The sequence below is a fragment of the Microbacterium sp. CJ77 genome, assembly GCF_002911615.1.
Taxonomy (GTDB): domain Bacteria; phylum Actinomycetota; class Actinomycetes; order Actinomycetales; family Microbacteriaceae; genus Microbacterium.
On the sequence record NZ_PQBR01000019.1, the window covers coordinates 1 to 57,245 of the forward strand.

The 57,245-nt window shown below is 68.3% G+C and carries 57 protein-coding genes and 1 riboswitch (1 of these 58 running past the window's edge); of the genes, 31 read left to right on the forward strand and 26 right to left on the reverse strand.

The window, feature by feature from the left end:
* Positions 1-178: 178 nt before the first annotated feature.
* Positions 179-1,129 carry a hypothetical protein gene (locus tag C2868_RS10595; RefSeq protein WP_146048044.1) on the forward strand — a complete coding sequence of 317 codons (951 nt, stop codon included), beginning with the start codon at positions 179-181 and terminating at the stop codon, positions 1,127-1,129.
* Positions 1,130-1,274: 145 nt separating this feature from the next.
* Here the strand turns inward: C2868_RS10595 and C2868_RS10600 are convergent, their stop codons facing one another.
* Both C2868_RS10600 and C2868_RS10605 read right to left on the reverse strand, forming a co-directional pair.
* Positions 1,275-1,532, reverse strand: a complete 258-nt coding sequence (locus C2868_RS10600; RefSeq protein ID WP_100810192.1) for an HPr family phosphocarrier protein — start codon at positions 1,530-1,532, stop codon at positions 1,275-1,277.
* A 77-nt stretch (positions 1,533-1,609) separates the two neighbouring features.
* Positions 1,610-3,535: a transcription antiterminator gene (locus C2868_RS10605; RefSeq protein WP_181003441.1), complete on the reverse strand. Its 1,926-nt coding sequence runs from the start codon at positions 3,533-3,535 to the stop codon at positions 1,610-1,612.
* Positions 3,536-3,712: 177 nt separating this feature from the next.
* Here C2868_RS10605 and C2868_RS10610 point away from each other — a divergent pair, with 177 nt between their 5' ends.
* The 11 genes from C2868_RS10610 (at position 3,713) to C2868_RS10660 (ending at position 14,419) form a co-directional block, all read left to right on the forward strand.
* Positions 3,713-4,069 carry a PTS sugar transporter subunit IIB gene (locus C2868_RS10610; RefSeq protein ID WP_100810191.1) on the forward strand — a complete coding sequence of 119 codons (357 nt, stop codon included), beginning with the start codon at positions 3,713-3,715 and terminating at the stop codon, positions 4,067-4,069.
* 42 nt (positions 4,070-4,111) lie between these two features.
* The gene (locus C2868_RS10615; protein WP_100810190.1) at positions 4,112-4,396 is read left to right on the forward strand and encodes an HPr family phosphocarrier protein; all 285 of its coding nucleotides are present in this window, start codon (positions 4,112-4,114) and stop codon (positions 4,394-4,396) included.
* Positions 4,397-4,398: 2 nt separating this feature from the next.
* Positions 4,399-6,078, forward strand: a complete 1,680-nt coding sequence (gene ptsP, locus C2868_RS10620) for a phosphoenolpyruvate--protein phosphotransferase (RefSeq protein WP_103663308.1) — start codon at positions 4,399-4,401, stop codon at positions 6,076-6,078.
* Complete coding sequence (locus C2868_RS10625; RefSeq protein ID WP_103663309.1) at positions 6,078-7,637, forward strand: PTS mannitol transporter subunit IICB; 1,560 nt, start codon at positions 6,078-6,080, stop codon at positions 7,635-7,637. The genes ptsP and C2868_RS10625 overlap by 1 nt, the downstream gene beginning before the upstream one ends.
* A gap of 153 nt (positions 7,638-7,790) precedes the next feature.
* Positions 7,791-8,231 (forward strand): PTS sugar transporter subunit IIA, encoded by a 441-nt coding sequence (locus tag C2868_RS10630; protein ID WP_103663310.1) that lies wholly within the window; start codon positions 7,791-7,793, stop codon positions 8,229-8,231.
* Positions 8,228-9,379 (forward strand): mannitol-1-phosphate 5-dehydrogenase, encoded by a 1,152-nt coding sequence (locus tag C2868_RS10635; protein WP_103663311.1) that lies wholly within the window; start codon positions 8,228-8,230, stop codon positions 9,377-9,379. Before C2868_RS10630 ends, C2868_RS10635 begins: the two co-directional genes overlap by 4 nt.
* A gap of 84 nt (positions 9,380-9,463) precedes the next feature.
* Complete coding sequence (locus C2868_RS10640) at positions 9,464-10,411, forward strand: siderophore-interacting protein (protein ID WP_258034432.1); 948 nt, start codon at positions 9,464-9,466, stop codon at positions 10,409-10,411.
* A 92-nt stretch (positions 10,412-10,503) separates the two neighbouring features.
* Entirely contained in the window at positions 10,504-11,538 is a 1,035-nt protein-coding gene (locus C2868_RS10645; RefSeq protein WP_103663312.1) for an iron-siderophore ABC transporter substrate-binding protein, read from the forward strand.
* A gap of 9 nt (positions 11,539-11,547) precedes the next feature.
* On the forward strand, positions 11,548-12,594 hold the full coding sequence (locus C2868_RS10650; protein ID WP_103663313.1) for an iron ABC transporter permease: 1,047 nt from the start codon (positions 11,548-11,550) through the stop codon (positions 12,592-12,594).
* Positions 12,591-13,616, forward strand: a complete 1,026-nt coding sequence (locus C2868_RS10655) for an iron chelate uptake ABC transporter family permease subunit (protein WP_103663314.1) — start codon at positions 12,591-12,593, stop codon at positions 13,614-13,616. The genes C2868_RS10650 and C2868_RS10655 overlap by 4 nt, the downstream gene beginning before the upstream one ends.
* On the forward strand, positions 13,613-14,419 hold the full coding sequence (locus tag C2868_RS10660) for an ABC transporter ATP-binding protein (RefSeq protein ID WP_103663315.1): 807 nt from the start codon (positions 13,613-13,615) through the stop codon (positions 14,417-14,419). Before C2868_RS10655 ends, C2868_RS10660 begins: the two co-directional genes overlap by 4 nt.
* On the opposite strand, the gene C2868_RS10665 is transcribed toward C2868_RS10660, so the two are convergent.
* The 11 genes from C2868_RS10665 to C2868_RS10715 form a co-directional block, all read right to left on the reverse strand.
* Complete coding sequence (locus C2868_RS10665) at positions 14,416-15,606, reverse strand: MFS transporter (RefSeq protein WP_103663316.1); 1,191 nt, start codon at positions 15,604-15,606, stop codon at positions 14,416-14,418. The two genes, C2868_RS10660 and C2868_RS10665, sit on opposite strands and share 4 nt — an antisense overlap.
* Positions 15,603-16,718: an alanine dehydrogenase gene (gene ald, locus C2868_RS10670; protein WP_100810181.1), complete on the reverse strand. Its 1,116-nt coding sequence runs from the start codon at positions 16,716-16,718 to the stop codon at positions 15,603-15,605. The genes C2868_RS10665 and ald overlap by 4 nt, the downstream gene beginning before the upstream one ends.
* Positions 16,719-16,827: 109 nt before the next feature.
* Positions 16,828-17,943 carry an adenosine deaminase gene (locus C2868_RS10675; protein ID WP_103663317.1) on the reverse strand — a complete coding sequence of 372 codons (1,116 nt, stop codon included), beginning with the start codon at positions 17,941-17,943 and terminating at the stop codon, positions 16,828-16,830.
* Between the two features lie 31 nt (positions 17,944-17,974).
* Entirely contained in the window at positions 17,975-19,279 is a 1,305-nt protein-coding gene (locus C2868_RS10680; protein WP_103663347.1) for a thymidine phosphorylase, read from the reverse strand.
* An 11-nt stretch (positions 19,280-19,290) separates the two neighbouring features.
* On the reverse strand, positions 19,291-19,692 hold the full coding sequence (locus tag C2868_RS10685; RefSeq protein ID WP_100810347.1) for a cytidine deaminase: 402 nt from the start codon (positions 19,690-19,692) through the stop codon (positions 19,291-19,293).
* Positions 19,693-19,697: 5 nt separating this feature from the next.
* Complete coding sequence (locus C2868_RS10690) at positions 19,698-20,981, reverse strand: ABC transporter permease (protein WP_100810179.1); 1,284 nt, start codon at positions 20,979-20,981, stop codon at positions 19,698-19,700.
* Positions 20,978-22,243 (reverse strand): ABC transporter permease, encoded by a 1,266-nt coding sequence (locus C2868_RS10695; protein WP_103663318.1) that lies wholly within the window; start codon positions 22,241-22,243, stop codon positions 20,978-20,980. Before C2868_RS10695 ends, C2868_RS10690 begins: the two co-directional genes overlap by 4 nt.
* Positions 22,240-23,736: an ABC transporter ATP-binding protein gene (locus C2868_RS10700; protein WP_100810177.1), complete on the reverse strand. Its 1,497-nt coding sequence runs from the start codon at positions 23,734-23,736 to the stop codon at positions 22,240-22,242. The genes C2868_RS10695 and C2868_RS10700 overlap by 4 nt, the downstream gene beginning before the upstream one ends.
* 102 nt (positions 23,737-23,838) lie before the next feature.
* On the reverse strand, positions 23,839-24,906 hold the full coding sequence (locus C2868_RS10705; protein WP_103663319.1) for a BMP family protein: 1,068 nt from the start codon (positions 24,904-24,906) through the stop codon (positions 23,839-23,841).
* Between the two features lie 184 nt (positions 24,907-25,090).
* Positions 25,091-26,095, reverse strand: a complete 1,005-nt coding sequence (locus C2868_RS10710) for a nucleoside hydrolase (protein ID WP_258034433.1) — start codon at positions 26,093-26,095, stop codon at positions 25,091-25,093.
* The gene (locus C2868_RS10715) at positions 26,092-27,204 is read right to left on the reverse strand and encodes a mannose-1-phosphate guanylyltransferase (protein ID WP_103663320.1); all 1,113 of its coding nucleotides are present in this window, start codon (positions 27,202-27,204) and stop codon (positions 26,092-26,094) included. Before C2868_RS10715 ends, C2868_RS10710 begins: the two co-directional genes overlap by 4 nt.
* 178 nt (positions 27,205-27,382) lie before the next feature.
* Here C2868_RS10715 and sdhC point away from each other — a divergent pair, with 178 nt between their 5' ends.
* From sdhC to C2868_RS10785, 14 genes are all read left to right on the forward strand, one after another.
* On the forward strand, positions 27,383-27,811 hold the full coding sequence (gene sdhC / locus C2868_RS10720) for a succinate dehydrogenase, cytochrome b556 subunit (protein WP_258034434.1): 429 nt from the start codon (positions 27,383-27,385) through the stop codon (positions 27,809-27,811).
* Positions 27,811-28,266, forward strand: coding sequence for a succinate dehydrogenase hydrophobic membrane anchor subunit (locus C2868_RS10725; RefSeq protein ID WP_100810174.1), 456 nt, complete (start codon positions 27,811-27,813; stop codon positions 28,264-28,266). The genes sdhC and C2868_RS10725 overlap by 1 nt, the downstream gene beginning before the upstream one ends.
* A gap of 41 nt (positions 28,267-28,307) precedes the next feature.
* Entirely contained in the window at positions 28,308-30,113 is a 1,806-nt protein-coding gene (sdhA, locus tag C2868_RS10730; protein ID WP_100810173.1) for a succinate dehydrogenase flavoprotein subunit, read from the forward strand.
* Positions 30,113-30,892 carry a succinate dehydrogenase iron-sulfur subunit gene (locus tag C2868_RS10735; protein ID WP_100810172.1) on the forward strand — a complete coding sequence of 260 codons (780 nt, stop codon included), beginning with the start codon at positions 30,113-30,115 and terminating at the stop codon, positions 30,890-30,892. Before sdhA ends, C2868_RS10735 begins: the two co-directional genes overlap by 1 nt.
* A 55-nt stretch (positions 30,893-30,947) precedes the next feature.
* The gene (locus C2868_RS10740; protein ID WP_103663321.1) at positions 30,948-32,177 is read left to right on the forward strand and encodes a YihY/virulence factor BrkB family protein; all 1,230 of its coding nucleotides are present in this window, start codon (positions 30,948-30,950) and stop codon (positions 32,175-32,177) included.
* A gap of 49 nt (positions 32,178-32,226) precedes the next feature.
* Entirely contained in the window at positions 32,227-33,105 is an 879-nt protein-coding gene (locus C2868_RS10745; protein ID WP_103663322.1) for an exodeoxyribonuclease III, read from the forward strand.
* 43 nt (positions 33,106-33,148) lie between these two features.
* The gene (gene trpS, locus C2868_RS10750) at positions 33,149-34,153 is read left to right on the forward strand and encodes a tryptophan--tRNA ligase (RefSeq protein ID WP_103663323.1); all 1,005 of its coding nucleotides are present in this window, start codon (positions 33,149-33,151) and stop codon (positions 34,151-34,153) included.
* A gap of 154 nt (positions 34,154-34,307) precedes the next feature.
* Complete coding sequence (locus C2868_RS10755; RefSeq protein WP_103663324.1) at positions 34,308-34,868, forward strand: GNAT family N-acetyltransferase; 561 nt, start codon at positions 34,308-34,310, stop codon at positions 34,866-34,868.
* Positions 34,869-34,921: 53 nt separating this feature from the next.
* Positions 34,922-35,797 carry an Fpg/Nei family DNA glycosylase gene (locus tag C2868_RS10760; RefSeq protein WP_103663325.1) on the forward strand — a complete coding sequence of 292 codons (876 nt, stop codon included), beginning with the start codon at positions 34,922-34,924 and terminating at the stop codon, positions 35,795-35,797.
* A gap of 62 nt (positions 35,798-35,859) precedes the next feature.
* A riboswitch (FMN riboswitch) is annotated at positions 35,860-36,008 on the forward strand.
* Between the two features lie 67 nt (positions 36,009-36,075).
* A complete protein-coding gene (gene ribD, locus C2868_RS10765; RefSeq protein ID WP_103663326.1) occupies positions 36,076-37,116 on the forward strand; it encodes a bifunctional diaminohydroxyphosphoribosylaminopyrimidine deaminase/5-amino-6-(5-phosphoribosylamino)uracil reductase RibD in 1,041 nt (346 codons plus the stop codon).
* Position 37,117: 1 nt separating this feature from the next.
* A complete protein-coding gene (locus C2868_RS10770; RefSeq protein ID WP_103663327.1) occupies positions 37,118-37,753 on the forward strand; it encodes a riboflavin synthase in 636 nt (211 codons plus the stop codon).
* Positions 37,750-39,024, forward strand: a complete 1,275-nt coding sequence (gene ribA, locus C2868_RS10775; RefSeq protein ID WP_100810165.1) for a GTP cyclohydrolase II — start codon at positions 37,750-37,752, stop codon at positions 39,022-39,024. Before C2868_RS10770 ends, ribA begins: the two co-directional genes overlap by 4 nt.
* A complete protein-coding gene (gene ribH / locus C2868_RS10780) occupies positions 39,021-39,503 on the forward strand; it encodes a 6,7-dimethyl-8-ribityllumazine synthase (protein ID WP_100810164.1) in 483 nt (160 codons plus the stop codon). The genes ribA and ribH overlap by 4 nt, the downstream gene beginning before the upstream one ends.
* 88 nt (positions 39,504-39,591) lie before the next feature.
* Positions 39,592-39,945, forward strand: a complete 354-nt coding sequence (locus C2868_RS10785; protein WP_100810163.1) for a Fe-S protein — start codon at positions 39,592-39,594, stop codon at positions 39,943-39,945.
* A 6-nt stretch (positions 39,946-39,951) separates the two neighbouring features.
* Here C2868_RS10785 and C2868_RS10790 read toward each other — a convergent pair whose 3' ends face one another.
* From C2868_RS10790 to C2868_RS10820, 7 genes are all read right to left on the reverse strand, one after another.
* Positions 39,952-40,779, reverse strand: coding sequence for an ABC transporter permease (locus C2868_RS10790; protein WP_181003444.1), 828 nt, complete (start codon positions 40,777-40,779; stop codon positions 39,952-39,954).
* Entirely contained in the window at positions 40,776-41,648 is an 873-nt protein-coding gene (locus C2868_RS10795) for an ABC transporter permease (protein ID WP_100810162.1), read from the reverse strand. Before C2868_RS10795 ends, C2868_RS10790 begins: the two co-directional genes overlap by 4 nt.
* Entirely contained in the window at positions 41,645-42,586 is a 942-nt protein-coding gene (locus tag C2868_RS10800; protein WP_103663328.1) for an ABC transporter ATP-binding protein, read from the reverse strand. Before C2868_RS10800 ends, C2868_RS10795 begins: the two co-directional genes overlap by 4 nt.
* 162 nt (positions 42,587-42,748) lie before the next feature.
* Positions 42,749-43,747, reverse strand: a complete 999-nt coding sequence (locus C2868_RS10805) for a VOC family protein (RefSeq protein ID WP_103663329.1) — start codon at positions 43,745-43,747, stop codon at positions 42,749-42,751.
* Positions 43,748-43,790: 43 nt separating this feature from the next.
* The gene (locus C2868_RS10810; RefSeq protein WP_103663330.1) at positions 43,791-44,852 is read right to left on the reverse strand and encodes a 4-oxalomesaconate tautomerase; all 1,062 of its coding nucleotides are present in this window, start codon (positions 44,850-44,852) and stop codon (positions 43,791-43,793) included.
* Positions 44,839-45,564 carry a 4-carboxy-4-hydroxy-2-oxoadipate aldolase/oxaloacetate decarboxylase gene (locus C2868_RS10815; RefSeq protein ID WP_100810158.1) on the reverse strand — a complete coding sequence of 242 codons (726 nt, stop codon included), beginning with the start codon at positions 45,562-45,564 and terminating at the stop codon, positions 44,839-44,841. The genes C2868_RS10810 and C2868_RS10815 overlap by 14 nt, the downstream gene beginning before the upstream one ends.
* Entirely contained in the window at positions 45,561-46,316 is a 756-nt protein-coding gene (locus C2868_RS10820) for a PIG-L deacetylase family protein (protein ID WP_100810157.1), read from the reverse strand. Before C2868_RS10820 ends, C2868_RS10815 begins: the two co-directional genes overlap by 4 nt.
* A gap of 155 nt (positions 46,317-46,471) precedes the next feature.
* Here C2868_RS10820 and C2868_RS10825 point away from each other — a divergent pair, with 155 nt between their 5' ends.
* Positions 46,472-47,875, forward strand: coding sequence for an aminomethyltransferase family protein (locus C2868_RS10825; protein WP_100810156.1), 1,404 nt, complete (start codon positions 46,472-46,474; stop codon positions 47,873-47,875).
* Between the two features lie 70 nt (positions 47,876-47,945).
* Here C2868_RS10825 and C2868_RS10830 read toward each other — a convergent pair whose 3' ends face one another.
* The 3 genes from C2868_RS10830 to C2868_RS10840 form a co-directional block, all read right to left on the reverse strand.
* A complete protein-coding gene (locus tag C2868_RS10830; protein ID WP_308455396.1) occupies positions 47,946-48,482 on the reverse strand; it encodes a flavin reductase family protein in 537 nt (178 codons plus the stop codon).
* A complete protein-coding gene (locus tag C2868_RS10835; protein ID WP_100810155.1) occupies positions 48,479-49,702 on the reverse strand; it encodes an acyl-CoA dehydrogenase family protein in 1,224 nt (407 codons plus the stop codon). Before C2868_RS10835 ends, C2868_RS10830 begins: the two co-directional genes overlap by 4 nt.
* Positions 49,703-49,825: 123 nt before the next feature.
* The gene (locus C2868_RS10840; protein WP_181003445.1) at positions 49,826-50,776 is read right to left on the reverse strand and encodes a LysR family transcriptional regulator; all 951 of its coding nucleotides are present in this window, start codon (positions 50,774-50,776) and stop codon (positions 49,826-49,828) included.
* 207 nt (positions 50,777-50,983) lie between these two features.
* On the opposite strand from C2868_RS10840, the gene C2868_RS10845 reads away from it, so the two are divergent.
* Positions 50,984-52,258, forward strand: a complete 1,275-nt coding sequence (locus C2868_RS10845) for an ABC transporter substrate-binding protein (RefSeq protein WP_100810153.1) — start codon at positions 50,984-50,986, stop codon at positions 52,256-52,258.
* A 1-nt stretch (position 52,259) separates the two neighbouring features.
* Here the strand turns inward: C2868_RS10845 and C2868_RS10850 are convergent, their stop codons facing one another.
* The 3 genes from C2868_RS10850 to C2868_RS10860 form a co-directional block, all read right to left on the reverse strand.
* Positions 52,260-53,060, reverse strand: coding sequence for a DUF1932 domain-containing protein (locus C2868_RS10850; protein ID WP_100810152.1), 801 nt, complete (start codon positions 53,058-53,060; stop codon positions 52,260-52,262).
* Between the two features lie 8 nt (positions 53,061-53,068).
* The gene (locus tag C2868_RS10855) at positions 53,069-53,950 is read right to left on the reverse strand and encodes an IclR family transcriptional regulator (RefSeq protein WP_100810151.1); all 882 of its coding nucleotides are present in this window, start codon (positions 53,948-53,950) and stop codon (positions 53,069-53,071) included.
* Positions 53,951-54,020: 70 nt separating this feature from the next.
* Positions 54,021-55,391: an aminomethyltransferase family protein gene (locus C2868_RS10860; protein WP_100810150.1), complete on the reverse strand. Its 1,371-nt coding sequence runs from the start codon at positions 55,389-55,391 to the stop codon at positions 54,021-54,023.
* 240 nt (positions 55,392-55,631) lie between these two features.
* On the opposite strand from C2868_RS10860, the gene C2868_RS10865 reads away from it, so the two are divergent.
* The 3 genes in view from C2868_RS10865 to C2868_RS10875 are tightly spaced (at most 3 nt apart) and all read left to right on the forward strand, a layout consistent with a single transcriptional unit that may run on beyond the window.
* Entirely contained in the window at positions 55,632-56,414 is a 783-nt protein-coding gene (locus C2868_RS10865; RefSeq protein ID WP_100810149.1) for an ABC transporter ATP-binding protein, read from the forward strand.
* Entirely contained in the window at positions 56,401-57,111 is a 711-nt protein-coding gene (locus C2868_RS10870) for an ABC transporter ATP-binding protein (protein WP_100810148.1), read from the forward strand. Before C2868_RS10865 ends, C2868_RS10870 begins: the two co-directional genes overlap by 14 nt.
* A gap of 3 nt (positions 57,112-57,114) precedes the next feature.
* Positions 57,115-57,245, forward strand: the beginning of a protein-coding gene (locus C2868_RS10875) for a branched-chain amino acid ABC transporter permease (RefSeq protein ID WP_100810147.1). Its footprint extends 751 nt past the window's final position; only the first 131 of its 882 coding nucleotides appear in the window; its start codon is at positions 57,115-57,117; the stop codon falls past the right edge of the window.

Sequence of the window (57,245 nt, forward strand, 5' to 3'; positions counted from 1 at the left end):
TCCAGCGCCCCGGCTCGCATCGGGTCGTCGCATCGGGTCGTCGCACCGGTCGCCCGGGGTCGTCGCATCGGGTCGGGTCGGCGACAAGGTTCCTCCCCAGCCGCCGTGATGGCCGTTTCGTCCACGGATGTCGCTTGTGCGGGTTCGGTCGATCGCGTCGCACGACCAAGCTCAGCGCATGATCGATCCGTTCGCAGTCCCCCTCCTGACCGCGCGCAGACTCACCCGCGAGGGGGCGACTTCTCGGCAGATCGAGCGTCGCCTGAACACCGGCGAGCTCGTCCGGCTCAGGCGCGGGCTGTACATCGAGGGTGCGGACTGGTCGCGGCTGTTGCCCGAGGAGAGACGGATAGTACGAGCGCGAGGCTGGGCCGAGACGTCTGGCGCCGCACCCGTCTTCTCCCACGCGACAGCCGCGGCCATCCATGGTCTGCCCGTATTCCGCGCACGGGATGAACGGACGCACGTGGTCGTGCCGCTTCCGCGACATCACCTCGCCGAGGACATCAGTCGCCATCGCGGCACAGTCGACTCCGGTGTGACGGAGATCGGCGGACTGCGCGTGACGACCCTGGCCCGGACGATCGCCGATCTTGGTCGGTTCGAAACCGCCGAGGCATCCATCAGCGCCGCCGACGCAGCACTCAGGACCATCAGTCCACTACCGAATGCCACGGCCATCGCCGATTTCCGCCAGCTCGCGCTGGAGTTCCTTCCCCCGCGTGCACCGGGTTCGGCAGCTTCGTCGCGCAACATCCGATTCGCGGATCCGCGCGCCGACCGACCGGGCGAGAGCATCAGCCGGCTCTACCTCCACCACCTCGGGTTCGCCGCCCCTCGACTGCAGATCGAGATTCCGGGACCGCGCGGGAAGAAGTACTTCGTCGATTTCGGATTCGACGATCTCCGGGTGTTCGGCGAGTTCGACGGGGACTCGAAATACCGTGACCCCATATTTCTCGCAGGACGTACACCGGAAGAGGCGCTGCGCGACGAGAAGTATCGCGAGGACTGGATCCGTGCAACGACCGGATGGGCGCTGGTGCGCTGGACGATGCGAGATCTGGCTTCCGCGAGAGCCTTGAGCCGTCGACTGGCCTCTTTCCGCGTACGACCTCGCGCCGCGTGATTCTGTGCGCCGGTGGCCACCCCGTCGTCGCCGACAAGACTCGGGGCGCCAGATCCCCGTTGGGGCGCGGGTTCTCGCGCCCCAACGGGGATGCGACGCCCCAAGACCGTGACTCATCGAGAGGAGAGCCGGAGCCAGGCCGGCGCTAGGCCGGGTCGAGGACTGCCTCGAGACGGTCGAGCAGCGCCTCGCCGCCGGGCCCCGCGACCGAGACGACGATGGATTCGCCCCGATCGACGTCGAGCGTCATGATGCCCAGGATGCTTGCCCCGTCGATCGGCGCACGGCCCGCGGCTCGCACCTCGACGGCACCCGCATGGGCGCTCGCGAGACGCACGAACTCGGCGGCCGGACGGGCATGCAGACCCGCTGCGGCCGTCACGGTGATGACGCGTTCGACCACGACACCTCCCGCAACCCTGCACTCGATGGACCCCGCCGGGGCACGTGCGCCCACTGTACGCGACGGCCCGTCGCCCTTCATCCGTCGATGACCGCGACGAGTTCGTCCAGGAAGGCGGCGAACGTCACGCCGCGACGCAGGATCCGCTGTACGCTCTCGCGCTCCGAGAACACCTCGACGAGCTGTTCGAACACGGTCTGGAACGCGGCGCGATCGCCCTCGCTGAACGCGACGAGCGCCACGACATGCACGCGGGAGTCGCCCCAGGGCACGGACTGCTCCGATACCGCGATCGAGATCGCCGTGCGCGTCGCCGTCATCGTCAGCGCGTGCGGCACGGCGAGCGAATCCGTGAAAGCGGTCGACGACAGCCTCTCGCGCTCGATCGTGCGCTCGATGTAGTCCTCGTCGATGACCGAGGCGCGCACGAGCGGCTCACCGAGGCGCCGGATGATCGCCTCTTCCGATTCGGCCGAATCCAGGCCCCGCACGAACGCGGCGGCATCGAAGTACTGCTCGAGCTCGCCTCGCAGCCGGGCCAGTCGTCGCCCGCGCCGCACGCGCGCCGCCGCGGCGGCGACCCGGTCGACATCACCCTCGGTGAGGAACGGCTGCACGCGCACGATGCGATCGGATGCCTCGGGCGGGGCGATCGTCGTCAGCACCAGGTCGGTCGAGATCGCCGACCAGTCGGGGTCCGCGCGCGTGTCCACGGTCACGACCTCGATCGCGCGGCCGAGAGACCTGTCGACGCTCGATCGCAGCAGCTCGTGCAGTTCGTAGTAGCCCGGGCAGACGATCGTGGCCGTCACGATCGCATCCGCCCGCCTGCTGCGTTCGAGTCGTCCGCCGACGTGCATCGCGATGTACGCGAGTTCGTCGTCATGGAGTTCGAGGGCGAGCCGTTCCTGCAGTTGCAGGGCGAGGAACACCGCGACCTCGAAGATCATCGGATAGCTCGACTTGATCGACCGCGTCAGAGGATTTCGCGACCAGGCGCCGACCCGGGACCGATGCCGCAGGTTCTGCACATGCAGGGCGAGGCGCAGGACGAAATCCTCGTGGTCGAGGTCGACCCCGAACTCGTCGACGGCGCGACTCACCGCGTCGCGTACCGCGGACTCGACATCGGGCTCGAGCATCTCGCGCTGGTCGCCGCCCTCGTCCGCGGGGGCGACGACGCGCGTCTGCAGCAGCGTCGCGAGGTGACGACGGTCGGCGAGCCCGAGCTCGACGCCGAAACGATCCTCGGAGAGGCGGCCGACGATCTCGGCCACGCCCGAGTCGATACCGGGGCTCTCGTCTTCGTCCGGGGCATCCGTGATCACCCGACGGCGCCGTGTGCGGTCCACGGCGATCGCAACGTGCAGCAGCACATCGGTTATCGCGTACTCGTTGATGTAGAAGCCGTGCGCCGCGAGCTCGCCCACCAGGTCGTCCTTGAACGCCGCGAGCGCGTCCGGGTCGACGTATTCCGCGGCCAGGGAACGGCGCAGAAGAGGTGTTCCGAGGGCTCCGGCATCCATTTCGTCGTGCACGAGCCTGCTGAGCAGGCGCCGCTGGGCTTCTTCGGGACCACGCAGCCGCAGAATGCTCCCCGACCGCTCGAGGGTCAGCCCCGCGCCCGCGAGCAGAGCCCGAACCCGTGCCACGTCCCCCTCGAGCGTCGCTTCACTGACGAACAGAGCCGCCGCGGTCGCGTAGACGTCTATGCCGTCTTCCGCGTCGAGCAGCGCCCGCACGAGCGCGTGCAGTCGATCACGCGGTGTCGAGGCATCCGGGGCCACGTTGCGCAGCGACGCGACCGTCGCGGAATCGATCCGGTAGCCGAACGGACCGGATTCGATCGGGTCGACATCCGCGAGGCGCGCGTTGATGGCGGTGACGTAGCTGCGGATGCTGCGCGGCGTCACACCGAGGGCATCCGCGAGTGTCGCCGCGGTGACCCACTCGCCGTCGCGCGCGAGCAGCGCGATGACCCGGTCCTGTCGCGCCCTCGTCACGCGCCGCCGTCCCTTCCCCGATGACGCGCCGACTGATTCGCGCGTCCGCTCTCAGTCAATCACGCCCCCCGCGCCGAGCGGCGACGACCGGCTTCGCTTTCCGCGGGGGCGGAAAGCAAAGTGCATTGTCGGCTCACAGCCAACTCACAACAATGGAACGGAAGGAGGTCCGGATCGATGAGGATCCTTGTGGTCTGTGGCGCGGGAGCGTCCAGCACCTTCGTGGCGATGCGTCTGCGCCATGCCGCGCAGAACGCCGGTCTCGCGGTGCAGGCACTCGCCGGCGCCGTGGAGTCGCTGGCCGTCGACCTCGATTCCGCCGACATCCTCCTCGTCGCGCCGCACCTCGCCCGCAGCCTTCCCGACCTCGAGCACCTCGCGAAGCAGCGCGGCGTTCGCGTCATCCTGCTCCCCGACGACGTCTTCTCCGACCTCGACGGATCGCGGACGCTGCAGGCGGTGCTGCCGGCGCTCACGACCGACGCCCCGCTCACCGCCACCGAAGTCCGGCTCACGTCCCCGACAGACCACTGATTCCCGCCCCGAGCACTGACTCCCCGACCGAAAGGACACCCCATGGCTGAGATCACACGCACCGTGCGTATCGGATCTTCACACGGACTGCATGCGCGCCCCGCGAAGATGTTCGCGCAGGCGGCGAAGGAGGCCGGGTTCCCCGTCACGGTCGCGAAGGACTCGGGCAAGCCGGTCAACGCGGCGAGCATCCTCGGCGTCATCTCGCTCGGTGTCGAGCACGGCGACTACGTCACGCTCGGGGTCGACACCGATGACGCCGATGCGGGTGAGGCGACGCTGGACCGCCTGGCCGAGCTGCTCACCACCGACCACGACGCGGCGTGAGCATGGCAGAGCTGCGGGGCGTCGGGATCGGCCTGGGTGTCGCCCAGGGTCCTGTCGCGCGCATGGCCGAACCCCTGCCCGCGCCCGCCGACACGGCGAGCGCCCTGACCCCCGCAGAGGAGACGAAGCGCGCCCGCGCCGCGGTTGCCGAGGTGGCACGCGAGCTCGAGTCGCGCGCCGTCGCCGCGGGCGGTCTAGCGCAGGAAGTGCTCGAGGCCCAGGCGATGATGGCCGAGGACCCGACCCTCGAAGAAGAACTCGACACCCGCATCGAGGCGGGAAAGACGGCGGAGTTCGCCGTCTTCGACGCATTCCAGTCGTTCCGCGCACAGCTCGAGGCCGTCGGCGGCTACCTCGGCGAGCGCGCCGCGGACCTCGATGACGTCGCCCAGCGCGTCATCGCGAACCTGCGCGGTGTTCCGGCTCCGGGCGTGCCCGACCCGGGGCATCCGTTCGTGCTCGTCGCGAAGGATCTCGCACCGGCAGACACCGCCCTGCTCGATCTCGACATGGTGCTGGCCCTGATCACGACGGAGGGCGGCCCGACATCGCACACGGCGATCCTCGCCCGCGAGAAGTCGATCGTCGCGGTCGTCGGCGTGGCCGGCGCGAAGGATCTCGCGGACGGCGACACGGTGATCGTGGATGCCGCGGCGCACGTCGTCATCACGGAGCCGACCGGCGAGGAGCTCGCCCGGGCGCAGAACCGCGCGGACGCACGACGTGACGCGGCCTCGGCCCCGATCACGCCGGGCGCCCTGTCGGACGGGACGCCCGTGCCGCTGCTCGCGAACCTCGGCTCGCCGAAGGGTGCCGCCGAGGCCGTCGAACTGGGGGCCGAGGGCGTCGGCCTGTTCCGCACCGAGTTCCTGTTCCTCAGCGCGAGCCAGGCGCCGACCGTCGAGCAGCAACGCGAGTCGTACGTGCAACTGCTGGAGGCGTTCCCCGGCAAGAAGGTCGTCGTGCGCGTCCTCGATGCCGGCGCCGACAAGCCATTGCCGTTCCTGAACGACGCGCACGAAGAGAACCCCGCGCTCGGGCTCCGGGGCCTGCGGGCGCTGCGTGCGAGCGAGGACATCCTGCGCGAGCAACTCACCGCACTGGCCGAAGCGGATGCTCGGACTTCGGCCGACCTCTGGGTCATGGCGCCGATGGTCGCGACCGTCGAAGAGACCGAGTATTTCGTCGGGATCGCCCGCGAGTACGGGCTGAAGACGGCAGGCGTGATGATCGAGGTTCCCTCGAGCGCGCTCCTGGCGGACCGGGTGCTGGCGCACGCCGACTTCGCCTCGATCGGCACGAACGACCTGACGCAGTACACGCTCGCGGCGGATCGCCTGCTCGGCTCGGTCGCATCGTTCCAGGACCCGTGGCATCCCGCCGTGCTCCGCCTGATCCGCGAGGTCGGCGACGCCGGGCGCGAGTCGGGCAAGCCGGTCGGCATCTGCGGCGAGGCGGCGGCCGACCCGCTGCTCGCCGTCGTGCTCGTGGGCCTCGGCGCGACCACCCTGTCGATGGCGCCCACGGCGCTCGCCGATGTCCGAGCGATCCTGCTCAATCACTCCCTCGGGGATGCACGTCGCATCGCCGAGGCAGCCCTCGCCGCGGACGACGCGGCATCGGCACGATCCGCGGCCCTGGCCGCATCCATCCCCACACCAACCAAAGAGGAGACACACTGATGACAACGACGTCAGCCCCCGCGACCGCGGGCGGCAGCAAGGCGCGAGTCGGAGTCCAGCGCTTCGGCACGTTCCTGTCCGGCATGATCATGCCGAACATCCCTGCGCTGATCGCGTGGGGCATCTTCACGGCCTTCTTCATCGGCGTCGGGTTCACACCCAACGCCGACCTGGCGACAATCGTCGGCCCGTTCATCCACTACCTGCTGCCCCTGCTGATCGCCTACACCGGCGGCAGCATCGTCTACGGCATCCGAGGCGGCGTGGTCGCCTCGATCGCCACGATGGGCGCGATCGCGGGTTCCGACCTGCTGATCGCCCAGGTGAATGCGACGCTGCCGGCCGACAACCAGCTCGGCCAGGTGCACATGTTCATCGGTGCGATGATCATGGCCCCTCTCTCGGCGTACACCATGAAGTGGCTCGACAGCCTCTGGGAGGGCAAGATCCGCGCGGGCTTCGAAATGCTCGTCAACATGTTCTCGGCGGGCATCTGGGGCTTCGCGATGGCCATCGTCGGGTTCTACCCCGTCGCGTGGCTCGTCAACGGCCTGATGCAGATCCTGTCGAACGGCGTCAACTGGCTGATCGAGCTCAACCTGCTGCCCCTCACGAGCATCCTGATCGAGCCCGCCAAGGTCCTGTTCCTCAACAACGCCGTCAACCACGGTGTCCTCACGCCGCTGGGCATCCAGCAGGCCTCCGAGAACGGCTCGTCGATCCTGTTCCTGCTCGAGGCCAACCCCGGCCCTGGCGTGGGGCTGTTGCTCGCGTTCGCGTTCTTCGGACTCGGGGCGGCACGCGCCTCGGCCCCTGGCGCGGCCATCATCCAGTTCTTCGGTGGCATCCACGAGGTCTACTTCCCCTACGCGCTCATGAAGCCGGTCCTCATCCTCGCGCTGATCGCGGGCGGCATGACGGGTGTCACGACGAACATGGTCCTCGGTGGTGCGCTGCGTGCGCCCGCTGCGCCCGGCAGCATCATCGCGGTGATCGCGCAAACCGCCTCGGGGGCGTACTTCGCGGTCATCCTGTCGGTGATCCTGTCGGCGGCGGTCACCTTCGTCATCGCGGCTGTGATCCTGCGCGCATCGCGTAAGCGCGACCTCGCGGCGATGGCGGCGACGGACGACGCGTTCGGCGCGGCGATCACCCAGACCGAGGCGGCGAAGGGCAAGTCCTCGGACGCGCTCAGCAACCTCCGCGGCGGCGCCGCGACCTCGACGGGCGGCGGCGTCGAGCCGGCCGTGATGACCGAGCGGACGATCAGCAACATCGTCTTCGCGTGCGACGCGGGCATGGGATCGTCGGCCATGGGCGCGAGCGTCCTGCGCAACAAGATCAAGAAGGCGGGCATCGAGGATGTCACGGTCACCAACAAGGCGATCGCGGCTCTCGACGGGTCGGCCGACCTGGTCATCACGCAGAACCAGCTCACCGACCGCGCGCGTCAGAAGACGCCCGAGGCGATCCACGTCTCGGTCGACAACTTCATGAACTCGCCGAAATACGACGAGGTCGTGGAGCTCGTGCGCGACCAGCACCAGGATGGTGCGTAGGGTCTGATCCGTTTGCGGGGTCGGTCGGTCCCCTCGACCCCCGGCCCCGCAGCGCTCTCCCGCACGACCGTGTCCCACTCTTGCTCGCTATCGGCCCCCCGAAGCGAGCAAAAGTGGGACACGCTAGAGGTTGTTCAACAGAAAGGCAACACCATGGCACGCGACGTCCTCACCCTCGGTCAGGTCCGCATCCACTCCGGCTCCGCAACGCGGGAGGAGGCCATGAAAGAGGCCGCCGACATCCTCGAAGCCGCGGGTGCCGTCACGCCCGCGTACTTCGACGCGATGCAGCAACGGGAGATGACCGTCTCGACCTACATGGGCAACGAACTCGCGATCCCCCACGGGACGAACGAGACCAAGGATGCGATCCTCGCCTCCGCCCTCTCGGTCGTCCGTTACGACGGCGGCGTCGACTGGGGCGGGGAGCCCGTCACCTTCGTCATCGGCATCGCCGGCAAGGGCGATGAACACCTCGAGATCCTGTCCCAGATCGCCCTGGTCTTCTCGGACGAGGACGAGGTCGCCGTCCTCAAGGGCGTCGCGTCGCCCGAAAAACTCTTCGCGGTGCTGAGCGCGGTGAACGAATCGTGAAGGCCGTCCACTTCGGCGCCGGTAACATCGGGCGCGGCTTCGTCGGCCTGCTTCTGCACGAGGCGGGTTACGAGCTGGTTTTCTCGGATGTCTCGGCGGCCCTGGTCGACGCGATCAACGCCTCGACGTCGTACACGGTCCACGAGGTCGGCACCGGCGGTGTCGACAAGGTCGTGACCGGTTTCCGCGCGATCAACAGCGCCGAGCACGCCGACGAGGTGATCGACGAGATCGCCGGAGCGAACGTCGTGACGACCGCCGTCGGCCCGACCGTCCTGAAATTCGTCGCGCCGGTCATTCTGGCGGGACTGGCGCTGCGCGATCCGTCCTCTCCGCCGCTGCAGATCATGGCGTGCGAGAACGCGATCAACGCCACCGACGTACTGCGCGACCTCATTCGCGAGCAGGCCGGCGAGGCCTGGGATGCCGTGGCGAGTCGCGCCGTGTTCGCCAACACCGCCGTCGACCGCATCGTGCCGGCCCCGCAGGACAACCCCGGCGTCGATGTGACGGTCGAGCCCTTCTACGAGTGGGCGATCGAGCGTCCACCGTTCGGCGACGATCCTCCGCAGATCCCCGGTGCGCACTTCGTGCACGATCTCACGCCGTACATCGAGCGGAAGCTGTTCACGGTCAACACCGGCCACGCCACGACGGCGTACTACGGCGCGCAGGCGGGCGTCGAGCGCATCTCGGACGCGCTCGCCATACCCGAGATCGCCGATCGGGTCAGCGCGACCCTCGAAGAGACATCCGCGCTGCTCGTCGCGAAGCACGAACTCGACCCGGGTGGGCTCGCCGAGTATCGCGCGCGGATCCTCGATCGCTTCCGCAATCCCGCGCTGCCCGACACGGTGAGGCGGGTGGGGCGCCAGCCGCTGCGCAAGCTGTCGCGTCACGAGCGCTTCGTGGGACCCGCCGCCGAGGCGGCGGAGCGCGGGCTGCCGACCTCCGCGCTGGTGGCCGCGATGGGCGCCGCCCTCGCCTTCGAGGATGCGGAAGACCCGCAGTCGGTGGACGCGCAGCGGATGCTCCGGGAGCTGGATGCCGCGGAGTTCACGGCGACGGTGACCGGGTTGGAGCCCGAGCATCCGCTGTTCGCGCGGGTCCAGGCGGTCGTCGCGGAGCGGCAGGCCGAGCTCGCCTGAGCCCTCGCGGGCAACGCCCGGGCACCGGTGCGGTTCACCGGCCAGACTTTGCACGTCGATCAGTGTTCGCTTAGCCTTACCTAAGTGAACACTCAGACGCGGACCCTGCCGAAGCGCTCCCCCGACGTCGCCTTCGTGCCCATGCTGGCCGAGGTCGCACGCATCGAGGTCGTGAGCCCGACGTTCCGTCGATTCACCCTGACTGGCCCCGAGCTGCACACCGTGGCAGACAACCGGTTCGACCAGCGCTTCAAGATCCTGTTCCCCATCCCGGGCGCAGACATCGCAGAGCTGCCCCTGGAGGACGACTGGTACGGCGCGTGGCGCGAGCTCGACAATGCCGTGCGGCCGCCCATGCGGACCTACACGGTGCGAGAGGTCCGGCCCGAGGCATCCGAGTTCGATGTCGACATCGCCCTGCACGGCCGCATCGGACCCGCTTCCACCTGGGCGCTCGACGCGCGCGTGGGCGATCGGATCGTGGTGTGCGTGCCTCATACCGGCTACGCCGGAGACTTCCACGGGGGCGTCGACTGGCGGCCGCCGGCCGAGGTCGACCGGGTGCTGATCGCCGGGGACGAGACGGCCCTGCCCGCGGTGTCCGGGATCCTCGAGCGACTCACCGACGACGTGCGCGGCATCGCCGTCGTCGAGGTGCCGGATGCGCGTGATGCCGCAGCGCTCGCCCTACCCCCGCGCGGCGTCGAGGTACGCGTCGTCGTGCGAGGCGACGCAGCCGTGGGCACCGAGCTGATCCCGTCGGTGCACGCCGCGGCCGCCGAACTGCTCGATGGCCCGTCGACGACGACCGCCGAACTCGAGGACGTCGACATCGACGCGGGCCTCCTCTGGGAGGTCCCGACCGACGCCCAGGGTGATCCGCTGCTCGCGCGGGCACCCTTCTACGCGTGGCTGGCCGGTGAGGCGCAACCCATCAAAGAACTGCGGCGACACCTCGTTTCCGAGCGCGGCGTCGACCGCAAGGCCGTCGCCTTCATGGGCTACTGGCGCCGTGGCCGTGCCGAGATGTGACGCCCGCTTCGGTAACAATTCGAGGCGGGCATCCGGTTAGGTTAGCCTGTCCTTAGCGAGAATCCTCGCGCCCTCCCCGGAAAGGACCATCCATGAGAGTGCCCCGCAGCATGGGCCTGCTCGTTGCAGCAGCCCTCACCTCGACAGCCCTCGTCTCGTGCGCATCGCCGGCCGCCGACGGTGACACCTCGAACGGGTCCGCCGCAGAAGGCTTCCCCGTCACGATCGAGCACGCTTTCGGCGAAACCACCGTCTCCGAGAAGCCGGAGCGCGTCGCCACGGTCGCCTGGTCCAACCACGAGGTGCCCCTCGCGCTCGGCGTCGTGCCCGTCGGGATGAGCAAGGCGACGTGGGGCGATGACGACGGCGACGGTGTGCTGCCGTGGGTCGAAGAGCGCCTCGAAGAGCTCGGCGCCGAAACCCCCGTGCTGTTCGACGAGACCGACGGCATCGACTTCGAAGCCGTCGCCGACACCGATCCCGACGTGATCCTCGCGGCCTACTCGGGGCTGACGCAGGAGGACTACGACACGCTCTCGCAGATCGCCCCCGTCGTGGCCTACCCCGACGTCGCCTGGGGGACGTCGTACGAAGACATGATCCGCCTCAACTCCGAGGCGATCGGGCTCGCGGCCGAGGGCGAACAGCTGATCACGGACTTGCAGGGCGAGGTCGCCGACGCGCTCGCCGCCTACCCCGAGCTCGACGGCAAGAAGGTCCTGTTCTCGTACATCGATCCGAAGGACTTCAGCCAGATCGGCTTCTACACCAGCCACGACACGCGCCCCGGCTTCCTCGAGGCGAACGGTCTTCCCGCACCCGCCATCGTCGCCGAGATGTCCGCCGACACCGAGGAGTTCTACCTGCAGGTCAGCGCCGAAGAGGCCGACCGCCTCTCGGACGTCGATATCTGGGTGACCTACGGCGACGCAGACGGCGCCTTCGTCGAGGCGATCAAGGCCGACCCTCTGCTGTCGCAGATCCCCGCTATCGCGAACGGCCAGATCGCGGTGCTCGAGAACTCCACGCCGCTCGCGGCCTCGGCGAACCCGTCGCCCCTGTCGATCGGTTGGGGCATCGATGAGTACTTCGCCGTGCTCGCCGGCGCACTGTCGCAGAACGACTAGCACCCACCCGTGACCACCGTCAGGCCGGGCGTGCGACCGAACGGAGTCGCCGCGCTGCGGCGGCCCGTCGGCGTCCGCCTGGCCTGGCTGTTCGCGGGGCTCGCTCTTCTCGTCCTCCTGGGCGCGGCATCGCTGGCCTTCGGCGCGCGGGATGTCTCGCTCACCGAGGTCCTCGCGGCACTGGGCGGAGGGGCGGCGGGCGTCGGCGAGGCCGCTGTCACGCTCCGGATGCCTCGCACGGTGCTGGCCATGCTGGTCGGCGCCGCGCTCGCCCTGTCGGGCTGCGCCATGCAGGCCATCACCCGCAATCCCCTGGCTGACCCCGGCATCCTCGGGGTGTCATCCGGGGCGGCGCTCGCCGTCGTGGTCGGCATCGCCTTCTTCGGCCTCAGCAATCCCTACTCCTACATCGGTGTCGCAACACTCGGAGCGGCCGCGGCATCCGCCTTCGTGTACGCCGTCGGCTCGATGGGACGCGGCGGCGCCACGCCGCTCAAGCTCGCCCTCGCGGGTGCCGCGTCCGCCGCCGCCTTCTCCTCCCTCGTCAGCGCGATCCTGCTCCCCCGCGTCGACATCCTCGAGACCTTCCGCTTCTGGCAGATCGGTGGCGTCGGCGGCGCCAGCTGGGACAGGATCCTCGTGGTCGCGCCATTCCTCGGCCTCGGCGCGCTGATCTGCCTGCTCAGCGCACGCGGCATGAACTCCCTCGCCCTCGGGGACGACATGGCCGCGGGTCTCGGGGTCCAGGTCGGTCGGACGCGCCTGCTCGCCGCCGCCGGCGCCGTGATCCTCGCGGGAGCGGCCACGGCGATCGCGGGGCCCATCGGCTTCGTGGGCCTGGTCGTGCCGCACCTCTGCCGCCTGCTGGTGGGTACGGATCATCGCTGGCTCCTGCCCTTTTCTGCCATCGCGGGCGCCGCACTGCTGACCCTCGCCGACGTCGTCGGACGCATCATCACCCGCCCGGAAGAGATCGACGTCGGCATTGTCACCGCATTCATCGGAGCACCGGTCTTCATCTGGATCGTCAGGAGACAGCGGGTGCGGGAACTGTGACCCTCGACTCCGTCATCGCGGGCCGCCGTGCCCGATTCCGCCGACGCGCCGGAAGAATCGCGGTTCTCGGTGCCGCCGTTTTCGTCGCGTACGGCGTGACGCTCATGGTCGGGCAGACCCTCTATTCACCCGGCGAGGTGATCCAGGTGATTCTCGGGCAGCAGGTACCCGGCGCATCCTTCACCGTGGGTACCCTCCGCCTGCCGCGCGCCACGCTCGGCCTGCTGGCCGGAGCCGCGTTCGGACTGGCGGGTGTGACGTTCCAGACCCTGCTGCGCAACCCGCTCGCCTCGCCCGACGTGATCGGAATCAGCGCCGGCGCGAGCGCGGCCGCCGTCTTCGCCGGGGTAACACTCGGTCTCGGCGACCGCGAGGTTTCGATCTTCGCGCTGGTCGCCGCGCTCGTCACGGCCGGTGCCATCTACCTGTTGTCGTACAAGGCGGGCTTCTCGGGCATCCGGCTCATCCTGATCGGAATCGGAGTCGGGGCCATGCTCGACAGCCTGATCACCTATCTGCTCTCGCGGGCCGCCGCATGGGACCTGCAGGTCGCGATGCAATGGCTGACGGGGAGCTTGAACGGCGCGTCCTGGGAGCGGGTGCTGCCCCTGCTCGTGGTCGTCGCCCTGTTCGCACCTCTCCTGGCGGGATCGTCGCGGTCCTTCGCCGCGCTTCACCTCGGCGACGATTCGGCAGCGGCACTCGGGGTCCGAACGAACAGCGTGCGACTGCTGATGATCCTCGCCGCCGTCGTCCTGCTCGCGTTTGCGACCGCCGCGAGCGGCCCCATCGCGTTCGTCGCCTTCATGGCCGGTCCGATTGCGGCGCGGATCGTCGGACCCGGCGGGTCGCTGATGGTGCCGTCGGCGCTCGTCGGCGCGCTGCTCGTGCTCGTCGCGGACCTCGTGGGCCAGTTCGCCTTCGGCACGCGCTATCCCGTCGGCGTCATCACCGGCGTGCTCGGTGCCCCGTACCTGATCTATCTCCTCATTCGGAACAATCGCGCGGGAGGCTCACTATGACGCACGCGGATCGGCTCTCGGCAGAATCGCTCACCCTCGCGTACGGCGACCGAGAGGTCGTGCACGACCTCGACCTGTCGATCCCGTCCGGGCAGATCACGGCGATCGTGGGACCCAACGGGTGCGGCAAGTCGACCGTCCTGCGCGCCCTGGCCCGTCTGCTCAAGCCCCGCAGCGGCGCCGTGCTGCTCGATGGTGAAGAGATCCACCACCTGCCCTCGCGCGAGGTCGCGCGGCGCCTGGGACTGCTGCCGCAGAGTCCCACCGCCCCCGAGGGGATCGTCGTGGCGGACCTGATCGGCCGGGGCAGGCATCCACACCAGCGTTTTCTCGCCCGCTGGACCGCGGCCGACTACGCCGCCGTAGCGGATGCCCTCGACGCGACGGGGATCGCCGACCTCGCGGATCGAGCCGTCGACGAGCTGTCGGGCGGGCAGCGGCAGCGGGTCTGGATCGCGATGGCACTGGCGCAGCAGACCGACATCCTGCTGCTCGACGAGCCGACGACGTTCCTGGATGTCACCCACCAGATCGAGGTGCTCGACCTGCTGACCGATCTCAATCGCTCCCGCGGCACGACGATCGCGATGGTCCTGCACGACCTGAACCTCGCCGCACGGTACGCCGATCGGCTGGTGGCCGTTCGCGAGGGCGGCATCCATGCGTTCGGGCGCCCGGGCGACGTCATCACCGCCGAGGTCGTCGGCGAGGTCTTCGGCCTCGACTGCCAGGTGATCATCGACCCCGTGTCGGGCGCGCCGCTCGTGCTCCCCCGGGGACGCTATCACTCCGCCGCCGGCTAGCCCCCCGAGCCAGACCCTCCGACAGCGCTCCGGCGCGTCAGCCGCCCCAGCGCCAGCGCCGCGGGAACGACAGCGACGAGCGCGACGAGCGGCAGCAGGAACGCCAGGCCCAGGCCGATCGACTCTCCGATCAGGCCGGTGGCGACGGCGCCGACGATCGCTCCCGCGTAATTGAACAGATTCACACGGGCGACCAGCTCGTCGCTGCGCTCGGCCGAGACCAGCCCTGCCGCCGTGAAGGTCACGGGAACCAGGGCACCCGCCACGACCCCGATCAGCGCGAATCCGATCAGAGCGGCGGGAAGCGTCGGCATGAACGCGACGAGCGCGCAGCCCGGCACGCCGATCGCCAGGGCTCCCAGGGCGAGCGTGGACGTCGACACCCGGCGCGAGAAGAAGTCCACACTCAACCGCGACACCAGCACCACGACCAGGTATGCGCCGTAGGCGAGGGGCGCGGTCGCCGGGGGCACGTCGAGGGTGCCGTCCATGTACACGCTGCTCCACGACGCAACCGCCGAGTCCGCCGTGAACGCCGCGAAGATCAGGGCACCGAGGATCAGCACCGGGCGCCAGGGAAGCCGACCCGCACGGGCCTGGGAGGTCGACCGTGCGGCGTGCTCGGGGATCAGCGTGCGGGACCCGACGACGGCCACGGCGATGTTCACGACGGCAAGGGACAGCAGCGCGGTGGTGACATCCATCTCGGCACCCAGCACCGTCGACATCACGATCGTCGCGGTGATCGCGGCGAGCGTGTTCACGGCGAAGTACCGGCCGAGAAGCGTTCGCTCGCGACCGCGTTGCGCGAGCACGCCCTGCATCGCGGACGACGCGTCGATCGCGCCCAGACCCACGCCGTAGATCACGACACCCAGCACATACGCCTCCAGCGGCAGTCCCGAGCCGACCGTCGCGAGACCCAGGGCCTGCAGGGCGAGCCCGACCAGCACGGCCATCCGGCTGTTGCGACGCACCGAGATCACGTTCGCGAGCATCGATCCGGCGGCCGCGGTGAGCGCCAGCGAGAGGAGCAGAATCGAGACGAGGGTGTCGCTCAGCTCGTAGCGGTCCTTCATCGCGGGAAAGGAGGTCACCATCATGGCGAACCCGAGACCCTGCACGGCATAGACGGCACCGACCGCCGCGATGCTGACCCGGCTCGCGGGCGCGACCGCCGGCGTCACCTCGGGCGCCGTTCCACCGATCCGCGGGCCGACCCCAGAGCGGCGGCGACCCGCTCGTTGGTGACCCGGCCATCGCGGACGTTGAGCCCGCGCGCGAGCGCCGGATCACGGTCGAAGGCTTCGTCGACCCCTCGATCGGCCAGGGCGAGCACGAACGGCAGAGTGGCGTTCGTCAGCGCGCGCGTCGAGGTCTCCGCGACGGCGCCGGGCATGTTGGCGACGCAGTAGTAGATCGCGTCGTGCACCGCGAAGGTGGGATCGTCGTGTGTCGTCGGACGCGATCCCTCGAAGCATCCGCCCTGATCGATCGCGATGTCTACGAGGACGGAGCCCGCCTTCATCGTGGCGACCATCTCGTCCGTGACGAGCTTCGGTGCGGCCGCGCCGGGAATCAGGACGGACCCGATCACCAGGTCGGCATCCCTCACGAGTTCAGCGATCGTATAGGGGGTCGAATAGCGTGTCTGGATGCGACCCGAGAACTGGATCTCGAGCGCCCGCAGGCGTGCCAGCGAGACGTCGACGATGGTCACGTCCGCGCCGAGCCCGACGGCGTTCGCGGCCGCGTGCTCACCCGCGACCCCGCCACCGATGACGACGACCTTCGCCCGAGGCGTCGCCACAACCCCGCCGAGCAGCGTGCCTCGCCCGCCCGATGAGCTCATCAGGTGGTAGGCGCCGACGGTGACGGACAGGCGCCCCGCGACCTCGCTCATCGGAGACAGGAGCGGGAGCGAGCCGTCCGCGCTCTGCACGGTCTCGTACGCGATGGCGGTCGTGCCCGCTGCGACGAGCGCATCGGCGAGTGCCGGGTTGGCGGCCAGGTGCAGGTACGTGAACACGACCTGGTCCGCGCGTAGGTGGCCGTACTCCGAGGCGATCGGCTCCTTGACCTTCAGCAGCAGGTCGGCGGCGGCCCACACCTCGTCCGCCCGCGCGAGGATCGTCGCGCCCGAGCGGATGTAGTCCTCATCGCTGATCCGAGAACCCGCTCCGGCGCCGGACTGCACGACGACCTCGTGCCCTCGTCGCACGAGCGCGTCGACGCCGGGCGGCGTCATGGCGACGCGGTTCTCGTTGTTCTTGACCTCGGCGGGGATTCCGATGCGCATGAGTGCCTCCAGAGGGATGTGCGACTTTCGCCCGACAGGGCCTGATGCGGGAATCCAACGGCGTCGTCGCGGCGTTCCAGATGTCTCGGTCGCCGCCCGAGTCCGCCTGCTACCGGTCGAAGCCCTCGGCGATCAGCTCGATCAGCTCCTCCCGCTCCTCGACCGTGAGGAACGCCCCCGCGGCCGCGTTCAGCTGGAACGTCTGCAGGTCGTCGAGGTCGTAGTCGAACGCTCGCGCCAGCAGGGCCAGCTCGCGCGTGAGCGACGTGCGGCTCATCGTGCGGTTGTCGACGTTCACGGTCACCGAGAACCCGAGCTGGTACAGCAGATCGAAGGGGTGATCGGAGAGGTCTGTGCCCCAGGCCTCGATCGCACCCGTCTGCAGGTTCGATGACGGCGAGAGCTCCAGCGGGATCTCACGGTCGCGCACCCAGCGCGCGACCGGTCCGAACGTCACCAGGACCTCGTCGCCCGAGCGCGACACGACGTCCAGATCGGAGGCGATCCGGACACCGTGGCCGATGCGCAGGGCACGGCCATCGATCAGCGCCGAACGGATGGAGTCGATGCCCGCGGCCTCGCCGGCGTGCACCGTGACGGGGAAGAACTCCGAGGCGAGATAGTCGAATGCGGGGCGCAGCCGCGATGCCGGAAAGCCTTCCTCGGGCCCGGCGATATCGAAACCGACGACGCCGCTCTCGCGATGGCGCACCGCGAGTTGAGCGATCTCGAGCGAACGATCCGTGTGTCGCATCGCGCTCAGGATCTGACCGACACGGATGCTGTGGCCCGCACGTTCCGCGGCGTCCTCGCCCTCCTCGATCCCCGACTGAACCGCCTCAACGGCCTCGTCGAGGCTCAGACCCCCGACCACGTGCAGCTCGGGCGCCCAGCGCACCTCGCCGTAGATGACGCCATCGTCGGCGAGGTCTTCGACGAACTCGCGCGCGATCCGCGTCAACGCCTCACGCGTCTGCATGACGCCGACCGTGACGTCGAACGCCGACAGGTACTCCACGAGCGAGCCCGAGTCGGTGCGTTCCACGAACCACTCGGTCAGGCCATCGACACCGGCGCCCGGCAGGTCGATCCCCGCCGCTTCGGCCAGCTCGACGACGGTCTCGATGCGTACCGCGCCGTCGAGGTGGTCGTGCAGGCTGACCTTCGGCAGGGATCGCAGCGAGACCCCCTCCAGGCTGAAGTCGCCGTTCGCGTCGATCGTCATGCGATCGCCTTCCTCTCGAGTCGGTCGTTCGTCATGCGGTGATGCGTTCGCGCACCAGGGGTGCGCGCTCCGTCGCGTCGGCCGGGTCACCGATCGACCAGGCACCATCGAGCGCATCGAGCGCACGATCGAAACGCGCGGCGTCGTCGGCGAGCAGGGTGAAGATGGGCTGCCCCACCGCCACGGTGTCTCCGGGTTTGACGTGCAGATCGATACCCGCGGCGTGGATGACCGCGTCTTCGGCACGGGCGCGTCCGGCGCCCAGGCGCCACGCGGCGATGCCGAACGGAAGGGCTTCCATCCGCGACACGACACCGGCGCGGTCGGCCGTGATCGTGTGCGTCTCGCGCGGCGTCGGCAGCGCAGCATCCGGATCGCCGTCCTGCGCACGGATGAGAGCCCGCCAGGCATCCATGGCCCGGCCATCGGCGAGCGCACCCTCGACGTCGGCGTCGGGTCGTCCCGCGAGCGCAAGCATCTCGCGCGCGAGCGCGATCGTCAGCTCGACCACGTCGGCGGGGCCGCCGCCCGCGAGCACCTCGACGGATTCGCGCACCTCGTTCGCATTGCCGATCGCCAGCCCGAGCGGGGTGTTCATGTCGGTCAGCAGCGCCGTGGTCGCGACACCCGAGTCCGTGCCGAGCGCCACCATCGTGCGAGCGAGTTCGCGCGCACGATCGATGTCCTGCATGAACGCTCCCGACCCGAACTTGACGTCGAGGACGAGCGCATCCGTGCCCTCCGCGATCTTCTTCGACATGATGCTCGACGCGATCAGCGGGACAGCCTCGACGGTTCCGGTCACGTCGCGCAGGGCGTAGAGCTTCTTGTCCGCGGGAGCGAGTCCCGAACCGGCGGCACAGATCACGGCACCGACCTCGCGCAGCTGCGCGAACATCTCGTCGTTCGACAAAGCCGCGCGCCATCCCGGGATCGACTCGAGCTTGTCGAGGGTTCCGCCCGTGTGCCCGAGGCCGCGCCCCGAGAGTTGCGGCACGGCGACGCCGAAGGATGCGACGAGCGGAGCGAGCGGAAGGGTGATCTTGTCCCCCACACCACCGGTCGAGTGCTTGTCGACGGTCGGCTTGCCGAGCCCCGCGAAGCTCATCCGCTCTCCGGACGCGATCATCGCATCCGTCAGCACCCGGATCTCGTCGCGCTCCATACCGTTCAGCAGCACCGCCATCGCGAACGACGACATCTGGGCATCGGAGACGTATCCCCGTGTGTACGCGTCGACCATCCAACGGAGCGCGGGTTCGGGAACCGCTCCCCCGTCGCGCTTGGCGCGGATCACGTCGACGGCGTCGAACGCCTCGAGGGATTGAGAAGACACGGCGCGCGCCGTCACCGTGCGACTTCTTCGAGATCGCGCGGGCCGAACGCATCCGGCAGGACCTCATCGATCGTGCGGATACCCGAGACCGTCTCGAGAAGCATGCCCGGCAGCGCGAACTCGTTCAGCAGTTGACGGCAGCGGCCGCACGGCATGATCGTCTCGCCGTTGTTGTTGACGCAGACGAACGCCACCAGCTGCCCCCCGCCCGACATCTGCAGGTCGGAGACGAGTCCGCACTCCGCGCAGAGCCCCACCCCGTACGAGGCGTTCTCGACGTTGCAGCCCGAGACGATCCGCCCGTCGCTGACGAGCGCCGCGGCGCCGACGCGATACCGCGAATACGGAGCGTACGCGCGCTGCATGGCGTCGGTCGCAACCGCGCGCAGTTCGTCCCAGTCGATGTCGGTCAAGATTCTCACTCCTTGATGTAGGGCTTGCCCGCGGCCTTCGGGCCGATCACCCGGCCGGCGACGACGGCGACCGCGATGATCGTGACGACGTAGGGGGTCATCTCGATCAGGTCGGGCGGAAGCGCGGAACCGGCCTGGCCGGCCCAGACGCGGAAGTTGCTGCTGAATCCGAACAGCAGGGCGGCGGCGGCCATCCCCCACGGGTTCCAGCGGCCGAGGATGACGGCGGCGAGGGCGATGAAGCCCTGCCCGGCGCTCATCTCTCGGACGAACGGACCGACCGCGCCGATCGTGAGGGCCGCACCGCCGAGGCCGGCGATCAGCCCGGCGAGGCTGACAGTCCAGAAGCGCCAGCGGTTGACGTTGATGCCCACCGTGTCGGCCGCGAGCGGGTGCTCGCCCAGAGCCCGGATGCGCAGGCCCCACTTGGTGCGGAAGAGGATGAACCAGACCAACGGAACGAGGATGAACATCAGGTACGTCGTGATGCGCTGGTTGAAGACGACGGGACCGAGCACCGGGATGTCCGCCAAGAACGGGATCGCGATGCGCGGCAACGTGCCGGGATTGTTGAGCGCGGCCGAATTCTGCGACAGCACGGACGAGTACAGGAAGTTCGTGATCGCGCTGACCAGACCGATCAGGACGACGCCGACGACGACCTGGTCGACCAGATAGCGGATCGAGAACACCGCCAGGATGACCGAGACGAGCGAGCCCGCGACCATGGCCGCGATGAGCGCGACAAGGTAGCTCCCCGTCGACGAGGCCACGAATGCCGCGACGAAGGCACCGGCGAGCAACTGGGCTTCGATCGCGATGTTCACGATGCCGACGCGCTCGCCCAGCACACCCGCCAGGCCGCCGAGGACGATCGGGGTCGAGAGGGCGATCGCGCCCGTCAGGAGGAACACGACGGGCACGTTCCCGCCCGCGCCCACCCACGCGACGAGGCCGGCAAGGAACGCCAGGCCGACGATGAGGATGATCCAGACCGGCACCTTGCGGCGGTTCGCCGCGTACCAGAACGATGCCCCGGCGGCGATCGCCGCGATCAGACCCGTGACGATGCCGACGAGCCGGGACGTGGACTCCAGCGCGGGGAGCACGATCGAGTCCGCCGCGTTCGACCAGACGAATCGGACGGGCTCGTCGCGACCCAGCAGACCGAACGCGATGAGGGCGACACCGGCCACGATCGCCAGCAGCACCGGGGTGCGCCATTTGCGCGGGGCGAGCGAGGCGACCTGTGTCACCTCGGGCTCGATGTGCGTCGCGACGGCGCTCATTGGACTTCTTCCTTCGCCTCGAGCTGCGGTTTGGACCTGGTATTGAGTTCGGTCACTTCGCGCTGCTTCGGCAGGAACCGGAAGATCGCCCGCACCAGGGGCGGAGCGGCGATGAAGAGCACGATCAGGCCCTGGATGACACCGAGGATCTCGGGCGAGACATCCGCCAGCTGCATCGTCGGGCTCGCGGCGCGGAACATGCCGAACAGGATGCCCGCCAGAAGCACACCGGGCGCTGTCGAGCTTCCGAGCAGGGCGACCGTGATCGCGTCGAATCCGATACCGGAATCGATCCCCGGCCCGAAATTGCCGTCGCGTCCGAGCGACTGGTTGATGCCGGCGAGACCGATGAAGAGGCCCGACAACACCATCGCGGTGATGTACATACGACCCACGTTGACGCCCGCGGCGCGTGCGGCGTCGGGGTTGAGCCCCACCATCCGCAGACGGAATCCGAGCGACGACCGCTCCATCAGCCACCAGTAGACGATGACCGCCACCAGGCACAGGATGAAGCTCACTCGCAGATCGAAGCCCTCGCCCAGGATGCGGGGGAACACGGCCGTCTCGTCCGGCGGCCTCGTCGTGGGGTTGTTTCCGCCGTCCATGTCGTGCAGGACCGGCGTGCGCATGAGGTAGGTCGCGAGCGAAACCGCGATGTAGTTCATCATGATCGTGACGATGACCTCGTGGGCGCCCGTCTTGGCCTTCAGGAAACCGGCGATGCCCGCCCAGAGTCCCGCGCCGACGAAGCCGAAGATCATCGCGACGATCAGGTGCAGGCCCCACGGCAGGTGCAGCTGGAACGACGCCCATGCCGACCAGATCGCGCCCATCACGAGCTGCCCCTGCCCACCGATGTTGAACAGGCCCGCACGGAAGGTGAGGGCGACACCCAGGCCGGCCGCGATGAGCGGCCCGGCGAAACGCAGCGACTCGACGAGTGGACGGATGCCGGCCTCGAACGACGTTGCGGTGTAGTTGTAGATCGCCCCGCGGAACAGCGCGGCGTAGGCGTTGCCGATCGCTTGGCCTGCGGCGACGAAGAAGTCGCCCGGACGCGAGAAGAAATAGCTCAGGGTTCCGAGCACATCGTCGTTCGTGAAGACGATCAGGATGGATGCGACGGCCAGCGACAGGATGACGGCGGCGATCGTGCGGACGAAGCCGCCCGCGGCGATGTCGTGCAGGACGTCGTTCCAGCGCGGGCGTCCGGCTTCGGCGGGGGTGGGGGCCTGCGGGGCGGCCTGTGCCGTGCTCATTCCGTGACTCCTGCCATCAGGCGACCCAGCTTTTCGCGGGGTGTGTCGGCCGGGACGATGTCGATGATCGCTCCGCGGTACATGACGGCGATCCGGTCGGCGAGGGCGATGACCTCGTCGAGCTCGGTCGAGATGATGAGCACCGGAACGCCCGAGTCGCGCACCGCGATGATGCGCTCGTGGATGAACTCGATCGAACCGACGTCGACGCCGCGGGTCGGCTGCGACGCGACGAGCAGCTTGAGGTCGCGCCCCAACTCCCGCGCCAGCACGACCTTCTGCTGGTTCCCCCCGGACAGACGACCGACCAGCGTGTCGCGGCTGGGCGTGCGGATGTCGAAGTCCGTGATCGCCTGCTCGGCGAAACGGTCGCGGTGGGCGAAGTCGATCGACGGTCCCTTGGTGAACGGTCCCGAGAACGATCGGTCGATCATGAGGTTCTCGGCGACCGAGAACTCGGCCACGAGTCCATCGACCGTGCGGTCTTCGGGAACGAAGCCGACGCCGCTCTCGAGCACGTGACGGACGTCCTCCGACACGAGCTCCTTGCCGTGGAGCGTGATCGATCCGCGAGCCTTGTCGCGCAGCCCCACGATCGTCTCGGTGAGCTCGGTCTGGCCGTTGCCCTGGACGCCCGCGATGGCGAGCACCTCGCCCTCACGGATCGAGAACGACACGTCATCGAGCTGGCGGACGCCGGCCGGACTGAACAGGGTCAGGTCGCGAACGACGAACACCTCATCGCCGAGCTTCGGGGCGTCCTTGTGCACGGTCAGCTCGACGTCGCGTCCGACCATGAGCGCGGCGAGCTCGTCGGTCGACGCACTGGGCGGGGCCTCTCCGACGACCTTGCCGAGGCGGATGACGGTGATGGTGTCGGCGACGGCCTTGACCTCGCGCAGCTTGTGGGTGATGAAGACGATCGACGTGCCGTGCTCGGCGAGCCGACGCATCGTCGCCATCAGTTCGTCGGTCTCTTGCGGGGTCAGGACGGCGGTCGGTTCGTCGAGCACGAGGACCTTCGCCTCGCGCGAGAGCGCCTTGATGATCTCGACACGCTGCTGTGCTCCGACGGGAAGGTCCTCGACGAGCGCATCCGGATCGATGTGGAATCCGAACCGTTCGGAGATCTCGCGCACTCGGCGGCGAGCCTCGGGCAGGTTGATCACGCCCGCCCGGGTGGGCTCGTGGCCGAGCATGATGTTCTCGGCGACCGTGAACACCGGGATCAGCATGAAGTGCTGGTGCACCATCCCGATTCCGGCCGACATCGCCTGGCCGGGGCCGGAGAAGTGCTGGGGAACGCCATCGAGAAGGATCTCTCCCTCGTCGGCCTGGTACAGCCCGAAGAGGACGTTCATGAGGGTGGACTTGCCGGCGCCGTTCTCACCGAGCAGGGCGTGGATCTGGCCCGACTCGACGGTGATGCTGATGGCGTCATTGGCAACAAGGGATCCGAATCGCTTCGTGATCCCGCGGAGCTCGAGTTTCATGGTCCACCCATCCTGCCGGAAACCGGCCCCAGACGACACAAACCGGGGCGACCGATCGGCCGCCCCGGAATGCGTGCGTGCGTCGTTACGGCGCTCTTGTCGTTACGGCGCAGCGAGCGGGTCGATCGACCCGTCGATGATGCCGGCCTTCAGCTCGTCGAGCTTCGTCTTGATCTCGTCCGAGACCTTGTCGTCGAACTCGCCGAAGCTGCTGAGCGCGGTGCCGTCGTTCGCGAGGGTGCCGATGTAGGGCTCGATGTCGAACGCCTCACCGTCGGCGAGCGCCTGGATCACGTCGAACACGGCCTGCGTCATGCGCTTCTCGACCGAGGTCAGCGTGATGTCGGCGAGCTCGGGCTGCGTGACGGCGATGTCCTTGTCGACACCGAGCATGACGGCGTTGCCGCCGGACTCGCGGATCGCCTCGGCGGTAGCCGTGAACAGGCCGCCGGCGACCGGGAAGATCACGTCGGCGCCGGCGGTGAGCTGGCCCTCCGAGATCGACTTGGCCAGGCCGGTGTTCTCGAAGTCGCCCACGAAGTCGGTCATGCCGACGACGGTGACCGGGGTGCCGGTCTCCTTCTCGTAGTACTTCGCGCCGTTCTCGAAGCCGTTCATGAAGACGGTGACGGCGTCGATGTCCATGCCGCCGTACGTGCCGACCGTCTTGGTCGTCGAGTAGGCCGCGGCGAGGTAACCCGCGAGGAAGCTGGACTCGGCCATCGAGTACTGGATGGGCTTGAGGTTGGTCTCGCCCGAGTTCCAGCCGTCGATCCAGACGAAGTGCGCGTCGGGGTTGTCGTTCGCGACGTTGGTCATGACGTCGTTGATCGAGAAGTTGAAGCCGACGGCGAAGGTCACGTCGCAGCCTGCCTCGACCATCGCGGTCAGGTTGGGCTCGAAGTCTTCACCGCTGGAGGACTCCAGACCCTGGATCTCGACGCCCAGTTCGTCCTCGGCCTTGACGAGGCCGCCGTAGGCCGCCTCGTTGAAGCTCTTGTCGTTCCAGCTGCCCTCGTCGGAGACGGCGCAGGCCAGGAAGTCGGTGTCGGCAGCGGGCGAGCCGCTCGCGTCGTCCTCGGGGGCGGCACCACAGGCGGTGAGCATGAGGGCGGCGACGCCGGCGATCGCTGCGGCGCCGAGCGCGCGCTTGCGGGTGAATGATTTCACGGGATTCCTCTCTTGGTTCAGCCCCGGGAACGCGAAGCGAGCCGGGACGGACAAAGAAACGTTACGTCGTGTGACGTGACTCCCGACACCGCTGACGGGCTCTGGACGCGAAGCGTTATCAAAGCGCTACCGATCCGAAACATGACCGTTCGCGGCCCCATCGCGTGCGGCCGCGAACGTGACGTCAGAACCCGCGGATAGACCTGCTCGGGACGACGTGCGCGGCGAGCAACCGACGGATGTAGCCGAAGAATCCGTCCGCGTCGACGCGCTCGATGACGCGGGCGTTCGGCTCCAGGTCGTGCACTCCCCAGGACATCGCCGAATAGCCACGTGTCAGGTCCGACCCCGTCTCGACGTCGACGGCGTATCGCGACGACTCGAGAACGAGCTCGGGACGCACCAGCACGGCCGCCGTGAGCGAGTCGGGATGCGTCGACCCCGGGATGCCGACCGACTCGTCGAACGCCAGCGTGGTGTCGACGATGCGCGTGAAGAAGGCCGCGAGGGGCGTTCCGATCTCGGCGAGCTCGGCAAGCCGGTCGCGCGAGAAGACCGCATCGCGCAGGGTCAGCGGGTCCCACGGGATGACGGTGATGTCGAAGCCCGCGGCGAAGACGGCCTTGGCGGCCTCGGGGTCGACGTAGAAGTTGTACTCGGCCGCGGCCGTGATGTTGCCCCGCCCGTTGTTCGAGCCGCCCATGATGTAGAGCTCGCCGACGTTCCGGACGAAGTCGGGGTCTTTCACGAGCGCCGTGGCGATGTTCGTCAGCGGCCCGATCGCGACGATCCGGAGCGTGCCCGGGTTCTCGGCGGCCAAGCGGATGAGGGCGTCTACCCCGTGTTCGGCGGACACCTCGAGGCCGTCCTCGTCGATCGAGAGACCGCCGGAGCCGTCGCCGTGGACGTTCTCGGCCGAGACCCAGTCGCGCACGAGCGGACGCCGGCAGCCGAGGTGGATCGGCACCTCGCCGAGGCGACCCGCGGCGGCGAGCGTCAGGTGGGCGTTGCGCACCTGCTGGTCGAACCCGACGTTACCCGCCACCATCGTGATGGCGAGCAGGTCCGCGGCCGGATCGAGCAGCCCGACGAGCAGGGCGACACAGTCATCCTGCGCCGTGTCGGTGTCGATGACGAGAGGGATCGGGCTCTGTGCGACGACGGCCTCGGCAACCGCATCTACGGTCACAGGACTTGGCCCTGTCCACTGAGCTTCAGGGCATCCACGACGCCCTTGACGCGCTGGGCGTGCTCGCTCGTCGTGACGAGCAGCGCGTCCTCGGTGTCGACGATCACGATGTCCTGCACGCCGATGACGCTGATCACGCGCTGCGTCTGCGAGACCACGATGCCGCTCGAGGCATCCGCCAGCACGCGCGCGTTGCCGCCGAGGATGGCGAGCTCGCCGCGTCCGCGCGAGTTCAGCTTGGCGAGGCTCGCGAAGTCCCCCACGTCGTCCCAGTCGAAGTGACCCGGGATGACGGCCAGGCGACCCCGCTCGGCGGCGGGCTCCGCCACGGCGTAGTCGATCGCGATCCTCTTCAGCCGCGGCCAGACACGGTCGACCACGGGACCACGGCGTTCGCGATCGTCCCACGCCTCGGCGAGCTCCATGAGGCCGGCGTGCAGCTCGGGCTCGTTGCGCTCGATCTCGGCGAGCAGCACATCGGCGCGCGAGATGAACATGCCCGCGTTCCAGAGGTAGGAGCGGTCCGCGTAGTACGCCTTGGCGGTTTCGAGGTCGGGCTTCTCGACGAATCGTTCGACGGCAGCCGCCTCGGGCGCCCCGTCGACGACCAGCTCATCGCCCTTCTTGATGTAGCCGAAGCCGACGGACGGTTCGGAGGGCTGGATGCCGATCGTGCAGATGTACCCCTCGCGCGCGACGGAAACCGCCTGCTGCACCGCGAACTCGAAGGTCCGCACGCCGCGGATGACGTGATCGGCCGCGAACGAGCCGATGATCACGTCGGGCTCGCGGTGCGACAGGACGGCGGCCGCCAGGCCGATCGCGGCCGCGGAATCGCGCGGCTCGGACTCGAGCAGCACATTGGCATCCGGGATATCCGGGAGCTCCGCCTCGACGGCGGCGCGGTGAGCGCGACCCGTGACGACCGCGATGCGGTCCTCCCCCGCCAGCGGCGCGAGCCTGTCCCAGGTGTCGCGCAGCAGCGTCTGCCCCGAACCCGTCAGGTCGTGCAGAAACTTCGGGGCGTCGGCGCGCGAGAGCGGCCACAGCCTGCTACCTACACCGCCCGCCGGAATGACGGCGTAGAAGCCTTCTATCGGATGTGCCATGCAGCCAGGTTAGCCGGGGCGCTCCGCTGCCATCGAACCCACTCGAACTCTCTCGACATCGAGATAGTTAGGATGGCCTAATCCCCTTAGCGTCGCAGACCGGCAATAGGATGTTCATAGCGCTCGAGCCGCGTCGGCCCGGCGCATCCGTACCTCGCACCGATCAGGGAGGACGACCGTGTCCGCAGACACCCGCCAGGCACTGTCGATCTCAGAGACCACTTCCAAGCGCCCGGCCGGCACGCTCTACCGCGGCCGCGAGGGCATGTGGTCCTGGGTTCTACACCGCATCACCGGCGTCGCCATTTTCTTCTTCCTGCTGGTGCATGTGCTCGACACCGCGCTCATTCGCGTGTCACCCGAGGCATACGACGCGGTCATCGGTACCTACAAGAACCCGATCATGGGCATCGGCGAGGTCTTCCTCGTCGCGGCGATCGCGTACCACGCCTTCAACGGCCTGCGCATCATCCTGATCGACTTCTGGTCGAAGGGCGCGAAGTACCAGCGCCAGATGTTCTGGATCGTGATCGGCGTCTGGGTCGTCACGATGGCCGCATTCACACCCCGACATCTCATCAACGTCTTCTCGGGAGGTGGGCACTGATGACCGCTGACACGCTCGCGGCGCCCCGATCGCCCTACGCCCGGCCGAAGCGCCGCGGCATCAACCTCGAAAAATGGGGTTGGGTCTACATGCGCGTCTCCGGCGCGATCCTGGTCGTCCTGATCTTCGGCCATCTGTTCGCCAACCTGATGGTCGGCGACGGCATCCACGGCATCGACTTCGGCTTCGTCGCGGGCAAGCTGGCGAACCCGCTCTGGCAGTGGTGGGACGTCGCCATGCTGTGGCTCGCGCTGATCCATGGCGGCAACGGCATGCGCACCATCGTCAACGACTACGTGGCGCACCCGACCGCGCGTCGCGTGCTGGTCTGGGCGATCGGACTGTCCGCCGCGTTCCTCATCATCCTCGGCACGCTCGTGGTCTTCACCTTCGACCCCTGCATCGGGGTCACCGAATCGAGCACCCTGTGGGAGTCGTGCCAGGCCGCGGCCTGACACGCTCCTCGACGACCCCCTCTACGTAAGGCAACCTCACTGTGACGACGACCGTGACCGGCACCGATCGCAAGACCGACGTGCACCACCATCAGTTCGACATCGTCATCGTCGGCGCCGGCGGCGCCGGCATGCGTGCGGCGATCGAGGCCGGCCCGCACGCCAAGACCGCGGTGATCTCGAAGCTCTACCCGACGCGCTCGCACACGGGCGCCGCGCAGGGCGGCATGGCCGCGGCGCTGGCGAACGTCGAAGAGGACTCGTGGGAGTGGCACACCTTCGACACCGTCAAGGGCGGCGACTACCTGGTCGACCAGGACGCGGCCGAGATCCTCGCGAAAGAGGCGATCGACGCGGTCATCGACCTCGAGAACATGGGCCTGCCCTTCAATCGCACCCCCGAGGGCAAGATCGACCAGCGCCGCTTCGGTGGCCACACGGCCGACCACGGCAAGACGCCCGTTCGCCGCGCCTGCTACGCAGCCGACCGCACGGGTCACATGATCCTGCAGACGCTGTTCCAGAACTGCGTCAAGCTCGGCATCAACTTCTTCAACGAGTTCTACGTGCTCGATCTGCTGACGTCGAAGGATGCCGAGGGCAAGACCCAGACGTCCGGCGTCGTCGCGTACGAACTCGCCACGGGTGACCTGCACGTCTTCCACTCCAAGGCGGTCATCTTCGCGACCGGCGGGTTCGGCAAGATCTACAAGACGACCTCCAACGCGCACACGCTCACGGGCGACGGCGTCGGCATCGTCTGGCGGAAGGGCCTGCCGCTCGAGGACATGGAGTTCTTCCAGTTCCACCCGACCGGACTGGCCGGCCTCGGCATCCTCCTGACCGAGGGAGCGCGCGGTGAAGGAGCCATCCTCCGCAACGCCTCCGGCGAGCGTTTCATGGAACGCTACGCGCCGACCATCAAGGACCTCGCACCGCGTGACATCGTCAGTCGCTGTATGCAGCAGGAGGTCGCGGAGGGCCGCGGCGCGGGTCCCCACAAGGACTACGTGCTGCTCGACTGCACCCACCTCGGCGCCGAGGTCCTCGAGACCAAGCTCCCCGACATCACCGAGTTCGCACGCACGTACCTGGGCGTCGACCCGGTCGTCGAGCCGGTTCCCGTCATGCCGACCGCGCACTACGCGATGGGCGGCATCCCGACCAACGTCGCGGCCGAGGTACTCGCCGACAACGACACGGTCGTTCCCGGCCTCTATGCCGCCGGCGAGTGCGCGTGCGTCTCGGTGCACGGCTCGAACCGTCTCGGCACCAACTCGCTGCTCGACATCAACGTCTTCGGCAAGCGGGCCGGCAAGAACGCCGTCGAGTACGTCAAGACCGCCGAGTTCGTGCCGCTCCCGGAAGACCCCGCGGGCGCGGTGCGCGACCTCATCGAGGGACTGCGCGCCGGCACCGGAACCGAGCGGATCTCGGTCCTGCGCAAGAAGCTGCAGGAAGAGATGGACAAGAACGCCCAGGTATTCCGCACCGAGGAGTCCCTGACGCACGTGCTCGGGGTCATCGAAGAGCTCCGCGAGCGCTTCATGAACATCCACGTCGACGACAAGGGCAAGCGCTACAACACCGACCTGCTCGAGGCCGTCGAACTCGGATTCCTGCTCGACATCGCCGAGGTCGTGGTCGTCACCGCCCGCAACCGCAAGGAGAGCCGCGGCGGCCACATGCGCGACGACTTCCCCAAGCGCGACGACGAGGTCTACATGAAGCACACCATGGCCTACCTCACCGGCGACCCGCACTCGTCCAAAGCAGACGACCACATCTCGCTCGATTGGAAACCCGTCGTGATCACGCGCTACCAGCCGATGGAGAGGAAGTACTGATGTCCGCCACCCTCGTCGAAACGACCGAAACTCCTGCCGAGACCGAGGTCGTCAACGACACGGGCATCCAGTCCTTCCTGGTGACGTTCATCGTCCGCCGCTTCGATCCCGAAGTGGACGACGAACCGCGCTGGGTCGACTACGACGTCGAGCTCTACTCGACCGACCGCGTGCTCGACGCCCTGCACAAGATCAAGTGGGAGGTCGACGGGTCGCTGTCCTTCCGCCGCTCGTGCGCCCACGGGATCTGCGGATCCGACGCGATGCGCATCAACGGACGCAACCGGCTCGCGTGCAAGACCCTGATCAAGGATCTCGACATCTCGCAGCCGATCTACGTCGAGGCGATCAAGGGCCTGCCGCTCGAGAAGGACCTGATCGTCGATATGGAGCCGTTCTTCGCCTCGTACCGCGAGGTCAAACCGTTCCTGATCGCGAACTCGACGCCCGAGCCGGGCAAGGAGCGCGTGCAGTCGATCGTGAACCGCGAGATCTTCGACGACACGACCAAGTGCATCCTCTGCGCCGCATGCACCTCGTCGTGCCCCGTGTTCTGGACCGACGGTCAGTACTTCGGTCCCGCCGCGATCGTCAACGCGCACCGCTTCATCTTCGACTCGCGCGACGACGCGGGCGACGTGCGCCTCGACATCCTGAACGACAAAGAGGGCGTGTGGCGTTGCCGCACGACCTTCAACTGCACGGATGCGTGCCCCCGAGGCATCCAGGTGACCCAGGCGATCGCCGAGGTCAAGCAGGCCATCCTCCGCGGCAAGTAGCCCGTTCGACGGGTCCGGCCGACGCGGGAACGGCCGGGCTCGCTAGCCTGGAGTCGTGAGTACGCGCCGCCCGACCGACGATCAGGAACCGGAATCCGGTGACTCCGTCGGCGGACCGGATGACGCCGGCGGGCGCTGGGAGTCGGCGCAAGAGGCCTTGCGTCGCCGCCTCGAGGAGCCCGTGCAGCGCGCGACCCAGCTGACGCGGCAGACGCTCGCGTGGTTTCCGATTCGTGTCTGGCGGCACTTCCTGCGCCACAACGGGTTCCTGCTCGCCGCGGGGGTGAGCTACCAGTCGCTGTTCGCGATCTTCGGCGTGATCTATCTCGCCTTCGCGATCGTCGGCCTGTGGATCGGTGCGAGCCCCGCGGCCATCAACCGGATGATCGACATCATCAACGAGTACATTCCCAACCTGATCAGTGAGAACGGTCTGGTCACCCCCGAACAGGTCGAGTCCGTGACGACGTACACGGCGACAACCCTCGGCATCACCGGTGCGGTCGCGCTCGTGGTCGTCGTCTGGACCGCGATCGGATTCATCACCTACGCCCGGCGTGCGGTCCGCGACATCTTCGGCCTGCCCTTCGACAGCCGCTCCTACGTCCTGTTGAAGGCTCGCGATTTTCTCGCCGCCGTGATTCTCGCCGTCGCACTGCTCGTCGGCTTCGCCGTCAGCAGCATCGCCACCTGGGCGCTGACGCTGCTGTTCACCGGATTCGGGATCGGTGACCTGAGTGTGCTGTCGAACGTGACCGCGCGCACCGTGTCGCTCATCGTCTCGTTCGCGATCAACGGCGCGGCGATGGCCGCCCTGTTCCGGTTCCTGACGGGCGCGGCGCTCGCCTGGCACCGGATCTGGCCGGGCGCGCTGCTCGGCGGAGCAGCCATCACGGTGCTCCAGGTCGGTGCGGGCGTGCTCTTGATCTACACGCCTTCGAACCCCCTGCTGGCGACCTTCGCCGTGCTGATCGGGTTCTTGCTGTGGTTCCGTCTGATCGGCGTCGTCATCCTGGTCGCCGGGGCGTGGATCGCAGTGGGCGCGGCCGACCGCAACCTCGCCCTCACCGAGCGCACGGAAGAAGAGGTACTGCGCGACGAATACCGGGCACTGCTCGTGGCGGCCGAGGTTCGTCTGCGCGACGCACGCATCGCCCGCGACGGGGCACCCTGGTACGGCGCATGGCGCGCGGGTCGCGACGTGCGACGCGCCGAGGACGAACTGGCCCGGGTGCGCGCCTCTCCCCCACCGGAGCCCAAGCCGCGCGGCTTCCTGCTCGACTGACCCGCGCGGCCGCATCGACCGCCCTTGCCGGTCCCGCGGTGTCCGAAGCATGTCCGAGGCCGTGGCTACAGTAGAGCGCGTGCCTCGATCCATCCGCATCGCCTCTGTCAACGTCAACGGCATCCGAGCGGCGGTGCGCAACGGCATGGCCGGATGGCTCGACCGTGCCGATGTCGACATCCTCGCGCTGCAAGAGGTGCGCGCCGAGCGCACTCACGTCGAGTCCGCGCTACCCGGTTGGAACCTCGTGCACGACGAGTCCCTGACCAAGGGCCGCTCGGGCGTCGCCATCGCAACCCGGCTGCCGATCGCCGATTCGCGCATCGAGCTCGGCGACGAGACGGTCGATTCGCGCGGCCGGTGGATCGAGGCCGACCTCGACATCGACGGCGAGCAGCTGACCGTCGTGAGCGCCTACGTGCACTCCGGCGAGGATGGCACGCCCCGACAGGATGCGAAGTACGGATTCCTGAATGCGATGGAGCGCCGGATGCCCGAGCTCGCCGCCGATGGTTCGCTGTCCGTGATCATGGGCGACCTGAACGTCGGCCATCGCCAGCTCGACATCAAGAACTGGAAGGGCAACGTCAAGAAGGCCGGGTTCCTGCCCCGCGAACGCGCGTACTTCGACCGCTTCCTCGGACCCGCGGGCGAGCCGGTGACGGGCGTGGACGGATCGGTGGGAATGGGGCTCGGGTGGGTGGACGTCGGCCGCCGTTTCCATGGCGAGGTAGACGGGCCCTACACGTGGTGGTCGAACCGGGGTCAGGCCTTCGACAACGACACCGGCTGGCGCATCGACTATCAGCTCGCGGCACCGGCGCTCGCCGACCGGGTGACCGACTATCGGGTCGCCCGTGCCGCGGCGTACGCCGAGCGCTGGAGCGATCACGCCCCGGTCATCGTCGACTACACACTCGGCCGGTAGCACCGCGCGCGGGCCGAAGCATCCCCCGACCTAGAATCGATGGGTGACCAAAGCGCGCCTGTACTCCGGAATGCAGCCCTCGGCGGATTCCCTCCAGATCGGTAACTACATCGGTGCGTTGCTGCAGTGGCGCGATCTGCAGGAGTCGTACGATGCGTTCTTCTCGGTCGTCGACCTGCACGCCCTCACGCAGCCCAACGACCCGGCCGAGCTGCGCGAGAAGACCCGCCGCACGGCCGCGCAGTACATCGCCGCCGGGATCGAGCCATCCAAATCGACGCTGTACGTGCAGTCGCACGTGCCCGCGCATGCCGAGCTGGCGTGGATCCTCGGAACGCTGACCGGTTTCGGCGAGGCCGGGCGGATGACGCAGTTCAAGGACAAGTCCAGCCGTTACGGGCAGGATGCGACATCCGTCGGCCTCTTCACCTACCCGGTGCTGATGGCTGCCGACATCCTGCTGTACCAGACCGCCGTCGTGCCGGTCGGTGACGACCAGAAGCAGCACATCGAACTGACCCGCGACCTCGCGGAGCGGTTCAACGCGCGGTACGGCGAGACCTTCCGTGTGCCGATGCCGATGATCCAGCAGGAATCGGCGCGTATCTACGACCTGCAGAACCCCCTCGCCAAGATGTCGAAGTCCGCGGAGTCGGACGCGGGCGTGCTCTGGTTGCTCGACGACCCGGCCGCCACCGCCAAGAAGGTCATGCGAGCCGTGACCGACAGCGAGGGTGCGGTGCGGTACGACCGCGAGAACAAGCCCGGAGTGTCGAACCTGCTCGTGATCTATGCGGCTCTGACGGGACGCCAGATTCCGTCGATCGAGGACGAGTATGCGGGGCGCGGCTACGGCGACTTCAAGAAGGGCCTCGCCGACGTCGTCGTGTCGGAGTTCGAGCCGGTCCGGGCGCGTGCGCTCGAACTCCTCGATGATCCCGCGGAGCTCGACCGGGTGCTCGCCGCCAACGCCGACCGGGCCGAATCCGTCGCGAACTCGACGCTCGACACGGTCTACGAGCGCGTCGGGTTGCTGCGCCGCCGCTGAGCTCTTGAGCTGGGGGCCCGAGCGCACGGGTCGGACGTGCGGTCCGGGCCCGAGAGCCCACCCCGCCGGGACTGAATCGCGAACGGCGAGTCGGGCCGAGGCGAGAGCGGGGCCCGAAATCGAGGAGAGGGCAGGCGCGAGATAGGGTCGCGGGGTGGAACCCGTCATCCTGCACACCGAACGGCTCGAGCTGTCCATTCCGGTCGCGTCCGACATCGACGCGATCACCGAGGCGGCGCAGGACCCCGCGGTCCCCCGCTGGACGACGCTGCCCTCGCCGTACTCGCGCTCGGACGCAGAAGAGTTCGTCGAGCTCAGCGCCCGGCGGTGGGAAGCGGGCACCGATCTGACGTGGGCGGTCCGCGTCGACGGCGCATGGGTGGGCGGCATCGGCCTCCACGGCGTCACCGTCGGCGGTGACGCCGAGATCGGATTCTGGATGGCGGAGTCGGCTCGCGGCCACGGCTACCTGACCGAGGCGGCCGCACGCGTGGTCGACTTCGCGTTCACCGAACCGCTCTCGCTCGCGCGCATCCAGTGGCGCGCCATAGCGGGCAACGTCCCCTCGGCTCGCGCCGCCCGCGCGCTCGGCTTCCGGTACGAGGGTCTGCTGCGGCAGGGTCTGTCGGATCCGCGCGGTCGGCACGACGGGTGGATCGCGGGCCTGCTCCCCGCGGACGAGCGCACGCCTCATCCCTGGCCCATGCTGGACTGATCCCGCACGATCGGACCTGCCCGGCGTCGGTGCCCCATGGCAGGATTGGCGCCATGCCGGAGATGCCCGAGGTGCAGGGACTCGTCGATTTTCTGCGCGGACGGATCGTCGGGCTGAACGTGACGCGCATATCGGTGGCCCAGATCGCGGCGCTGAAGACCTTCGACCCGCCCGTGCACGCCCTGCACGAGGCATCCGTCGTCTCGGTCGACCGCGCCGGCAAGTTCGTGGACATCGGATGCCGCGGGCCCGCCGACGAACCACTGCATCTGGTCTTCCACCTGGCCAAGGCGGGGTGGCTGCGCTGGTATGACGCCGTGCCGACGACCCTCGTCAAGCCCGGGCGATCACCCATCGCGGTCCGGGTCTCGCTGAGCGATGGCTCGGGATTCGATCTGACCGAGGCCGGCACGAAGAAGTCGCTCGCCGTGTACATCGTGCGCGATCCGGCCGACGTTCCGGGCATCGCACGGCTGGGACCCGACCCCCTCGACCCCGCGTTCACGGCCGAGACGCTCACGGGTCTGCTCGCGGGACGACGGACTCAGATCAAGGGGGTGCTGCGCGACCAGTCGATCATCGCGGGCATCGGCAACGCCTATTCGGACGAGGTTCTCCACGTCGCACGCATGTCTCCCTACGCCCTGGCTGCTTCGCTGACCCCGGCCGACGTGCGGGGCCTGTACGACGCGATGCGCGCGACGCTCGAGGATGCCGTGTCCACCGCCTCCGGCAAGCCGCCCGCCGATCTGAAGGATGCGAAGCGCCGCGGGATGCGCGTGCACGGGCGACGGGGTGAGGCCTGCCCCGTCTGCGGAGACACCGTGAGAAGCGTCTTCTTCGCCGACAACTCGCTCGAATACTGCGCGACCTGCCAGACCGGCGGCAAGGTGCTGGCCGACCGCCGGATGTCGCGGCTTCTCAAGTAGAGACTCACCGTTTCGGCCGGGAATGCACCGGCGGTCTGGGCGTTGGATAGGATCGAGAACGATAACGTGCTCCGGGGTCGGTGAGAATCCGAACCGGCGGTGAAAGTCCGCGAACTGCGGCGCTTCGGCGCTGAGGTTGATCCGGTGGAATTCCGGAACCGACGGTGATGCGTGGGAAACCACGCGAGTCCGGATGAGAGGCAGCACGCGGCGACCATCTTGACGGTCGCCGATACGCAACTTGTTGTGACAACCCCGGATGAACCGAAGGATCCGGGATGACGTACAGCGATACCGAGTGGCAGGCCATGGGCCGCGCGCGCGAGTTGGCGCTCCTCGGTCCCCGGGGCATCAACCCGCAGGTCGGTGCCGTCGTCCTGAGCCCGAGTGGCGACGTCCTCGCCGAGGGGTGGCATCGGGGCGCGGGCAATCCGCACGCCGAGATCGAGGCCCTCGCGCGCCTGTCGCCCGCGGAGGCACGGGGCGCGACCATGGTCGTCACTCTCGAGCCGTGCAACCACACGGGTCGCACCGGGCCGTGCGCGGTTGCCCTGATCGAAGCCGGGGTGGCGCGCGTCGTCTACGCGGTGACCGATCCGGCCGAGCCGTCCGCCGGCGGCGCGGACCGCCTGCGCGCCCACGGCATAGACGTCGAGGGGGGCGTGCGCGCCGACGAGGTCACCGAGACGCTCGAGTCGTGGCTCACGGTCGTTCGACTCGGCCGCCCGTTCGTCACCGTCAAGTGGGCGCAGAGTCTCGACGGTCGCGCGGCCGCAGATGACGGCTCGAGCAGGTGGATCACCGGGTCGGATGCGCGCGCCGATGTACACCGTCGTCGCGCGGAGGCGGACGCGATCGTCGTCGGCACGGGAACAGTGCTCGCCGACGACCCCGCCCTGACCGCCCGCCTGGCGAACGGCGAGCTCGCCCCGTCCCAGCCCCTCCCCGTCGTGATCGGGACGCGCCCGGTGCCCCGGGACGCGGCGCTGCGGAGTCATCCGCGCGGTGTTCTCGAATCGCGCACCCACGACCTACGGGGCGTACTCGACGAGCTGCGCGAACGCGGTGTACAGAGCGTATTCGTCGAGGGCGGACCCACGCTCGCGAGCTCCTTCATCCGTGAGGGCCTGACCGATCGCGTGTTGGCCTACGTCGCCCCGGTGCTGATCGGAGGCACGAAGACGGCGATCGGCGACATCGGCGTCGAGACCATGTCGCAAGCGCGCCGCCTCGCGCTCACCGACGTGCAACGACTGGGCGATGACCTGCTGCTCGTCGCCGAACCCATACCCACCCGCCCCGACGAAAGGACCCACTGACGTGTTCACCGGAATCATCGAAGAGATCGGCGCCGTCACGGCGATCGAAACCTCGGGCGACGGGGTGCGACTCAGCGTCCGCGCGCCGCTGGCGACATCGGATGCCTCGCACGGCGACTCGATCTCGGTCAACGGGGTCTGCCTGACCGTCGTCGACAGCGACGACGCGTCGTTCACCGCGGACGTCATGCGTCAGACGCTCGACATGTCGACGCTCGCGGACCTCGCTCCCGGGCGCCCGGTGAACATCGAGCGCGCGACGGCCGTCGGCACGCGCCTGGGCGGACACGTCGTTCAGGGTCACGTCGATGGCACGGGGGTTATCCGCGAGGTGCGACCGGGCGAACGCTGGCGGGTCCTCCGCGTCGGCGTCCCCGCGAACCTCGCACCCCTGGTCGTCGACAAGGGGTCGATCGCCATCGACGGCGTCTCTCTGACGGTGAGCGCCGTGAGCGACCCGAGCGCGCCCGAGCCATGGCTCGAGGTCTCCCTGATCCCCGAAACGCTCGAGGCGACCACACTCGCCGAGCGCGTCCCCGGTGACGCCGTCAATCTCGAAACAGACATCCTCGCCCGCCATGTGCAGCGCATGCTCGCATTCACCGCAACACCCCCGAGTGAAGGAGGCTCACGATGAGCCTTTCCCCCATTTCCGCGGCCCTCGACGCACTCCGCGCCGGACGCCCGGTGATCGTCGCCGACGACGAGAACCGAGAGAACGAGGGCGATGTCGTCCTCTCTGCCGAACTCGCAACACCCGAGTGGGTGGCGTGGACGGTCCGCTGGTCGTCCGGCTTCATCTGCGCGCCCATGCCCGCCGAAATCGCCGACGCGCTGGATCTGCCCCCCATGGTGGCGCACAACGAGGATGCCCGGGGCACGGCGTACACCGTCAGTGTCGACGCCGCCGACCGCATTTCGACGGGGATCAGCGCCGCGGACCGCGCCCACACCCTCAATGTGTTGGCGAACCCTGACTCGACGCCGAGCAGCGTCACCCGCCCCGGGCACGTGCTGCCCCTCCGCGCCGTCGACGGCGGCGTGCGCGAGCGAGGCGGGCACACCGAGGCGGCGGTCGAGCTCATGCGGCTCGCCGGGCTGCGCCCCGTCGGCGCGATCGCCGAGATCGTTGCCGAGGACGGCAGCATGATGCGCTTGCCCGGGCTGATGGAGCTCGGCGAGCGCGACGACGTGCCCGTCATCACGATCGAACAGCTCATCGCGTACCTCGAAGAACACGAGCCCCGTCAGGTCGACGCGCAGTCGGTGCACCGCCGCCGCGTGAGTCTTCGTGCCGAGTCGCTCGTCCCGACGCGCCACGGGACATTCCGGTTCTTGGCCTACAAGGATCGCGTCACGGGTACCGACCATCTCGCCGTCGTCTCGGGCGAGATCTCGGATGCGCCGCTCGTGCGCGTGCATTCCGAGTGTCTGACGGGCGAGGCATTCGGATCGCTCAAGTGCGAGTGCGGTCCCCAGTTGAACGCCGCGCTCGACAAGATCGACGCGCAGGGCGGGATCGTCGTCTACATGCGCGGCCACGAGGGACGCGGCATCGGACTGATCAACAAGCTGCGCGCCTACAGCCTGCAAGAGGCGGGCCTCGACACCGTCGACGCGAACCTCGCGCTCGGGCTTCCCGCCGATGCACGCGACTACGCGGCCGCCGCAGGTATCCTCGCGGACCTCGGCGTCGAGCGTGTGCGACTCATGACGAACAACCCCGACAAGGTCGATCAACTGCGCGAGTTCGGCCTCGACATCGTCGAGCAGGTGCCCCTGTTGGTCGGTGTGGGCCCCAACAACCACCAGTACCTCGAGACCAAGCGCGACCGGATGGGTCACTTGATCGCCGATCAGGAGCTCACCGACGCATTCGCCGACATGAAGACGGGAAACGACGTATGAGCGGTAAGGGGGCGCCCGCCGTGCGGGTCGGAGAAGGACCGGATGCGACGGGGATGCGGGTCGTGATCGTCGCGGGTGAGTGGCACCAGCAGATCACCGACGGCATGATCGCGGGTGCGACACGTGCACTCGACGAAGCCGGGGCCGACCACTCCCTCGTGCGCGTGCCCGGCTCGTTCGAGTTGCCGGTAGCGAGCAAGGCAGCGCTCGAGGCCGGGGCCGATGCGGTGGTCGCTCTCGGCGTCATCATTCGCGGCGGAACCCCGCACTTCGAGTTCGTCTCGTCGGCCGCGACCGATGGTCTGACGCGTGTCGCGCTGGACACCGGCAAGCCGGTCGGCTTCGGCGTGCTCACACTGGACGACGAGCAACAGGGAATCGACCGGGCGGGTCTGCCGGGCTCGCGCGAGGACAAGGGTTACGAGGCCGCGGATGCCGCCATCCGCACGGCCCTCGTGCTGCGGGCGCTACGCGCCTGACCCTCCCGCGCACAATCGACGATCGCGGCCGCCGGGGTGAGGCCCGCCTTCCTGGCGAAAAGCGACCACCCGCCCTACCGTGGGCATCATGGAGATCTTGCGTCACATCGTCGTGTTCGTCCACCTCACCGGGTTCGCGCTGCTGTTCGGCGCCTGGGCCGCGCAGGCCTGGGGCGGAAAGCGCCAGATCACGGGCCTGATGTACGTCGGCCTCGTGATCGCGGCGGTCGCGGGTCTCGCGCTCGCGGCTCCGTGGGGCATCGAGTACGACCTCAACTACGCCAAGATCGGCGTGAAGCTCGTCGTCCTGCTGATCATCGGAGCCCTGATGGGCATCGGTCAGGCGCGGGGTCGCCGCAACGGCAGCGTCCCCCCGCCGCTGTTCTGGTCGATCGGCGTGCTGACCCTGCTCAACGCGGGCATCGCGGTCATCTGGCGCTAGCTGCTCCTAGTCCAGGAACAGGGCCCGCAGCCGCTTCGTCGTGAACACCAGGCCGATCGCGATCATCACGACGTAGTAGAGAACGTGCCACAGCATCCCCGGGTGCAGCGACCCCGTCGTCAGCCCGCGGACGAGTTCGACCCCGTGCCAGAGCGGTAGGGCGCGCACGATCGCCTGCACCCACTCGGGGTACACGGTGATCGGGTAGAACGTCGCCGAGAACAGGAACATCGGCAACAGCAGGAAATTGATCCAGTCCATGTGCTGGAACGCCTTCATATAGCTCGTCACGGCCATTCCGAGGCTCGCGAACCCGAAGGCTATGAGCATGACGGCCGGCAGGGCCAGGATCGCGGTCCACGACAGGTTGAGCCCCGCGAACTGCATGATGATGAGGAATCCGGTCGCGTAGAGCAGCCCGCGCAGGAGGGCGTACAGGATCTCGCCGAGCGCGACATCCAACGGCCCGAGCGAGGTCGCGAGCATCCCCTCGTAGAGCTTGCCGTAGTTGAGCTTGAAGAACACGTTCCACGTCGAGTCGTAGATCGCACCGTTCATGGCCGACACCGCGAGCAGGGCGGGCGCGATGAAGGCGGCATACGAGACGACGAGACCCGCGGATGTCTCGACGGTTCCGATGAGCGCACCCAGCCCGATGCCCATCGAGGCGAGGTAGAACACGGGCTCGAAGAATCCCGACAGAACGACGATCCAGCTCGACGAGCGGGCGGCGAGCAGGCCTCGCTGCACGACCGCTCCGGGGTTGCCCGCCCAGAGCGCGCGCACCCCGCCGCCACGGACCGGCCGCGCTTCGGTCATGACTTCCGCGCTCATCGGGCGAGCCTCCGCGTGAAGATCCGGCGGGCGAGCAGGTAGCCGCCGACCGACAGTGTCGTAAGGTAGGCGATATGCACGACGATCATGAGGATCGATTCGTCGCGCCCATAGGTGAGAGCGCGACCGAGCTCGGTGGCGTGCCAGAGCGGTGAGATCCATCCGATCCACTGCAGCCACACGGGCAGCGTCACGAGCGGGTAGAACGTTCCCGAGAACAGGAACATCGGCATGAAGACGAAGCGCTGGACGAGTGCGAACTGGCCCCGATCGTCCGGCAACGATGAGGCGTAGGCCAGGAGCGGTGCTCCGAAGGCGAGTCCGGCGAGCAGACCGACCAGCACGGCGATCCAGCCGGTCGCGAGCAGTGGCACCGCACCGAACAGGCACAGGAACGCGAAGTACGCGACGGCGACGACCACCATCCGGGCGGTCGCCCCGAATACGACGCCCGTCGCGATCTGGGCGCTCGACAGCGGCGACGCGTTGAAGCCGAAGAAGTAGCGGCGCCACTTGAATCCGGCCATGACCGGATAGGTGAACTCTTCGCTCGCGACCGAGATCGTCGCCGTCATGAGCAGCGCGGGCGCGACGAACACGAGGTACGACACCTCGCGTCCGCCGTCGACGATCGGGACGTCGATCAGCGCGGCGAGGCCCACCGCGAGACCCAGCAGGTACAGGATCGGCTGTCCGAGCGCACCGACGACGATCGTCCATCCGTATGCCCGCATCGCCCGGACCATGTGCTCGGTGACGTACCACGCGCCCCGCGCACGAGGCCGTCGACCCCACGCGAGGGCCTCCTGACGCAGCTCGTCGAGCGACGGCGCGTCGTTGAGCGAGGGCGAGGCGAGCCGGTCGCTCATTCGATCAGCGACCTTCCGGTGAGGCGCAGGAAGACATCCTCCAGGCTCGACCGGCGAACGAGCGATGTGATCGGTTCGAGTCCGAGCTGCGTGATGCGCTCGAGCGCGTGCTCGCCGTTGTCGGTGTAGATCAGCACGCGGTCGGGCAGCACCTCGACCCGCTCGCCGATGCCCTCGAGTCGCGGCGCGACCTCGGCGTTGCGGTCGGATCCGAAGCGCACCTCGAGCACCTCGCGCGTCGAGTGGGCGCGGATGAGGGACGCGGGGGTGCCCTCGGCCATGATGCGACCCTTGTCGACGACGATCAGGCGGTCGCAGAGCTGCTCTGCCTCGTCCATGTAGTGGGTCGTGAGCACGAGGGTCGTGCCGCGCTCCTTCAGACGGAACAGCCGGTCCCAGAGGACATGCCGGGCCTGGGGGTCGAGCCCGGTCGTCGGCTCGTCGAGCAGCAGGATGCGCGGGTCGTTGACGAGTCCGCGCGCGATCGTCAGGCGCCGCTTCATCCCGCCCGAGAGCTGATCCACCTTGCTCGTCGCCTTGTCTTCGAGCTGGGCGAAGGCCAGCAGCTCGTCGGCCTTCTGCCGGCAGACGCTCGCGGGCAGACCGAAGTAGCGCCCGTAGATGAAGAGGTTCTCGCGGGCGTTGAGTTCGCCGTCGAGGTTGTCCTGCTGCGGCACGACCCCCAGGCGCGAACGGATGTCTGGACCGTGCCGGTCGGGATCGAGCCCCAGGATCGACAGGTCGCCGCTCGTGCGCGTCGACACGGCACCGATCATCTTCATCGTCGTGGACTTACCTGCTCCGTTGGGCCCGAGCAGCCCGAACGACTCCCCCGGAGCGACCTCGAAGCTCAGCCCGTCGACGGCGACGAAGTCCGGCTTCCCCTTCACTCGATAGGACTTGACGAGGGAGTCTGCGGAGATGACGGCTTCTGGCACCGCACCACCCTAGTCGCAGGCTACGACATCACACTCGCTCGGACGGAGCTCGCGCCGACGCGAACATCTCGAAGGACAATCCGTTCCCTCGACCCCGGAAATCATGCATTCCCGGGCGTTCCGAACGAATTCTTCCTTCGAGATGTACGCCGGCGGGCTCCGTCAGAGCTTGCGGCCCTCGAGCGCTGCGCGATCGATCTCTTCCTGGTTCTCGACGAACGGCGTGCCGTGCGTGTGGAACGTCGCGACCGTCTTCATACCCCAGGCCTGACCCTTGGCACGCTCGGCTGCCGTCCACTCCACGACCGGCCAGTCCGGGTCGAGGATCAGACGCGCGCCCGCGTTGGCGAACTCGATGCGGTTGCCGCCGGGCTCCCAGACGTACAGGAAGAACGTCTGGTTGATGGCGTGCTTGTAGGGGCCGTACTCGATGTAGACCTTGTTCTCGAGGAAGATGTCGGCGGCCTTCAGAATGTCCTCGCGCGTGTCCGGGGCGAGGGCGAAATGATGGAAGCGGCCGCGGGTTCCCGTCCAGTCCTCGGAGTACACGACGTCGTACGACTTCTGCGCGAATCGGAACCACCACGCCGCGTATCCGCCCTCGTCCTTCACGACGCGCTCGGACTCGCGCGCGCCCATGACGTCGCGCCAGAACTCGCCAGCCTTGGTGACATCGGCGGCGAGGTAGTTGATGTGGTCCATGCGGCGCACGTTCACGCCGCGGCCCGGGAACGCCGAGGCCTGGTTCTTCAGCGCCGGGGTGTCCTTCTCGTCCGGCACGTAGTGCTCGGTGTCGTAGTAGATGGCCATGAGGTGGCCATCCGGGTCCTCGAACTCGTAGGAACGACCGACGCCGACCTCGGGATCGCGCCAACCGTGGCCGAGCCCAGCGGCCTCGATCGCCGCGACCCGGCGCTCGAGTGCCTCCTCGCTCGACGCGCGGTAGAGCGAGCGGCCGACGCCGTTCGTGTCGGAGGCGGTGAGCTTGATCGTGTAGAGCTGGTACTCGTCCCAGCAGCGCAGGTACGCCGAGTCGCCGATGCGGGCGACCTCGCGCATCGCGAGCAGGTCGCGGAAGAACCACAGGCTCTCTTCGAACTCGGGGGTGAACAGCTCGACGGCGCCCAGGTGGGCGATGTCGAAGTTCTCGGTGCGGGCCATGGGGGTGTCCTCTCTGACGTTTCTGATGTCGAATCTTGCAGGGTTACCGGCGCGGCCGGGGGAACACGGTGCCGTCAAAAATCTTGCGGGCCGTGCGCTCCGAGACGGACGTGCCGTACCAGACGCCGTCGGCGCGTCGCTCGACGGCGACCCGCGCGGGGAAGGCGCCGGTGGGGTGCTCGATCAGGGTCGGGTCGGATTCGGCCTCGACCGCCAGGTCGGAGCCGACGGCGCCCGGGATGCGGATGCCGGCGGCGACGGATGCCGCCATCAGCACACCGATCGACGTGTGTATGCGCGACGGAATGAACGCCCGCGTCGAAATCGCGCCACCCTTGCGTGGCGCCGACAGCAGGAACATCTTCGGCACCGTCTGCGCCGAGACATCCCCGAGTCCCATCAGTGCGCCCGCCCGGAGGCGGATTTCTTCGATCTGTCGGGCGAGGTCGGGGCGCGACTCGAGTTGTTCGGGCGTCTCGTCCCCCGACACATCGAACTCGTCCGCCCGCAGGAGCACAACGGGCATCCCGTTGTCGATCAGGGTGACGCGGTGCCCGGCGATCTCGTCGACGACGTTCCCCGTGGGGAACAGGGGGGAGTCTCCCCCGATCTCGAGTTCGATCGCGCACGAGATCCCCGGCACGCCGTCGATCGAGAAGTCCCCGTCGTAGTCGACGACTCCCCCGGGCGTGTGGATGCGTGTGGTCGCGACATCCCCCGTGTTCAGCATGCGGATGCGCACCGGGGTCTCACCGTCGCGCGCTTCGATCAGCCCCCGCTCGATCGCGAATGGTCCGACCCCCGCGAGCAGATTGCCGCAGGTCTGCGCATCGCTGACGATCGGCTTGTCGACGACGACCTGCAGGAACAGGTAATCGACATCGATACCGGGTTCGCTCGATCGCGAAACGATCGCGACCTTGCTCGTGAGCGGGTGCGCTCCCCCGAGTCCGTCGATCTGGGTCGGATCGGGGCTGCCCATGACCCGCAGCATCAGGTCGTTGCGCTCCGCGGGGTCCTCCGGCACGTCATCCGCGACGAAGTAGGCGCCCTTCGAGGTGCCGCCCCGCATGAGCATGCAGCGGATGCCGTCAGCGCCCGCCATGCTCCGCCTCGTACTCCGCTTCGCTCACATAGCGTCCACCGAGTTCGCGGAAGACATCGCGAAGTCCCTTGCGATCCAGGCTCAACTCGCCGCCCTGATAGGCAGCACGGTCTGCCGCCTCTTTCTCCACGCGGGAGTCGGATGCCGCGAGCACACGTGCGGCGTCGGCACGGGGAACGCACATCACCCCGTCGTCGTCGGCGATGACGACATCTCCCGCCCGCACGACGACTCCCCCGACGACGATCGGAACATTGACCGAACCGGCCGTCGCCTTCACGGTGCCCTGGGCGTTGATCGCGCTCGACCACACCGGGAATCCCATGTCGCGCAGGTCGACGACGTCGCGCACGCCCGTCGTCGTGACGAGCCCGCGCACACCTCGCTGCGCGAGCGCGGTCGCGAACAGCTCGCCGAACGCGCCGTCGACCGAGGGTGACGTCGTCGAGACGACCAGGATGTCGCCGGGCCGACACTGCTCGATGGCGACGTGGATCATGAGGTTGTCGCCGGGCCACGACAGCACCGTGACCGCCGAACCGGCGATGCGCGAACCATCCTGGATCGGACGGATGTCCGCCCCGACGAGGCCGATGCGCCCCATCGCCTCGTGGACCGTCGCGACGCCGTGCACGCCGAGGGCGTCGATCGTCGCGGGGTCGGCTCGGGCGACGTCGGTCACGACGAGGCCGGTCTGCTGCGTGCCGGTCATACCAGCACGTCCGTGACCTGCGGGTAATAGCGCATGTACGCCTCACCCATCGTGTCGACGGGCAGCCCGAGGTTCGGTCCCGCGTTGCGCTTGACCTGCACGCCGCGGCGCACGGCGAGGGACGTGTAGTAGTCCCACATGTGCTTCTGCGCGGGCAGGCACTCCATCGCCTTCTGCTTGAGGGGGAAGGCCGAGGTGATGTCGAGCAGCACGTTGGGCTTGAAGTCCGACTGCTCGGGCTGGTGCGGTTCGAAGAAGAACACGGGCGGAGCGCCGATGATCTCGTCCTTCGTCGGGAACGAGCCGTCCGAATTCGCCACGCCGATCGCCTGTGCGAGCACGCGTGCCTGCAGCGCCATCCGCGCCGCGGCGGGGTGGTCACCGTTGTAGGGATCGGCGAGCGGATGCGTCAGCACGACCGTCGGCTGCACGCGGCGGTAGACGTCCACGAGCTTCTCCACCGCCTCGGGCGACTCGATCAGCGGGTAGTCGCCGAGGTCGAGAAACTCGATCTCAGCGCCGAGGGCCGCCGCTGCGGCCGCAGCCTCGTCCCGCCGGATGGCCTTGATCTCGTCGAGCGGCTTGCCGGCGAGCCACTGGCTCGCGGATTCACCGCGCTCGCCATAAGAAAGGCACACCACGGTTGCCCGCTCGCCCCGCAGGGTCGCGGCGGCGATCGCGCCGCCCGCACGCCACACGAAATCGCCCGCGTGAGCGCTGACGACAAGAAGTGAAGGGGTGGTCTCTGCCATAGGGGACTCCTGTCTTGTCTGGACAGCGAATCACACCACTAGCGCGATGGTCAAGATATTGGTTACAATTCTGGCGACGCTGAATCCCTCTGGACATAGTGATATGCCCTCCGTACCATCAGGACCACACGACAAAGATGTTGAAAGGAATAACCATGGCCAGCAATCTGCAGCAGGTACTCGACGAGGCGGGCAACACCGTCGAGATGCTGCGCAACTCGAAGCTCGGCACGTACATCTACCCCGTCGTGCCGGCCGAGTTCTCGAACTGGCGCCGCGAGCAGATCGCGTGGCGCGAAGCGGCGGTGTTGTTCGACCAGACGCACCACATGGTCAACCTCTTCGTCTCGGGCCCGGACGCCCTGAAGTTGCTCGCCGAGACCGGCATCAACAGCTTCACGAACTTTCCCGTCAACACGGCCAAGCAGTTCGTGCCGACCGCGTCCAACGGTGGTGTGATCGGTGACGGCATCCTGTTCCGCGAGGGCGAGAACGACTACGTGTACGTCGGTCGTGCCCCGGGCGCGAACTGGCTGCAGTACCACGCCGAAACCGGCGGCTACAAGGTCGACGTCACCTACGACGACCGTTCCCCGTCGCGCCCCTACGGCGAGGCCGTGTCGCGCAAGTACTACCGCTTCCAGATCCAGGGGCCGAACGCCTGGCCGATCATCGAGAAGCTCAACGGCGGCGAGCTCGAGAAGGTCAAGTTCTTCCACATGGGCGAGCTGACGATCGCGGGCGAGAAGGTCCACACCCTCCGCCACGGCATGGCCGGCGCACCCGGGCTCGAGCTCTGGGGCCCGTACGAGCAGCACGGAAAGATCCGCCAGGCGATCCTCGAGGCCGGTGCCGAGTTCGGCATCGAGCCCTGCGGCTCGCGCGCCTACTCCTCGAACACGCTCGAGTCGGGCTGGATCCCCTCGCCGCTGCCCGCCATCTACTCGAGCGAGGCCGAGCGCGGCTACCGCGAGTGGCTGCCCGCGAACAGCTACGAGGCGATCAACGCGCTCGCCGGCTCGTTCGTCTCCGACAACATCGAGGACTACTACCTCAGCCCGTGGGAGCTCGGCTACGGTTCGTTCGTGAAGTTCGACCACGACTTCATCGGCCGCGACGCACTCGAGAAGATCGACCCCGAGACGCAGCGCAAGAAGGTCACGCTCGCCTGGAACGACGAGGATCTGAAGAGGATCCTGACGAGCGTCATCGACCGCGAGGGCGTCGGCTACCAGTTCTTCGACCTGCCGAACGCCAACTACGGCTCGTCGAACTACGACGCGGTGATCGACGCCGAAGGCAACAACGTCGGCCTGTCGCTGTTCACCGGTGTGACCGCGAACGAGAAGCGCGGCCTCTCGCTCGCGACCGTCGACCGCGACGTGCCCATCGGCACCGAACTGAAGGTCGTCTGGGGCGAGCCGAACGGCGGATCCGCCAAGACCACCGTCCAGCCGCACGAGCAGATCGCGGTCCGCGCGGTCGTCAGCCCGGTCCCCTATGCCGTAACCGCTCGCCAGGAGTACCAGGGCGGCTGGCGCTCGACCGGACAGCTCTAAGCCTGAAAGCGAAAGGCCCGCACCCCTTCACGGGTGCGGGCCTTTCTTCGATTACGCGAGATTCCGTCGTCTACCGCACGCTCTCTCGGATCAGGTCGGCGGGATCCGCTACCGACTCGGCGCTCAAGCGGTGCCACGTGCGGTTCTGGTAGACGAGCCCCTCCGCGCCGCCACCGCTGCCCTCTCGCGCGAGCCGGGACTCGATCGCGGTGCCGACGAAGACCGTCGATCCACCCGCGTCGATCCGGTGCAGGATGCGCGCACGCAGCCACGTGTGCGCGTCATCGAAGACGGGCTCACCCGTTTCCAGTCTCCGCCACCGTTCGGTGTCGGAGAACCGATCGATGCCGCTCGTCGCGCCGAGCACCGCCAGGTCGAGGTTGTCGGCCGACAGCAGGTGCACCACGACCGTGTCGGCGAGGCGGAGCACGACCGCGCTCGAGCTGTGCACCGACACCGAGAACATCAGCAGCGGCGGATCGGCGCTGACGGCCGACACCGACGAAGCGGTGAGCGCGATCGGCACGCCGTGCGCGTCCGCGGTTATCAGCGCCACACCCGCCGGGTGGGAGCGGAACGCGGCCTTGAAGTCGTCCGCGTTGATCACGGCGCGACCGACTCCGACGATGAGACGGACGCGAGATAGCGGATCGCGCTCTGGCGCCAGTTCAGGGTCACGTGATGCGAGATCATCTCGATATCGCGCTTGGCGCGCGAGATCGGGTGCTCGGCGTTGCCCGCGCGGGCACCCACGAGCGAGAATATCTGCTGTGCGGACCGCAGTGCCGTCCGCGTGACGAGGGCGTTGTCGCGCGCCTCGCGGGCGGTGTCCGCCTCGCTGGATTCTTCGCGCATGCGGGCGCGCTCGGATGCCTCGAAGCTGCGCTTCTCGATCAGCAGCCGCGCCATCTGGATGTCGCCCTGCGCCTGGGCGAACTCCGTCGCGACGAACTCCTGCTCGGCGAGGCTGACGGACCCGCCGAGGGCGTTCGCGACGCGCGTCGACGACCCGACGGTCTCGGTGAAGTACTCGGCCGCCCCCCAGGCCGCGCCGACCGCGCACGAGGCGAACGGGAAACGCCCGTGCGAGGGCCAGGTCGCGTACATCGTGTCGAACGTGGGGTGCATCGATCGACGTTCCTTGAGCTTCCGCACCGTGTCGGCCGTGCGCTGGACACGATGCTCCGGAACGAACACCTCGGTCACGGACATCGAGCGGCTGCCGGTGCCGCGCATGCCGGTGGGATGCCAGTCGTCGATCGTCTCGGCCTCGTCGTGCGGCACGAGGAACATGTACCCCTCGCCGTCCTCTCCCACGGGGGCGTTGAAGATCAGCCACTCGGAGAAGTCCGAGCCGCTGCAAAAGCCCCACTTTCCGGTCAACAGGTAGCCGCCGTCGACCTTCTTCACGACGGCTTTCGGGTTGAGGTTGGTGTTACCGGCGAGCGTGGCGTAGGTGTCCGCTCCCCAGATCTCGTCCTGGACCTCTTCCGGGAATGCGAGGATCGCCATGTTGTCGGAGCTGAGAATCGAGAAGACCCAGGCGGTCGACGCGCAACCGCGCGCCAGATTCATCGCGATGCGCGCGTGCTCGTGTTCGCTGAGCTCGAGCCCGCCGTACTTCTTGGGCTTGAGCACGTGCAGAAGGCCGACGTCGCCCAGTCGTCGATACGTGTCCTGCGGGATGCGTCGGTCGCGATCGACCTCGCTCGCTCGCTCGCGGAGCAGAGGGATCATTCCCTCGGCCGCTGAGATGACGTCGTCCGCCGTGAGAGCGGGGGAAGGGGCGACGCGCGGCGCGCCGGTGGGGTTCAGGGTGGTGGTCATCAGTGCCGCCTCTCCCGCAGCGTCGATGCTGCGGTGACTGGGTGAGTGTTGCGTCCATCCTCAACACCCGCGTCTTATGCGGTCAAACAGAACAATCTGACGATAAAGCACGCCTGAGGCGTGTTATTGAGCGGGAACCTCATACTGGCGCCTGACCAGATCAGCGAGTGCCCGCGCGCGCGACGACAACTCGACTCCGCGCGCCCACGCAAACACGACGTTGACCGACGGTGGTGCGGGTACGATCTCTCGCTCGACCAGATCCAGTCCTTCGTAGCTCAGCTTGTTGGCGGGACGCTGCACGAGCACGGCATAGGCAGAATCGGATCGCGCCACGATCGACCGCGTGAGCTCGAACGCGTGGGTGCGGTGGCGGACGCGGGGCACGAGGCCCCGTGCCTCGAACATCGACATCGCGTACCGGGTGCTCGGTGTCTGATCGAACAGCACGAGTGGCAGGTTGGCCAACTCTTCGAGCGTGACCTCACGCTTCGCCGCGAACGGATGGCCGGCGCCGAAGAGGGCGTATCCCCGGGCAACGTACAGCTCGAAGGACTCGAGTGCGTCGAGCCCTCCCATGTCGTACATGATGGCGGCGTCGATGGCTCCCGATCTCAGCGCAGCACTCAACTCGTCCTGCGCGCCGACGACGAAGTCGATGGATACCCGCGGGTGCCGGGCCTCGTATTCCTCGAGGATGCGGGGCAGCACTGCGGGGGCAAGAGTCGCGAAGCACCCGACCACGAGGGGTCCGACGAGTTCGGTCCCGCCGCCCTGCACGGCGTAGTTCAGTTCGGCGACGTCCTCGAGCAGCCTGCGCGCCTTCTCGAGGACGAGGGTTCCGGTGGACGTGAGTGTGACCCCCTGTGCGCGGCGCCGCACGCACAACTCGGCTCCGAGCGCCCGCTCGAGCTCGGTGATGGACGCCGAGATGGCCGAGGGCGAGAATCGAAGGCGCTTCGCGGCACCGCTGATCGTGCCCGCCTCTGCGGCCGCGACGAAGTGGGCGAGTTGCCGAAACGTCAGTTCGCCGCGCGTGAGCTGTGCCTCGAGTTGCGGGTCGTCGGTGACCATGCGCCCCACTGTATAGCACGCCAAAATCGTGCATCTTCCTCGCATTGTTCTGTTTGACCGGCGAAACGCACGCCCACAGGATGGACGCGGATCCACATCCCGGCCGCGCTCCGCAACGACGGACGCGGTCGAGGCGCCATCGACAACCGTCGCGGTCAGCGAAGACCAGGACGGGATGAGCGTCACCACCACGAGAGGCACAGCTCGATGAAGATCTCAGGTTCCTCGCGACGCGCATACGCGACGCTCGCCACGATCGGTGTCATTGCCCTGACAGTGACCGGATGCGCCCGAGGGGGTGCGGGAACGGGCGCAGCATCCGATGGCTCTGTCGAGGCGAGCCCCGGTATCACCGATACAACGATCACGATCGGCACGACGGCCCCGCTCACGGGAAACGCCGCCGGCGTCGGCAACTGCGCCGTCGACGGCGGCCTGGCCTACTTCGAGGCGAAGAACGCCGCGGGCGGCATCGAGTTCGGCGACGGCAAGACGCGCACCGTGGAGTTCAAGGCGTACGACGACGGGTACGACCCCCAGCGCGCGCTGGCGAACTTCCAGCAGATGCAGGCGGACGGCGCGTTCGCCGCCGCCCTGAGCCTGGGAACGCCCACGAACCGGGCCTGGCGCGAGGCCGCGATCGATGCGGAATTCCCGCAGGTCCTGCTGCAGACGGGTGACCCGCTCTTCAGCAACCGCGAAGAGAGCCCGTGGCAGCTGGGACTGCTTCCGATCTATCAGCAGGAGGGCGAGGCATTCGGCGAGCTGCTGGCCAGCTCGCCCGGTGATCACAAAGTCGCCATCCTCTTCCAGAACGACGACTTCGGCCAGGGCTACGTCGAGGGTTTCAAGGCCGCGATCGAGGGAGCGGACAACGTCGAGATCGTCAAAGAGCTCGGCTACGAAGCCACCTCGACCGATGTCAACGCGCAGATCACCGACCTCGCCTCGACCGGCGCTGATGTCTTCTTCAACGCCATGTCGTCGCTTGCGCCTCTCGTGATCGGCTCGCTGCAGCAGGCCGACACGATCGGCTGGCACCCCAGCCTGTTCCTCCCCTCCGTCTCGGCGAGCCCCGCGGCCTTCCTCGTCCCCTCCGGCGTGGCGGGCGCCTTCCCCGGGATCTACACGACCGCATCGTCGATGACTGCGGGCTCGCCGCTGTTCACCGATGACCCCAACAGCGGCCCGTTCCTCGACGCGCTCGCGGAGTACACGGCGCAGACCGGCGTCCCGAGCTTCCCGCAGTGCTTGTGGAGCTGGATCGGCGCCTCGGTTCTCGAACAGGCGTTCGCGAAGATGGAGGAGCCGACGCGCGAGAGCTTCATGGAAGCGCTGCGGTCGATCAGCGACTACCCGGCCCCGTTCCTGCTCGATGGCGGCGTGATCGACACGACATCCGACGACCGACCGGCCATGAGCACGGTCGTCGTTCAGAAATACAACGGTGCGGGCTTCACGATCGTCGACGCGCTGGAGTAGGTCAGTCGAGCCGGGCGGAGCCTCGCTCGGCGAGGATCCGCTCGAACCACGCCAGGGTCGCTCGCGTCATGTCGGCGGGTTGATCGGATGCCTCGAGTTCGGCGAGGGAGGCGCGCACCTCTTGTGCGCGGCGCGGCGCGTGCTCGTACGAGCCCGTGACGAGCCGATCGACCAGAGCCGCGCCGCCCTCGCCGAGCTCCTGCGCGATGCGATCGCGCAGCCATTCCTCGGAGCCGGAGGCGCGGGCGGCGCCCAGGCTCTCGATCACGAGCGCCGCGAGACCCTTCATGAACACGCTCCGCAGCAGCTTCATACGGGCGGCCTCGCCCGCCGCGCCGGGCACGACCGTGATCGGCACGCCGAACGGAGACATGAAGACGGCGAACGCGTCCGCCCCTCCCCCGCTCGCGAGCAGCGCGGTCCGGTGCGCATCCCGGAGCACGGGCGCGAGAACGGCGACGTCCGCCATCGGCACCCCGGCCGCATCGCCCAATCGCGCGATCTCGAGCTTCGTGTCGGGTGAGGTGGTGTTCAGATCGGCGAAGACCGCGTCGCCGCCGAGATGCGGCAGCACCTCCGCCGCGACGTCGAGCGCCGCCGCCGCGCCGACCAGACTCAACGCGACGTCGGCCCCCGTCACTGCGTCACCGAGCCCGTCGCGCTGATCGATCACAGCGCCGTCGACGCTCGCACGCGCGTCGTGGTACGGGTCGTAGCCGCGAACCTCGGCCCCCGCCCGCGAGAGGCCCGCGGCGTAGAGACGGCCGGCTTCACCCAGGCCGATGATCGCGATTCTGGTCATGACTCCCGTCAGGATACCCGGGGCAGCGGGGGCGGATCGTGGGGGTCATGGGCGAGGCGTTCCAGGTATTCGATCGATCGGCGCGAGGATCCGACGAGCGAGCGGATGCCCCGGGATCCATCGTCCTCGTCGGGCATGTATGCCCGGGCGAGATCGTGTGAGACGCCGACCGCGGCGCGGCGCAGCAGATCGATGTGCGGTTGAGGTGACGCGCCGTCGTTCGGCACGACCACACTCAAGGCGGCGTACACCGAACCGTCCGGCCCCGTCACCGGCACGGCGATGCCGCGGGACTCGGCGTGGATGTGTCCCGAGGTGACCGAGAATCCGTCGGCCCGCACGCGCCGCAGTTCGCGCCGGAGCGCGGCGGGGTCGACCAGCGTGTGCTCGGTGTAGGGGCGGAGGCCCGCGGCGATCACGTCCTCGACGACGGACGGATCCCCGAAGGCCGCGAGCACGAGTCCACTCGACGACGCGAACAGCGGGATGCGTCCGCCGATGAGCGTGGCGTTGAGCACGGCGTCCTGCGCCGACATCCGTTCGATGAACAGGACATCGCGGCCCGCGCGCACACCGAGCTGAACGTGCTGGCGGACGCGCTCGTGCACCGCGCCCAGCCAGGGACGGGCGATCTCGCGCAGGCCGACCGCCCCCGGCGTGCGGCTCGCGAACTCCCAGAGCCGCACGCCCAGACGGTAGGTGCGATCGGATTGCCGCTCCAGCAGCCCCTCGCGCTCGAGCTCGCCGATCAGACGGTGCACGCTCGAGGGCGCGAGTCCCGTGGCCTCCGCGATCTCGGTGAGCGTGAGGAACGGATGCCATGCGTCGAACGACTCCAGGATGCGCAGGTGCTTGTGCAGCACGGACTCACCTGCGGATCCGCGGGCCATGGGCATCCTCCTCGACGCGACGTCCCCGCAGCTTCGTCGAGGACGGGCGCCATGCTAGCCCACGCGCGCCTCAGTCGTTCGCGCGGTAGACCGTGCGGGCCCAGTCGTGGAACGGCGCGGGCGCGACCGTTGCGCGAATCCGCACCTGCCGGTGAGTGGCGTCGACCGAGACCTTGCGCGAGATCGGGTCCTCGCCCCACACCACCTCGACAACAGCGCCGTCGGGGATGTCGACATCGAGGGTCGCGAGCGACATGTACAACTGGTCGAACGCGACGTAGCCCGCGTCGGTCGAGATGCCGACCGGCTTGCCGTCGAGGCGCACCTCGTCCATCTGGTAGAGCCCGTAGCGACCCTTCGGGAAGTCGAGGAACTTGGCCGGAACGCCCGGCTCGACCTGCGAACGCACCACGTCCGCGACGTCCTCCGCGTTCCAGAGCAGCGTGACCTTGTGGCGCTTCTGCGACTCCCTGTGCCGCTCGAGCGCCTCGCGACCGTGGAAGTCGTGGTCGAAGCGGACCGAGCGCCCAAGGCCCAGGTCGTACGGCGTCATGTAGTAGTCGTGGATGTCGTCGGAGAAGAGCGACCCGGCGATCGATCCGGCCCGGTCGGCGGGCAGCCATTCGCGGTACTCGGCGAGGTCGTCGTCGAAGATCGCGGGGAAGGGCGTCGGCACCCAGCCCGCCTCGAGCGGCGTCGCCGAATAGGCCTTCGCGCCGACCCGTCGGATGCCGAACTCGGCCCCGGCCTCGAGGATCGCGTCCAGCACGACCTCGTTGTCGGCCCACGGCCCGAAGAACTCGAACCCGGGCTGTCCCGCCATGCCGTGGCGCAGACCCTTGACCGCACGGCCCGCGATCGTGAAGTCGCCGATGTGGAAGAACTTGACCTCGGGCACGGGACCGCCGAACAGCTTCTCCATGACCTCGTTCGCGGCCGGACCCTGCAGCTCGTAGCGATAGAAGGTCGGCGGGCCCTGGCGCATGTGCGAGTTGCCCTCGAGGCGGTGGTGGACGTCTTTGCCCGCGGCCTCGGCCTTCTCGACGTTGAAGCGTACCCAGTCGATGAGCAGGTGGTGCCCGATCAGGACGAGACCCTCACGCTCGGTCGAGTTGTAGAACAGGATGCCGTCACCGATCAGGTAGCCGTCCTGGTTGACCGAGATGAGCTGCTTCGCCACGCCCGGCCGGAAGGTGGCGAACGTGTTGGGCGAGATCGATTCGAGCAGGGGGATCAGGTCGTCGCCACCGAGGAAGAGCTGCGTCATGTGGTGCGACTGGTCCATGAGCGCGACCGTGGTGTTCCACGCGCGCTGCTCGTCACGCCAGTTGGTGAACTCGGGCGCCACCGGGAACGTGAAGGCGGGCCAGTTCTGGTTGCGGAGCAGTTCGACGGCTCCGCCGGCTCGAGCGATCGCCTGGGCGAGGGATTCGGATGTCATCTTCGACCTTCCTGTGGAGGAAGCCTCATGGTAGGCAGGAGCCGGACGAGATGTGTTCGCGAATTCCGTTCATAGGAATTCGGTCTGTCAATAGTCCGGTTTCGATAGTGGAATCACAATCACGACACGACACGTCGGACTCACACCAAAATCGTTGACAATGCGGGTGTCGGTCCGTAACGTCCCTCAGGCGGGGCCCGACCCGCTGAGTGCAATGGTGCGACGACGAGGACGGTAGCGATGGCGGCTCAGCTGACCTTGAACGAGGTGAACCTGCGCTTCGGCGGCGTCCGCGTGCTCGAGGACGTCGGCTTCACCGTCGAGCCCGGCCAGATCTTCGGGCTCGTGGGCCCCAACGGAGCGGGCAAGACGTCGCTGTTCAACTGCATCAGTGGTCATTACCGCCCCACCTCGGGATCGATCAAGATCGACGACACCGAGATCCTCGGTACCCGGCCGTCGAGCCTGGCGGCCCTCGGGCTGGCACGGACGTTCCAGCACCCGGCGCTGCAGCTGCACTCGAGCGTCCTCGAGAACGTCCTGCTCGGTGGGCACTCGCGACTTCCGCGCGGCCCGATCTCGTGGTCGCTGCGTCTGCCCCCGACGCCCCGCGCCGAGCGCGACCTGCGCATCGAGGCGCGTGCTCTGCTCGAGCGCAACGGACTCGGCTGGGCCGCGGACCTTCCGGCGGACGAACTGTCGCACGGGCTGCACAAGGGCATCGAGCTCTGCCGCGCCCTGATCTCGCGCCCGCGTCTGCTGCTGCTCGACGAGCCCGCGGCCGGCCTGTCGCACGGCGAGGTGGAGCAGTTCATCGCCACGGTCCGGCGGCTGCGCGACGAAGAAGACATCACGATCGTCATCGTCGAGCACCACATGGGCCTCATCTCGGCGCTCACCGACCGCGTCGTCGTCCTCGACCACGGACGCAAGCTCATGGAGGGCACGGCCGCCGAAGCGCAGTCCGACCCCCGCGTGATCGAGGCGTACATCGGAAAGGAATCCGCGGATGACGCTGCTTGAGCTGGTCGACGTCACGGCCTGGTACGGCTCCGTCCAGGTGCTGGAGGGCGTTTCGCTGAGCGTTCCCGATGGCGGTGCCGTCGGCATCCTCGGCGCGAACGGAGCGGGTAAGACCACGACCCTCCGAGCCATCAGCGGCATCGTGCGGACCGGCGGCAGCATCCGGTTCGACGGGCGCGAGATCAGCGGCATGCGGCCGGATCAGGTCGCCGCCCTCGGCATCGCACACGTCCCCGAGGGGCGCGGCACGCTCGGGCAGCTCTCCGTCCGCGACAACCTGCGCGTCGGGTCGTATCTGCGGAAGGACCGCAAGGCGATCGCCGAAGACATCGACTATTGCCTCGAACTCTTCCCCCAGCTGAAGGATCGGATCGGCTCTCACGCGGCCGCGCTCTCGGGCGGCGAGCAGCAGATGCTGGCCGTCGGCCGGGCGTTCATGGCGCGACCCCGACTACTGCTGCTCGATGAGGCATCCCTCGGACTCGCCCCGAGCACCGCGCGCAACGTCTACGACGCGATCGCGCGCCTGCGCCGCGAGTCCGGAATCGCGATGCTCGTGGTCGAGCAGAACGCCAACCTCGCCTTCAGCCTCGTCGACTCGGCCACCGTGCTCGAGACCGGCAGGAACGTCCTCACCGGAACCTCGTCCGAGCTCAAGGGCATGGACGAGATCCGCCGCGCCTACCTGGGAGGCTGAGCGATGGGTACCTTCGTCCAACTCGTCATCGACGGCCTGTCGGCCGGCTCGATCTACGCGGCGCTCGCGCTCGCGATCGTGCTGGTGAACCAGGCCACGGGGCTCATCAACTTCGCGCAGGGCGGGATGGCCGT

What these genes read in the sequence shown, in the direction of transcription:
- C2868_RS10595 (WP_146048044.1), top strand. Translation starts at nt 179, where the DNA reads ATGATCGATCCGTTCGCAGTCCCCCTCCTGACCGCGCGCAGACTCACC.
- C2868_RS10610 (WP_100810191.1), top strand. Translation starts at nt 3,713, where the DNA reads ATGAGGATCCTTGTGGTCTGTGGCGCGGGAGCGTCCAGCACCTTCGTG.
- C2868_RS10615 (WP_100810190.1), top strand. Translation starts at nt 4,112, where the DNA reads ATGGCTGAGATCACACGCACCGTGCGTATCGGATCTTCACACGGACTG.
- ptsP (WP_103663308.1), top strand. Translation starts at nt 4,399, where the DNA reads ATGGCAGAGCTGCGGGGCGTCGGGATCGGCCTGGGTGTCGCCCAGGGT.
- C2868_RS10625 (WP_103663309.1), top strand. Translation starts at nt 6,078, where the DNA reads ATGACAACGACGTCAGCCCCCGCGACCGCGGGCGGCAGCAAGGCGCGA.
- C2868_RS10630 (WP_103663310.1), top strand. Translation starts at nt 7,791, where the DNA reads ATGGCACGCGACGTCCTCACCCTCGGTCAGGTCCGCATCCACTCCGGC.
- C2868_RS10645 (WP_103663312.1), top strand. Translation starts at nt 10,504, where the DNA reads ATGAGAGTGCCCCGCAGCATGGGCCTGCTCGTTGCAGCAGCCCTCACC.
- C2868_RS10660 (WP_103663315.1), top strand. Translation starts at nt 13,613, where the DNA reads ATGACGCACGCGGATCGGCTCTCGGCAGAATCGCTCACCCTCGCGTAC.
- ald (WP_100810181.1), bottom strand. Translation starts at nt 16,718, where the DNA reads ATGCGCATCGGAATCCCCGCCGAGGTCAAGAACAACGAGAACCGCGTC.
- C2868_RS10675 (WP_103663317.1), bottom strand. Translation starts at nt 17,943, where the DNA reads ATGACGATCGACGCGAACGGCGACTTCAGCCTGGAGGGGGTCTCGCTG.
- C2868_RS10690 (WP_100810179.1), bottom strand. Translation starts at nt 20,981, where the DNA reads ATGAGCGCCGTCGCGACGCACATCGAGCCCGAGGTGACACAGGTCGCC.
- C2868_RS10695 (WP_103663318.1), bottom strand. Translation starts at nt 22,243, where the DNA reads ATGAGCACGGCACAGGCCGCCCCGCAGGCCCCCACCCCCGCCGAAGCC.
- C2868_RS10700 (WP_100810177.1), bottom strand. Translation starts at nt 23,736, where the DNA reads ATGAAACTCGAGCTCCGCGGGATCACGAAGCGATTCGGATCCCTTGTT.
- C2868_RS10715 (WP_103663320.1), bottom strand. Translation starts at nt 27,204, where the DNA reads ATGGCACATCCGATAGAAGGCTTCTACGCCGTCATTCCGGCGGGCGGT.
- C2868_RS10725 (WP_100810174.1), top strand. Translation starts at nt 27,811, where the DNA reads ATGACCGCTGACACGCTCGCGGCGCCCCGATCGCCCTACGCCCGGCCG.
- C2868_RS10735 (WP_100810172.1), top strand. Translation starts at nt 30,113, where the DNA reads ATGTCCGCCACCCTCGTCGAAACGACCGAAACTCCTGCCGAGACCGAG.
- C2868_RS10745 (WP_103663322.1), top strand. Translation starts at nt 32,227, where the DNA reads ATGTCCGAGGCCGTGGCTACAGTAGAGCGCGTGCCTCGATCCATCCGC.
- C2868_RS10760 (WP_103663325.1), top strand. Translation starts at nt 34,922, where the DNA reads ATGCCGGAGATGCCCGAGGTGCAGGGACTCGTCGATTTTCTGCGCGGA.
- ribD (WP_103663326.1), top strand. Translation starts at nt 36,076, where the DNA reads ATGACGTACAGCGATACCGAGTGGCAGGCCATGGGCCGCGCGCGCGAG.
- ribA (WP_100810165.1), top strand. Translation starts at nt 37,750, where the DNA reads ATGAGCCTTTCCCCCATTTCCGCGGCCCTCGACGCACTCCGCGCCGGA.
- ribH (WP_100810164.1), top strand. Translation starts at nt 39,021, where the DNA reads ATGAGCGGTAAGGGGGCGCCCGCCGTGCGGGTCGGAGAAGGACCGGAT.
- C2868_RS10785 (WP_100810163.1), top strand. Translation starts at nt 39,592, where the DNA reads ATGGAGATCTTGCGTCACATCGTCGTGTTCGTCCACCTCACCGGGTTC.
- C2868_RS10790 (WP_181003444.1), bottom strand. Translation starts at nt 40,779, where the DNA reads ATGAGCGCGGAAGTCATGACCGAAGCGCGGCCGGTCCGTGGCGGCGGG.
- C2868_RS10795 (WP_100810162.1), bottom strand. Translation starts at nt 41,648, where the DNA reads ATGAGCGACCGGCTCGCCTCGCCCTCGCTCAACGACGCGCCGTCGCTC.
- C2868_RS10805 (WP_103663329.1), bottom strand. Translation starts at nt 43,747, where the DNA reads ATGGCCCGCACCGAGAACTTCGACATCGCCCACCTGGGCGCCGTCGAG.
- C2868_RS10810 (WP_103663330.1), bottom strand. Translation starts at nt 44,852, where the DNA reads ATGGCGGGCGCTGACGGCATCCGCTGCATGCTCATGCGGGGCGGCACC.
- C2868_RS10815 (WP_100810158.1), bottom strand. Translation starts at nt 45,564, where the DNA reads ATGACCGGCACGCAGCAGACCGGCCTCGTCGTGACCGACGTCGCCCGA.
- C2868_RS10820 (WP_100810157.1), bottom strand. Translation starts at nt 46,316, where the DNA reads ATGGCAGAGACCACCCCTTCACTTCTTGTCGTCAGCGCTCACGCGGGC.
- C2868_RS10825 (WP_100810156.1), top strand. Translation starts at nt 46,472, where the DNA reads ATGGCCAGCAATCTGCAGCAGGTACTCGACGAGGCGGGCAACACCGTC.
- C2868_RS10835 (WP_100810155.1), bottom strand. Translation starts at nt 49,702, where the DNA reads ATGACCACCACCCTGAACCCCACCGGCGCGCCGCGCGTCGCCCCTTCC.
- C2868_RS10840 (WP_181003445.1), bottom strand. Translation starts at nt 50,776, where the DNA reads ATGGTCACCGACGACCCGCAACTCGAGGCACAGCTCACGCGCGGCGAA.
- C2868_RS10845 (WP_100810153.1), top strand. Translation starts at nt 50,984, where the DNA reads ATGAAGATCTCAGGTTCCTCGCGACGCGCATACGCGACGCTCGCCACG.
- C2868_RS10850 (WP_100810152.1), bottom strand. Translation starts at nt 53,060, where the DNA reads ATGACCAGAATCGCGATCATCGGCCTGGGTGAAGCCGGCCGTCTCTAC.
- C2868_RS10855 (WP_100810151.1), bottom strand. Translation starts at nt 53,950, where the DNA reads ATGGCCCGCGGATCCGCAGGTGAGTCCGTGCTGCACAAGCACCTGCGC.
- C2868_RS10860 (WP_100810150.1), bottom strand. Translation starts at nt 55,391, where the DNA reads ATGACATCCGAATCCCTCGCCCAGGCGATCGCTCGAGCCGGCGGAGCC.
- C2868_RS10865 (WP_100810149.1), top strand. Translation starts at nt 55,632, where the DNA reads ATGGCGGCTCAGCTGACCTTGAACGAGGTGAACCTGCGCTTCGGCGGC.
- C2868_RS10870 (WP_100810148.1), top strand. Translation starts at nt 56,401, where the DNA reads ATGACGCTGCTTGAGCTGGTCGACGTCACGGCCTGGTACGGCTCCGTC.